This is a genomic window from Flavobacterium sp. UBA2787, assembly GCA_002352205.1.
Taxonomy (GTDB): domain Bacteria; phylum Bacteroidota; class Bacteroidia; order Flavobacteriales; family Flavobacteriaceae; genus Flavobacterium.
Map to the genome: position 1 here is coordinate 1 of DEHZ01000013.1, position 57,671 is coordinate 57,671.

39 protein-coding genes and 2 tRNA genes (1 of these 41 running past the window's edge) are annotated in these 57,671 nt (G+C 34.5%); 22 read left to right on the top strand and 19 right to left on the bottom strand.

Going from position 1 to position 57,671, the window contains the following annotated elements:
* Nucleotides 1-243: 243 nt before the first annotated feature.
* The 6 genes from B4N66_RS11470 (at nt 244) to B4N66_RS11495 (ending at nt 17,379) form a co-directional block, all read left to right on the top strand.
* Nucleotides 244-1,722 (top strand): helix-turn-helix domain-containing protein, encoded by a 1,479-nt coding sequence (locus tag B4N66_RS11470; RefSeq protein WP_291094923.1) that lies wholly within the window; start codon nt 244-246, stop codon nt 1,720-1,722.
* A 97-nt stretch (nt 1,723-1,819) separates the two neighbouring features.
* Nucleotides 1,820-2,860 (top strand): tetratricopeptide repeat protein, encoded by a 1,041-nt coding sequence (locus tag B4N66_RS11475; protein WP_291094925.1) that lies wholly within the window; start codon nt 1,820-1,822, stop codon nt 2,858-2,860.
* 168 nt (nt 2,861-3,028) lie between these two features.
* Nucleotides 3,029-10,138, top strand: a complete 7,110-nt coding sequence (locus B4N66_RS11480; protein WP_291094927.1) for a choice-of-anchor J domain-containing protein — start codon at nt 3,029-3,031, stop codon at nt 10,136-10,138.
* A 68-nt stretch (nt 10,139-10,206) separates the two neighbouring features.
* Nucleotides 10,207-11,142: a PorP/SprF family type IX secretion system membrane protein gene (locus B4N66_RS11485; protein ID WP_291094928.1), complete on the top strand. Its 936-nt coding sequence runs from the start codon at nt 10,207-10,209 to the stop codon at nt 11,140-11,142.
* 18 nt (nt 11,143-11,160) lie between these two features.
* Nucleotides 11,161-13,032 (top strand): OmpA family protein, encoded by a 1,872-nt coding sequence (locus B4N66_RS11490; RefSeq protein ID WP_291094929.1) that lies wholly within the window; start codon nt 11,161-11,163, stop codon nt 13,030-13,032.
* Between the two features lie 141 nt (nt 13,033-13,173).
* Nucleotides 13,174-17,379 (top strand): T9SS type B sorting domain-containing protein, encoded by a 4,206-nt coding sequence (locus B4N66_RS11495; RefSeq protein WP_291094931.1) that lies wholly within the window; start codon nt 13,174-13,176, stop codon nt 17,377-17,379.
* Nucleotides 17,380-17,610: 231 nt separating this feature from the next.
* Here the strand turns inward: B4N66_RS11495 and B4N66_RS11500 are convergent, their stop codons facing one another.
* Nucleotides 17,611-18,894, bottom strand: a complete 1,284-nt coding sequence (locus tag B4N66_RS11500; protein WP_291094933.1) for a UDP-N-acetylmuramoyl-tripeptide--D-alanyl-D-alanine ligase — start codon at nt 18,892-18,894, stop codon at nt 17,611-17,613.
* 68 nt (nt 18,895-18,962) lie between these two features.
* Nucleotides 18,963-20,678 (bottom strand): gliding motility lipoprotein GldJ, encoded by a 1,716-nt coding sequence (gene gldJ / locus B4N66_RS11505; protein WP_291094935.1) that lies wholly within the window; start codon nt 20,676-20,678, stop codon nt 18,963-18,965.
* Between the two features lie 207 nt (nt 20,679-20,885).
* On the opposite strand from gldJ, the gene porU reads away from it, so the two are divergent.
* The 7 genes from porU (at nt 20,886) to B4N66_RS11540 (ending at nt 32,227) form a co-directional block, all read left to right on the top strand.
* On the top strand, nt 20,886-24,749 hold the full coding sequence (porU, locus tag B4N66_RS11510; protein WP_291094937.1) for a type IX secretion system sortase PorU: 3,864 nt from the start codon (nt 20,886-20,888) through the stop codon (nt 24,747-24,749).
* A gap of 39 nt (nt 24,750-24,788) precedes the next feature.
* Nucleotides 24,789-25,985: a type IX secretion system outer membrane channel protein PorV gene (porV, locus tag B4N66_RS11515; protein WP_291094939.1), complete on the top strand. Its 1,197-nt coding sequence runs from the start codon at nt 24,789-24,791 to the stop codon at nt 25,983-25,985.
* Nucleotides 25,986-26,055: 70 nt separating this feature from the next.
* Nucleotides 26,056-26,538, top strand: a complete 483-nt coding sequence (cdd, locus tag B4N66_RS11520; RefSeq protein ID WP_291094940.1) for a cytidine deaminase — start codon at nt 26,056-26,058, stop codon at nt 26,536-26,538.
* A 175-nt stretch (nt 26,539-26,713) separates the two neighbouring features.
* The gene (gene pdhA / locus B4N66_RS11525; RefSeq protein WP_291094941.1) at nt 26,714-27,712 is read left to right on the top strand and encodes a pyruvate dehydrogenase (acetyl-transferring) E1 component subunit alpha; all 999 of its coding nucleotides are present in this window, start codon (nt 26,714-26,716) and stop codon (nt 27,710-27,712) included.
* Nucleotides 27,713-27,717: 5 nt separating this feature from the next.
* Nucleotides 27,718-29,382: a pyruvate dehydrogenase complex dihydrolipoamide acetyltransferase gene (locus B4N66_RS11530; RefSeq protein ID WP_291094942.1), complete on the top strand. Its 1,665-nt coding sequence runs from the start codon at nt 27,718-27,720 to the stop codon at nt 29,380-29,382.
* Between the two features lie 277 nt (nt 29,383-29,659).
* Nucleotides 29,660-31,174, top strand: a complete 1,515-nt coding sequence (locus tag B4N66_RS11535) for a glycosyltransferase (RefSeq protein ID WP_291094943.1) — start codon at nt 29,660-29,662, stop codon at nt 31,172-31,174.
* A 132-nt stretch (nt 31,175-31,306) separates the two neighbouring features.
* Complete coding sequence (locus B4N66_RS11540; RefSeq protein WP_291094944.1) at nt 31,307-32,227, top strand: fibronectin type III domain-containing protein; 921 nt, start codon at nt 31,307-31,309, stop codon at nt 32,225-32,227.
* A gap of 55 nt (nt 32,228-32,282) precedes the next feature.
* Here B4N66_RS11540 and B4N66_RS11545 read toward each other — a convergent pair whose 3' ends face one another.
* Entirely contained in the window at nt 32,283-33,503 is a 1,221-nt protein-coding gene (locus B4N66_RS11545; RefSeq protein ID WP_291094945.1) for a glycosyltransferase family 4 protein, read from the bottom strand.
* Nucleotides 33,504-33,578: 75 nt separating this feature from the next.
* On the opposite strand from B4N66_RS11545, the gene B4N66_RS11550 reads away from it, so the two are divergent.
* Complete coding sequence (locus tag B4N66_RS11550; protein ID WP_248435244.1) at nt 33,579-34,160, top strand: tRNA-(ms[2]io[6]A)-hydroxylase; 582 nt, start codon at nt 33,579-33,581, stop codon at nt 34,158-34,160.
* A 223-nt stretch (nt 34,161-34,383) separates the two neighbouring features.
* On the opposite strand, the gene B4N66_RS11555 is transcribed toward B4N66_RS11550, so the two are convergent.
* The 16 genes from B4N66_RS11555 to B4N66_RS11630 form a co-directional block, all read right to left on the bottom strand.
* Entirely contained in the window at nt 34,384-34,752 is a 369-nt protein-coding gene (locus B4N66_RS11555; RefSeq protein WP_324522883.1) for a phospholipid scramblase-related protein, read from the bottom strand.
* Nucleotides 34,753-35,101: 349 nt separating this feature from the next.
* Nucleotides 35,102-35,176, bottom strand: a tRNA-Val gene (locus B4N66_RS11560).
* A gap of 40 nt (nt 35,177-35,216) precedes the next feature.
* Nucleotides 35,217-35,294: transfer RNA gene (locus tag B4N66_RS11565), tRNA-Val, on the bottom strand.
* Between the two features lie 70 nt (nt 35,295-35,364).
* Nucleotides 35,365-36,585 (bottom strand): bifunctional folylpolyglutamate synthase/dihydrofolate synthase, encoded by a 1,221-nt coding sequence (locus B4N66_RS11570; protein ID WP_291094946.1) that lies wholly within the window; start codon nt 36,583-36,585, stop codon nt 35,365-35,367.
* 58 nt (nt 36,586-36,643) lie between these two features.
* Nucleotides 36,644-37,057 carry a hypothetical protein gene (locus tag B4N66_RS11575; protein WP_291094948.1) on the bottom strand — a complete coding sequence of 138 codons (414 nt, stop codon included), beginning with the start codon at nt 37,055-37,057 and terminating at the stop codon, nt 36,644-36,646.
* A 1-nt stretch (nt 37,058) separates the two neighbouring features.
* Nucleotides 37,059-37,895 carry a cell envelope integrity protein TolA gene (locus B4N66_RS11580; protein WP_291094949.1) on the bottom strand — a complete coding sequence of 279 codons (837 nt, stop codon included), beginning with the start codon at nt 37,893-37,895 and terminating at the stop codon, nt 37,059-37,061.
* A 158-nt stretch (nt 37,896-38,053) separates the two neighbouring features.
* Nucleotides 38,054-38,446, bottom strand: coding sequence for an ExbD/TolR family protein (locus tag B4N66_RS11585; RefSeq protein WP_248432821.1), 393 nt, complete (start codon nt 38,444-38,446; stop codon nt 38,054-38,056).
* Between the two features lies 1 nt (nt 38,447).
* Entirely contained in the window at nt 38,448-39,143 is a 696-nt protein-coding gene (locus B4N66_RS11590) for a MotA/TolQ/ExbB proton channel family protein (protein WP_291094951.1), read from the bottom strand.
* A gap of 52 nt (nt 39,144-39,195) precedes the next feature.
* Nucleotides 39,196-40,581, bottom strand: a complete 1,386-nt coding sequence (gene nhaD / locus B4N66_RS11595; RefSeq protein ID WP_291094952.1) for a sodium:proton antiporter NhaD — start codon at nt 40,579-40,581, stop codon at nt 39,196-39,198.
* A gap of 11 nt (nt 40,582-40,592) precedes the next feature.
* Entirely contained in the window at nt 40,593-41,819 is a 1,227-nt protein-coding gene (locus B4N66_RS11600) for a Glu/Leu/Phe/Val dehydrogenase dimerization domain-containing protein (protein ID WP_291094953.1), read from the bottom strand.
* 237 nt (nt 41,820-42,056) lie between these two features.
* Nucleotides 42,057-42,890 carry a YoaK family protein gene (locus B4N66_RS11605; RefSeq protein WP_291094954.1) on the bottom strand — a complete coding sequence of 278 codons (834 nt, stop codon included), beginning with the start codon at nt 42,888-42,890 and terminating at the stop codon, nt 42,057-42,059.
* Between the two features lie 3 nt (nt 42,891-42,893).
* Nucleotides 42,894-43,343 (bottom strand): hypothetical protein, encoded by a 450-nt coding sequence (locus tag B4N66_RS11610; protein ID WP_291094955.1) that lies wholly within the window; start codon nt 43,341-43,343, stop codon nt 42,894-42,896.
* 21 nt (nt 43,344-43,364) lie between these two features.
* Complete coding sequence (locus tag B4N66_RS11615) at nt 43,365-43,868, bottom strand: hypothetical protein (RefSeq protein ID WP_291094957.1); 504 nt, start codon at nt 43,866-43,868, stop codon at nt 43,365-43,367.
* 142 nt (nt 43,869-44,010) lie between these two features.
* Nucleotides 44,011-45,384, bottom strand: a complete 1,374-nt coding sequence (locus B4N66_RS11620; protein WP_291094959.1) for an ATP-binding protein — start codon at nt 45,382-45,384, stop codon at nt 44,011-44,013.
* Nucleotides 45,384-46,082, bottom strand: coding sequence for a response regulator transcription factor (locus B4N66_RS11625; RefSeq protein WP_291094961.1), 699 nt, complete (start codon nt 46,080-46,082; stop codon nt 45,384-45,386). The genes B4N66_RS11620 and B4N66_RS11625 overlap by 1 nt, the downstream gene beginning before the upstream one ends.
* A gap of 74 nt (nt 46,083-46,156) precedes the next feature.
* Nucleotides 46,157-47,221, bottom strand: a complete 1,065-nt coding sequence (locus B4N66_RS11630; RefSeq protein ID WP_291094963.1) for an anhydro-N-acetylmuramic acid kinase — start codon at nt 47,219-47,221, stop codon at nt 46,157-46,159.
* A gap of 94 nt (nt 47,222-47,315) precedes the next feature.
* Here B4N66_RS11630 and B4N66_RS11635 point away from each other — a divergent pair, with 94 nt between their 5' ends.
* The 8 genes from B4N66_RS11635 to B4N66_RS11670 all read left to right on the top strand — a co-directional run.
* Nucleotides 47,316-48,452, top strand: a complete 1,137-nt coding sequence (locus tag B4N66_RS11635; RefSeq protein WP_291094965.1) for an acyl-CoA dehydrogenase family protein — start codon at nt 47,316-47,318, stop codon at nt 48,450-48,452.
* Between the two features lie 84 nt (nt 48,453-48,536).
* A complete protein-coding gene (locus B4N66_RS11640; RefSeq protein ID WP_291094967.1) occupies nt 48,537-49,511 on the top strand; it encodes a M20/M25/M40 family metallo-hydrolase in 975 nt (324 codons plus the stop codon).
* A 5-nt stretch (nt 49,512-49,516) separates the two neighbouring features.
* A complete protein-coding gene (locus B4N66_RS11645; RefSeq protein ID WP_291094969.1) occupies nt 49,517-50,194 on the top strand; it encodes an SDR family NAD(P)-dependent oxidoreductase in 678 nt (225 codons plus the stop codon).
* A 16-nt stretch (nt 50,195-50,210) separates the two neighbouring features.
* Nucleotides 50,211-50,813: a SprT-like domain-containing protein gene (locus B4N66_RS11650; protein WP_291094972.1), complete on the top strand. Its 603-nt coding sequence runs from the start codon at nt 50,211-50,213 to the stop codon at nt 50,811-50,813.
* Between the two features lie 530 nt (nt 50,814-51,343).
* Nucleotides 51,344-52,402, top strand: coding sequence for a mannose-1-phosphate guanylyltransferase (locus tag B4N66_RS11655; RefSeq protein ID WP_291094974.1), 1,059 nt, complete (start codon nt 51,344-51,346; stop codon nt 52,400-52,402).
* A gap of 14 nt (nt 52,403-52,416) precedes the next feature.
* Entirely contained in the window at nt 52,417-53,811 is a 1,395-nt protein-coding gene (locus B4N66_RS11660) for a DUF389 domain-containing protein (RefSeq protein WP_291094976.1), read from the top strand.
* Nucleotides 53,812-53,816: 5 nt separating this feature from the next.
* Nucleotides 53,817-56,183 carry a cation:proton antiporter gene (locus B4N66_RS11665; RefSeq protein ID WP_291094978.1) on the top strand — a complete coding sequence of 789 codons (2,367 nt, stop codon included), beginning with the start codon at nt 53,817-53,819 and terminating at the stop codon, nt 56,181-56,183.
* A 77-nt stretch (nt 56,184-56,260) separates the two neighbouring features.
* Nucleotides 56,261-57,671, top strand: partial view of a gliding motility-associated C-terminal domain-containing protein gene (locus tag B4N66_RS11670; protein WP_291094980.1) — the beginning only. The gene runs 2,069 nt beyond the window's last position; 1,411 of the gene's 3,480 nt are visible here — the first part of the coding sequence; it begins with the start codon at nt 56,261-56,263; its stop codon lies off the right edge, out of view.

The window sequence follows — 57,671 nt, forward strand, 5'->3', positions numbered from 1 at the left end:
CCCGGAGCTTGCGGAGGGGCACGCCCAAATTTTTATTAAATAGTTTGTTTGACTACTCTTTTGTTAGAATATTTTAATTATTGGTTTTCTATTCTTAAAACTGATACATTTGTAGTGTATTTACTAACCGGTATGTATAAAAGGGGCAATTTATTTGTTTGTTTTTTTATTTCAGCATTTTTGTGTTGTGCTTTTTCGTGCCAATTTGCGTTTGCTCAGGCCTCTAATCGGGATGAGATTTTTTTGAAAGCGAAGGAGTTATTGGGTAATAATCCTGATGAAACGATTAAAGTTGGTCAGCATTTAGTAAGTTTAGAGGATAATCATTCCAAAATTAGTGCAGTTAAGCGTCTTGTTTCTGAAGCTTATTTGGTGAAAGGTGATTATCACAATGCGTTGGTTTATGCTTTTGAGGCGGGTTATGATTTTGAGCGATTGGCGATTGAGGATAAAATTGAGGTTTTATTACTGAAATCCTCTATTTTATTTGATTTGAGTTTGGATGCTCAGGCGAATACTTACTTGAAACAAGCTGAAGATTATGTTGGTATGGTTGAAAATTCTTCGCTAAAAGATGATTTTGAGAATAATTTGCTGCTTCACGAAATTATGGTTCTTGTTCGTAAGCAGAATTTTAGCAAATCTGCTGTTTTGTTTAATGACACCAATGCTTTTTTAGATAAGAATGTTGATTTAAAGCAAGAATTCAATATTGCTAAAGGTTTTGTTTTTTTGAATTTAAAGCAGTTGGATTCCGCCCGAATCTATTTCGATAAGGCGTTGGATTTTAGTTCTAAACGCAAAACGGAAAGTTTTTTTGAGAAATCGGTTGTTTTGGCTGAAAAAAGTAAAGTTTTTTTTGTTGAGAAGAATCATCAGCAGGCGATTGCGTTACTGAATGAGTCTTTAAATTTGGCTAAAAAGATTAACAATGTACCACTTTTTCGATTGGTTAATAAGCAACTTTCGGTAAATTATCTTGCGTTGAATGATAAACCGAATTATCAACTTTATAATAATGAATTTTTGGTTTTGGATGGAAAGCTGGAGGAAATGGAGGAGGAATCCATCAATTCTGCATTTAATTTAATTTCGGAAGAATATGACCGAAATTTTGTTGTTGAGGAAAATAAGGCCAAAAATAAATTATATATTTTTTTAGTTGGAACTGTTTTACTAATGGTAATTTCAATAGCTTTTTATCTTAAAAATAGTTGGAAAAGAAAGCGTTTGAATGAGATTATTAAATACTTAGAAATAAGTAAAAATCTGTTTCACAAACCTGCAACTATAGAAGTTAAGCCGAGTGATAAACGTATGTTTATTCCAATTGAAACGGAGCAACTTTTATTAGCAAAATTGAAACGTTTTGAACAATCTACCCGATTTACGAGTAATGATATTTCGTTGGCTACTCTAGCGAGCCAGTTTGATACAAATACGAAATATTTGTCGGAGATTATCAATAAGCATTATGAGGATAATTTTAATACATATATCAACAAACTCAGAATTAATTTCATAATAGAGAAGTTAAAATCAGACCCGAATTATATTCACTATAAAATTAGTTATTTGGCAGAGAAGTGTGGTTTTTCGTCACATAGCAGTTTTGCGACTGTTTTTAAAGCCATAACAGGAATTACTCCAGCCACTTTTATAGAGCTTTTAAAGGAAGATTTAGATAAGGAAAAAGAGGAAGAAGTTTTAGATGAAATGTAATAAAAGCATAGGATTTACTTTTACAGTAGCATTATTTTTTTGCTGCTCAAATTTTCTTTTTGGTCAAACTAAGACTGAGTTTGATAGTATTTTTAGAATGTACACAATCAGTATATATGAAAATCCGGATCGTGCGATTTTTGTTGGTGATTCAATTTTTAAAACTGTTTCGAATTCTGATATTAAAGTGAAAGCTTTGATGCTGATTTCAGCAGGTTATTCATCGAAACGAAATTATCAAAAATCATTAGAATTTTCAAATAGAGCTAATGAGCTTTCTAAAAATAGTGATGATGCTCTACTTCGAATTAAAATCGTAAATAAAACTGCAATTCAATATCAACAGCTTAAAATTTACGAAAAAACCATTCAGTATCTTGATGAAGCGGAAGAGTTGATTTTAGCTTATCCGATTAGAGATTCTGTAGTGTTTTATTTAGCCAACAATTATATAGTTCGTGGTTTAGTTTATAAAGAAAGATTGAATTGTGAAATAGGTATAACTTTTTTGGATAAAGGAATTAAAGAATATGGGAGAATTAATAATTCCAATAGCATTGCAAATTCTAGTATAGCCCATTATAATAAAGGAAATTGTTATGTTTTACTAAAACATAACGAAGCTGCGAAATTGAGTTTTGAGGAATCAATAAGTCTAGCAAAGAGAATAAGTGCCAATAGTTTGCTTGCTTTTGCTCAAAAAGGCTTGGCAGAAGTTTACACCATTGAAGGTCGATATCAAGATGCTTTAACTGTTTTGAATGAAGCACTGGTGGCTTCCAAAAGTGTGGGCGATTTAATTTTGAATCAAGGAATTTATAAAGGTTTATCCGAGAATTATCTTGCTCTTAATAACTGGGAAAATTATCAAAACTATAATCTATTATATCTTCAGAACAGAATTAAGATCAAAGAATCGGAAAGAAAATCGATTAGCAATTCGTTAGATGAAATTAAAAAAGAACAAAAAAGTAAATTAGATCAACTACTTCCTTCGTATCAATACGGAATTTATTTTCTCATATTTTTAAGTTTATTGATTATTATTTCATCAATTTTAAGTTACTTAAAAATTAAAAAAGAGAACATTTTTCTTCAAAATGTAATAGATAGATTACAAAAAAGCAAAAGTGAGTAAATCAATTCGTTTCAATCAAAAATTTTAATTAAAATTCTGTAAATCAAGTATTTAAATCTTTATTTTGCCTTTCAAATTTCGGTAATTTCCAAAGTCATTACATATTAATGTATAGTAATAATATATATTTTTATCCGAACACTAACTAAACCGTTAAATGTAATGAGAATGCGAAAAAAATTACACCTATTCAGCTCAGTAAAAAAGTTTTTACTGTTATTAAATTTCAGAGAGCACGAAAATGATGCTCAACAGTTTTTGATACAAAAAAGTATCCAAAAGAAAATAATCTTACCATTCCTGTTATTATTTTTTTCAATAGTAAGTTATGGGCAACTTGCCACCGAATCTTTTGAAGGTGGAATTCCTGCAACTTGGACACTTTTTGGAAATGGAGTAGGCTCTTCAACTTGGGGAATTTCTCCGGATGGCTATTTAGGTAGCGATGCTGCTTTTGTTAATCCGAGTTCTGAAAATATCGGACAAGGAAATACAGCCCAATACTTTTTGGTTACACCAACAGTTTCAGTTCCTGATAATGCGGAAATTAGATTCTACACAAAAAGAGCTACTGAAAATGCAAACGATAATATTAGTTATCAAATTAGACTTTCTACTGCCAGTCAACCGGACATAAACGGTTTTACGGTTGTTTTGCAGTCATGGGACGGAAATGATTTAAATGTTGGTTCGGAAACAGAATACGAAGAAAAAATTATTGCAATTCCTTCTTCAATTCCATCTGGATTAAATATTTATATAGCTTTTGTGGCAGTGAATACTCAAACAGGTGCCGTAGTTTCCGGTGATGCTTGGTATATCGATAATATTCGTGTTATAGAAGGTTGTCTGCAAGTTGTTGCAGAAGATGTGACTTTTTCTCAAATAAGTCCGGTTTTTGCCACAGTAACTTGGACGCATCCAAACGAAACAAATTTTGAAATTCAATATGTTGAAGAAGGCGAAAGTCCTTCAACTACATGGAATACTATCAATGGTAACACTTTTACTTTTAATGATTTAACAGGAGAAACAACTTATGATGTTTATATCAGAACCATTTGTGACTCTGAAACTTCAAGCGAATGGGCTGGGCCTTTTAGTTTTACTACAGCAATTTACGGCTTGTCATGTGAGCATCCAATTGTAATTAATGCTTCAGCTGGCAATCCTTATTCGCTAAATAGCAATTTAATGAACTTTCCTAATGCAGAAACGATTACTTATTCAACACATGGAAGTAACTGTTTACCCGCTGCCATAACACAAAACTATTTAGAAGGAAATAAGATTTTCCTTTCCTATACAGCTGATCAGGATGGATTAATTAATTTAAGTCAAATGACACTTCCTTGGGCATCCGGGACACAATGTTGGGGAAATGCTATTTCAGGGGTTTTTATTTATGAAAATTGTGGAACTATCGGTGTAGAATGTTTGGCTGGATTAAATACAACAAGCACTAGTCAGCCTAAAACGATCGAAAATTTCCCTGTTACTGCAGGAACAGAATATGTTATTGTAATTTCAACGTCCTTAGCTGGTACGACAGCAAGTATATGTTTTGAATTTGATTTATCATTTACAACTTGTCCTTCACCTTCTCAATTTTCCTTTACAAATTTATTACAAGAAAGTGTTGTGGTTTCATGGGATAACCCAGTAGATATTGCCGATTCATGGGAATATGTTGTGTTGCCGGTTACCGATTCTGCACCAACAGGTTCGGGAACTCCAACATCAACAAACGAAAATATTTTAATTGATGGACTTACAGCCGGAACGTCTTATAATTTGTATGTAAGACCAGTTTGTGATGGAACTCCCGGAGAATGGGGAGTACCAATTACATTTACAACACAATGTGATGTTTTTGATACGCCTTATAATACAGGTTTTATTGGTGCTTCGGCATCAAATCCTGAGCCGTGTTGGACATCTTTGGATGTAAATAATGATGGCGTAAAATGGTCATATCAAGGAGGTTGGGAAGAAGGTTATTTAGGTTATGCTACTTTGCAGACAAGTACAAACCAAAATTTCAATCATGATTATCTTGTTTCTCCGCAAATCAATTTTGATGGAGTTCAAAAACGTTTACGATTTTCTCATCAAGTAGGTTGGGGCGGAAGTTCAAGTTATAGCATAAGAATATCTACAACGGGTGTTGGTGAAGAAAATTTCACATATGTATTATTACCTGAAACAGTAATTTCTAACGAATCTTGGCAGGAAGTAATTTACAATATTCCGGTTGAAGTAACGGGATTAGTCAACATTGCATGGGTAGTTTCTCCACTTGGTTCTGGTCAAGAAGCAAGTCGAATTTCTATTACAAATGTATTTATTGAAGATAAACCAATTTGTCCGGATCCAATTGCTCCAATGTTGGTTGAAGGTAGTGAAACTACAGAATCAGCTCAATTTTCTTGGACTGTTGGCGATTTAGAAGATCAATGGGAAGTTTTAGTCTTATCTTTAAACGATCCGGAACCAACAAGTGACTCAACTGGACTTATCGTTTCTGATAATCCTTACACATACGGTGGTTTACTTCCTGCAAAAAGATACAAATTTTATGTAAGAGCCTATTGTAGCGATGAACATCAAAGTACGTGGGTTGGTTCTGTTAATTTTATCACCGATTGTATTACTTTCGATACTCCTTTCTATGAAAGTTTTAATGATGAGGACGAAAATACTCAAAAATTCTGTTGGACAATTAATAACGCCAATGTAGATGCTGCAGAATGGGTAATGGAAGCCACAAATCCCGAAATTCGTGCAGGCGGTGGATGGTTTAACCCAACTACAAGTTATGATGACTGGTTAATTTCTCCAGCTATAAATGTAGAAGGTGTAAAAGAATTAAAATTTAAATACAGAGCAAGATTTTCAATTTTTCACCCAACTTCGAGATATGGAATCCAAGTTTTAATTTCAACAACCGATACTAATCCAGAAAGCTTCACTGAATTAGCACCGTTAGAAGTATTTACTAATACCGATTTTATTGAAAGATCAATTTTCTTTGAAGCAAGTGGAACAGTTTACATCGCATTTAGAGTTCCGCCAGATTTTGATTTAACTCCCGGAACTTCAATTTTAGATATTGATGATGTTTATATTATTGATGCTCCAGCCTGTCCAACTCCAAGTGCTTTAGCTACAACTTCAGTATTAGCAGAAACTGCGAACTTAACTTGGATGCCTGGATTTGGAGAAGATGCTTGGCAAGTGGTTGTTCAAGAGGTAGGTTTAGGAATTCCAACTCTAGATGGCGAAACTGTTTCAGCAACAACATACAACGCAGATCAACTTTTACCGGGAACCCAATACGAATTCTATGTTCGTGCAGTTTGTACCGATACAGATAGTAGTGAATGGGCTGGACCGTTTGTGTTCACCACACTTTGTTCGCCATTCAATACCCCTTTTATTGAAACTTTTAATTTTGATTCTACTACCGAAAGTTGTTGGAGAATTTTAAATTCTAATGAAGATGGATTTGAATTTGCAATGAATGTGACTTCCAATACTTATGAAGGAGATCAAGCGGCCGGAATGTTCACCGGATCAAATGGTGCCAATGATGATTGGTTAATTACGCCAACCATTAACGTTACAGCGAATCAACGCTTACGATTCTTTTATAGAGTTTATAGCTCATTTTTTACTGAAGATTTACAAATTAAATTATCCACAACAGGAATTAATCCTGAAAATTTTTCAACCGTTCTATACGACACAGAAAGTGATCCAAATCCATTAAACAACGAAGAATGGAGAGAAATGATTATCAATCTTCCTGATGGAGTTACCGGAAATATAAACATTGGATGGCATATTCCAACAATGCCTCCAAGTCCATTTGGATATAGAGGTCAGCTTTTATTTATTGATAAAGTAATTATCGAAGATATTCCTACTTGTCCTGCACCTTATAACATTACAATTTCTAACATTAATGATACAACGATTGATGTAAATTGGGAAACTGCCGGAACAGAAACACAATGGGAAGTAGTAGTTCAGCCTTACGGAACACCGGCTCCCGGAGCTACTTCTTTACCGGAATATACTCATCTTGCAAATGCACATCCGTTTACAGTTGAAGGATTATTACCAGCTCAAAAATACGAAGTATATGTAAGAGCAATCTGTGAAACAGAACCGGAATGGGTTGGTCCATTAGAAGTTACAACAAAATGTAGTTTTGAAGATTTATGTGAATATACTGTTACCTTGAGTGGAGGTCCTTCTTCCGGAATTGGTGGCGGAATTGATGTAATCCAAAACGGAGTTGTAGTTCAAACCTTAAATTTCCCAACCGGAGCATGGAATGAAGAAATGCAACCGGTAGATTTTATATTATTTTTATGTCGCGGTGTAGAATTCTCATTGTTCTGGGATTCTATCGGAACTGCCCCTGGTCAATTTCCGGGTGCAACCGTAGAAGTTAAAAATTCGTTAGGTGAAATTATTTCTACTACCGATTTAGGATTACTTCCTGCTCCAAGAAGAATTTTCTTTACCGGTATTGCTACTTGTGGCGAAATCACTTGTCCACAACCAACCGATTTAACCATTAGTGAAACAGGAGAATTATCTTGGACAGCCGGTGGTTCTGAAACTTCGTGGGAGGTGTTTGTTCAACCATTCGAAAACGGAACATTGCCAATTTCAGGAACAATTGTAACGACCAATTCATACATGCCGCAAGCAGCAGACTTTGCAGCCGGAAATAATACTTCGTATGAATATTTTGTTAGAGCAATTTGTTCTGATGACGATACAAGTTATTGGTCTGGTCCAAATGCATTTGTTAGAAACGATGCTCAGTCAACAGCAGTTACTTTAACGGTTAATGATTCTGAAATTTGTTCAGTAGCCACTCAAGCTTCTTTCAATGGAGCTACACCTTCTGCAGACGCAATGTCTTGCGAAGGTATTAATGGAGGTGATATTTGGTATGAATTCCAAGCAACTTCAACAACACATTTGATTGATTTAGATAATTTCTCAGGAAATCATTATGATAGTTCAGGTGATCTTCCTTACGGGAAAATAACATTAACATTATACCGAGTTAATGGTGGAAATTTAGAAGAAATAGTTTGTACATACAACAATGCTATTGCAACAATGTACTCAACAGAATTAGTAATTGGTGAAACCTATACATTGAGAGTGACTCAAAATGAAACAGAACTTTCGCCATATACTTTCGATATTTGTGTAAAAACAATAGTTGATCCTTGTACGTTCAACGTGATAAATGGTGGGTTTGAGCAACCGGTTGCTTCCGTTGGATTATTGAGTAATATGATGTCTCAAAACATTGTTCCGGGTTGGAGAAATGATGTAATAGGTTATTGGTCTCCGGGCGTTTTCTTCTATTTTGATGCTTTAAACACAGTTGGAGTTGCTCCATATGAAGGTGCTCAATTTATTCAAATGCTTTCATCAGATGCTGGTTTAGAACCGGATTTAAATAATATTGACGGAATGTTCCAAGACTTCGACAGTTCTGAAGTAACACAATATGAATATAGTTTTGCTCACGCAACACGTGGTGGAGAAAATTCTGTTGACTTATTCGTTGGTCCGCCACAAGGTCCTTTTGAATTGGTTCATCAATCTACAACCACCGCTTTAGGATTCAATTTGTTAGAAGGAATTTACAACGTTCCTGACGGACAAGATGTTACACGTTTTGTATTCCGTGCCAGAAATGACGGTATCGGAAATCTTTTAGATGATATTAAAATTACACCTAACAACAGAATTATCTCTGAAAGTCAAACGTTAGAATGTGGTGCAGGTCCTGTAAGTGTTCAAGCGAACGGAGTTGGTAACTGGGTTGCAGATGAAAATAATCCAGGATTAACAACCTTTTCTGATGTTAACGGTGGAAATGCAACTATTTCAGGTTTTGGTGCTCCGGGAGAATATGTTTTCTATTGGAGAACACGCTATTGCGAAAGTTCAATCACGGTAACTTATTTAGGTTTTGATGATGTTCCAACAGTAATTACTCCGGTAGAATATTGTTTGAATGCAACAGCTCAACCATTAACTGCAACGCCAACAACTGGTTATACTTTAAAATGGTACACTGAGGCAACTGGTGGAACGGGAACAACAACAGCTCCAACGCCAAGTACAGCTGCTATTGGTTCAACATCGTATTATGTTGTTAATGTAGATACAAATGGTTGTGAAGGACCACGAGTTGAAATCGTTGTAACTATTGTTGATTTAACCATTCCGGAAGTTGGATTTAGTTATGATGCAACAACCTATTGTGTAATTGGAACTAATCCAGTTCTATCAACCAATCCAGGTTTTGTAACAGGAGGAACTTACACTGTGAACCCATCAACGGGATTAAGTATCAATGCTGAAGGAGCGATTAACTTATCAAATAGTGATGCAGGTACGTATGAAATCACTTATTCTGTTATCCAAAATGGATGTATTGCAGCTAACCAAAGTTCGTTTACAATTACTATAACCGATTCAACTTTAGCAGTTGTTAATCTTGAATATGAAACACCAATCTGTCTTTCAGGAGAAAATCCAGTACCAACAGATCATACAGAAAATGGTGCATTTTCATCTGAAACATTAACTGTTAATTCTACAACTGGAGAGATAGATTTATCTTCAGCAACAGCAGGAACGCACGTGATTACTTATACTGCTTTGACTGATGTTTCATTATGTTTAGAAGGAAATTCAGTTTCATTTACCATCGAAATTTCAGAAGGTGAAGAAGTTGTTATATCACAAGAATGTGACGGAAATGCATTACTGCTTTCTGTAAACGAAAATGCTTCTGCCGATTATATCTGGATGGATCAAAATAACAATGTAGTAGGTTCAAACGAAGCAGTATTTAATGTGAGCGATTATTTATCCGATAATCCAACGGCTACTTTCCCACAAACATTCACACTGACAGTTGTTACTGGTGAATGCTCTAGTGAAGGTGAATATGTAGTTACTTCGATGCCTTGTGTTTCCATTCCAAAAGGAATTTCTCCAAATGGTGATGGTAAAAACGATTCATTAGATTTAACAGGAATGGGAGTTCAGCAAATAACCATCTTTAACCGTTATGGTAGAGAAGTGTATAATTTCAGCGGAAACTATTCTAACCAATGGAATGGTCAATCAAATGATGGGAAAGAACTTCCATCGGCAACTTATTTCTATAGCGTTGCCAAACAAGACGGAAGTACAGCAACCGGATGGATTTACATTAACCGATAATAATCATATAATTCAAAGGCAGTTTGCTTAGTTAAACTAGGCAAACTGTTTTAAAAAATACTAAACAAATGAAAAAAATAGTTTTGACTTTAGCCTTTGCATTGATGATTGCTCTAGATGGTCAGGCACAACAAGATCCACATTATACGCAGTATATGTATAATATGAATATCATGAATCCGGCTTATGCCGGTTCAAAAGAAAGTTTATCCGTTGGGTTGTTATACCGAGCTCAATGGGTTGAAATCGAGGGAGCACCAAAAACTGGAACATTATCCATCCACAGTCCGGTGGGAAAAAATGTAGGTTTAGGTTTGTCTGCCATAACCGATAAAATCGGTCCGGTGGAAGAAAACAATGTGTATGCAGATTTCTCTTATACATTGAATTTAGGTGGCGAACATCGTTTGGCTTTCGGTATCAAAGGAGGAGCAACTTTCCATAAAGTGGGGTTGTTCAGTGATATCGGAAATGGTTTTGTTCCAGATCCTGATGATCCTGCTTTCAGCGAAAATTCAAGTAATACTTATTTAAACCTTGGTTCCGGACTTTTCTATTACAACCAAAAGTTTTATGCAGCTTTTTCGGTGCCAAACATGTTAAAATCAAAGCATTTGGATGTAACTCAAAATGGTCAGGAATATGAATTTGGTTCAGAAGTACAGCATTATTTCTTAACAGCCGGTTATGTTTTTGATTTGTCAGAAAATACAAAATTCAAGCCTTCTTTTATGATGAAATCATCATTTAACGCACCAACTTCGATAGATGTTTCGGCAAATGTGTTATTTTTTAATAAATTTGAGTTAGGAGCAACGTATCGACTTGAGGATTCTTTCGGAGGAATGATTAACTTTGCAATAACTCCATCAATCAGAGTGGGGTATGCGTATGACCATATTGTTTCAGATTTGAATGTAACAACACCGGCTTCACACGAATTTATGTTGTTGTTTGATTTGAATTTTTCGAAGAAAATATCCATTTCGCCAAGATTTTTCTAACCAATAAAGAAACCTAAAATGAAAAAATTATATATCACAGCAGGATTGTTTTTAACGCTTATGTCCGGATTTGCTCAAAATAAGCAAACTGAAAAAGCTGATAAGTTGTTTGAAACTTATCAATATGTTGCTGCCATTGATGAATATTTAAAAATAGCTGAATCAAAAAAAGCTGATAGTTACGTTTACAAACAATTAGCCGATAGCTATTATAATGTGTACAACACAGAAGCAGCGGCAAAATGGTACGCCAAAGCAGTCGAGAAAAATCAAGATGCCGAGACTCATTACCGTTATGCTCAAACGTTGAAGTCGTTAGGAAAATACCAAGAAGCAAACAAACAAATGGATAAATTTGCCTCACTTTTGCCAACTGATCAACGGGCAAAAGATCACAAAGCAAATCCAAATTATATCCCAACTTTAGCAGATAAAACGAAGTTGTTTGATATCAAAGAAACCAAAATTAATAGCAAAGATCAAAGTGATTTCGGAGCTGTTTTAGCGAATGATAATACATTGTATTTTGCCAGCACGAGAAACACGTCAAACAAAACGGATAAGTGGATTAACCAACCATATTTGGATATTTTTTCATCCACTTTAAATGCAGACGGAACGTTGTCTGAGCCACAAAAAGTAAATGAATTAAATACTGCTTTTCACGATGGTCCGGTTACAATTTCTGCAGATGGGAACACTATGTTTTTTGCCAGAGACGGTCACAGCGAAGGCGTTTTTGAAAAAGATAAAAAGAACAACATCAAAGTAGGTCAACAAGGTCTATACAAAGCCACAAAAGTCAATGGGAAATGGTCAGATGTGCAAGCTTTGCCTTTCAACAACACCAATTATTCTGTCAGTCATCCGAGTTTAAGTAAAGACGGAAAAACACTTTATTTTGCTTCGAATATGCCGGGTGGTTTAGGCGATACTGATATTTGGAAAGTATCTGTTAATGGAACAAATTATGGTAAACCTGAAAATTTAGGTGCATCGGTAAACACTGCCGGAAAAGAAGGTTTTCCATTTGTTACAGATGATAATGTGCTGTATTTCGCTTCAAGCGGAAGACAAGGTTTTGGTGGTTTAGATGTTTTTAAAGTTGATTTAAACAATCCATCAGAAACAATTAACATAGGAAAACCGGTTAATACTGAAAAGGACGATTTCTCATTTAGCTTTAATACAACCAAAAACATCGGATTCTTTTCTTCAAACAGAAGCGGAATTGATAACATTTTTGAAGCAACTCCAATTTGTGCTGCCGAAGCAATTGCAATCGTAAAAGACAAAAAGTCAGGAAAAGTTTTAGCAGATGCTACCGTTTCTATTTTAGATGAAAAAAGAAATGTCATCGCAACAAAACAAACCAATTCCAAAGGCGAAGTTTCGTATGATATAAATTGTGATACAGCTTATCTTTTTCAAGTAACAAAACAGGATTTTGACCCGGCTTCAGCTTCGGTTGAAAAAGTGAAATCCGGAAAAACTTCGGTTACGTTAGAATTAGAACCGATTGAAGTGATTGTAACAGACACAGAAGTTATCCTAAAAAGCATCTTTTTTGAATTTAATAAAAGCAACATTACAGAGCAAGGTGCAACCGAATTGGATAAGTTAGTTAAGGTAATGAGAGACAATCCAACAATGGAAATCTTAGTAAAATCGCATACCGACTCCAAAGGTAGTGCGGCTTATAATTTGAATTTATCAAATCAAAGAGCTCAATCAACTGTTCAGTATTTAATCTCAAAAGGAATTTCTAAAAATAGACTTTCTGCAAAAGGAGTAGGGTTATCTGAACCAAAAATTGATTGTAAAGAAAATTGTACTGAAGAGCAAGATGCTCAAAACAGACGATCAGAATTTCTTATAGTTAAAAAATAAAAATTATTACTACTTGTTGTTAATTAAGCTAAAGCGTATGTAATGTACGCTTTGGCTTTACATTTTTTAATTCTCTATTTCTACTCAATAAATAGGATTTCCATTAATAATTGTTTTAAACAATTATCAATATTTGATTCAATGAAAAAGATAGTTGCCTTTATAATATTCCTTTTTTTTAATCCACTTTTTGCCCAAGCTCCAAACGATTGTGTTAATGCTATCACTGTTTGTAGTGATGGAAATTTTTCTTCAAATGCCGATGGAATTGGAAATTTTCAAGAAGTTTCAGGTTGCGGAAGTTTTGAACACAACACCATTTGGCTTCGAATAAACATTGTTCAAGCCGGAACTTTAGGATTTCATATCCGACCCAATGATACAGATATTTTAGTTGATTATGATTTTTGGGTTTTTGGTCCGAATGCTACCTGCGGAAGTTTAGGTAACCCAATCCGATGTTCAACCACTAATCCGGAAATGGCAGGATTGCCAAATAATTATACAGGAATGTATGGAAGCACTACTTCTACCCAAAATGGACCCGGTGCAGACGGTAATGGTTATGTGCGTTGGTTAAATGTGCTGCCTGGTCAAACGTATTATGTAGTAGTTGATAGACCAATCGGAGATGGTGGTTTTGAATTAGAATGGATTGGCTCTGCCACTCAAGGCAACGGAGCTTTTGCACCACCACCAACAGCCAATGCCATTGAAGACTATATCACTTGTAGCACCAATGCGAATACCGGAATTTTTGATTTGAATACAGTAAGAAGTTCAATAAATAGTGACTTAACTGGAAATACTATTACTTTTCATACCACCATCGAAGATGCTATTGACGGTATTGATGATTTGACGAATATTTTGGCTAATGCTACAAATCCTCAACAAATTTTTGCCAGAGTAACAGATAATGTAACAGGTTGTTCGTCGATAACTGATTTTAATTTGGTCGTTTATCCCGTTCCTGATGCGAATGTTACTGTTTCTTCGACTGAAATTTGTCAAGGTGAATCAGTGACAGTAACCATTACCGGCACACCGAATGCAACAATCACCTATCAAATTAATGGCGGAACAGACCAAACTGCTTTGCTCGATGCTTCCGGTAATTTTAGTTTTAATGATGTATTGAATGCTAATACAACCTATACTTTAAGTCTCGCACAAATTATCGATACAGATGGCTCGGTTATTTGTTCTCAAAATTTATCAGAAAGTTTATTTGTTACGGTTAATGAAATTCAAGCTCCTACTTTTGTCACCAATTCTCCAATTTGTAGTGGCGAAGCGGCAATCATAACTTTTACAGGAAAACCAAATACCGTTTTGAATTTTACAGTAAATGGAAATCCGGAGACTATAAATATTGATGGAACCGGTTCATATACACATACAATCAACAATGTAACGACCAATCTTGATATAATTTTAGTTGATATTACAGAAGATGCTGCTCCGTTTTGTTCATTAACATTTAATGAGCCAATAACTATTTTGGTGGAAAATGAACCAATAATTGTAAATCCTACACCTTATCTAATTTGCGATACAACCGGAAACCCCAATTCGGCTTTGTTTCAATTGGATAGCAAAAATGATGAAATTACTAACAACAATTCGGCTTTAACGGTAACTTATTTTCTGACTCAAGCTTTGGCGAATAGCGGAAATCCTGCAGATGCGTTGCCTAATTCATACCAAAGTATTTCTGCTAATCAAACAGTGTATGTTAGGGTTGAGTCGGCAGCGGGTTGCGTTTCATTTACCGAATTAGTACTTCAAGTTGTGGAAGCTCCAACTGCAAATAATCCAACTCCTTTAAATCAGTGTGAAAACGGAACAACCGGAATTGCAACATTTGATTTGGATGGGGCTGTTGCCGAAATTATTCTGGGAAATACTTTTCCTGTTATCGTGACTTTTTATGAAACATTGGCTCAAGCTCAATTGGATGATGATGAAATTACAATAACCAATGCTCACAATAGTGCCTCCGGTTCAGTTTTTGTGCGGGTGCAAAGCGGTTCTTGTTTTGAAATTGTGGTGTTAGTATTGAACGTTCTTCCTAATCCAGTTATAACTTCGCCGGGAATAATTTCCGAATGTGATGATGATTCGGATGGGATAACTTCATTCAATTTAGCTAATTTAGTGAATACGATTTTGAACGGATTACCTTCAACTGATTATTCAGTGCGGTTTTATACCAATCAAAATGATGCGATCAATCAACCGTTGAATTTTATTTCACCATCCAATAATTACGAAAACACAACACCTTTTGACGAGACAATTTGGATTCGTTTAGAGAATAATTCAACTAACTGTTTTACGGTTGAAGAACTTTCTTTGGTTGTGAATGTTCCTTTGCAATTACCAACAAACTTGTCGCTTACAGAATGTGATGTAAATAATGATGGTTTTGCCATTTTTAACTTAACAAATGCTCAAAATGCCGTTTTAGGCAATGCGACCAATCCGTCAAATTTTCAAGTTCAATTTTATCATACTGAGTTAGGAGCAATAAATGAAACAGCAGCTGAACTGATTAATTCTCCCGGAAGTTTTACTAATTTAATTTCAGGAAATTCAACAATTGGTGTGAGAGTTGAACATAGTTCAACAGGATGCTTTAGCACAACTACGCTGAATTTGAACCTGATTCCGTTACCGGATGTAGGTGCAATTACACTACCAAATTTGGTTTTATGTGATGAAGTTACGCCGTATGATTTATCTGAAGAGTTTGATTTGACAGTTTATGAAAGTCTTATTCGAAGCGGAATTCCTAATTTGATTATTACGTATCATAACTCAATCGGAAATGCGAATAATGGAACAAACCCAATTGGAACAGCGGCAAATTTCAATTCTCCATCTACAACAATTTATATTCGCGTAGTAAATGGTTTAAGTGCAAATCCACTTTGTTCGGTTGTTCTTCCACTGAATTTGGTGGTGAATCCGTTGCCAAGTTTGCAAGTAGATGAAATAATTATTTGTGATGCAAATCTTTCCGGTTTTGCCGACTTTGATTTGCAAGGAAAAATTCCTGAAATTTTAGGGTCATCGCAACCGATTAGCAATTTCAATGTTGAATTTTTTGAAGATAGTTTGGAAAATTCCCCAATTACATCCAATCCATACACCAATACTACAATTGATTTACAGGTGATTTATTTGAAAATCACAAATCTTACTACGTTATGTTCAGTGATTTTACCATTTGAATTGAAAGTAGAAGCCGGTGCTCAAGCCACACAGCCAAATGCTTGGGAAGTTTGTGATTATGATGGAACAAATGACGGAATCACCACTTTTGATTTAACAACGTTAGATTCAGTCGTGTTGAACGGTCAAAATCCAGCAGATTTTTTAGTGACGTATCATCTAACTGCAGGCGGAGCTTTGAACGGAACTAATTCAATAGCAAATCCGGAAAACCATCAAAATACGCTTTCGCCAAATCAACAAACGATTCACATTCGAGTGAAGAATATCAACTTTGTAACCTCATGTGTGGCAACAACTACAGTGCTTTTAAAAGTTGAAAAATTATTGGAACCGGTCATTACAACTGTTGATGGAAGCAATACGATTTGTGTAAATTTTGAAACCGGAGTTGTTGAACGAACATTGACTTTACGAAGCAGTATCCAAGGAAGTAATTATACGTACACTTGGTTTTTAAACGGAAGTATAATTCCAAATGCAACGGCAAGTACGTATGTTGTAAATACTGCTTCGCCCGGAATGTATTCTGTTTTGGTTGAAAATTCGGTTTCTACTTTAGGTTGTATTTCTGATCCAAGTGATGATTTTGAAGTAATTCAGTCAGGACCGGCAGTGGTCATTGATTATCAGGCTTCGGGAGCTTTTTCTGAAAATGCAACGATTACGGTGCAAGTGGAAGGTTATGGTGACTATTGGTTTCAGTTGAATGACGGACCGATTTTGAATAATGGAGGAGTTTTTACGAATGTTCCTCCTGGAATTCATACAGTTACTGTTCACGATCAAAAAACCGGAAATCCATCGTGTGACAGCGTGATAATTGAAAATATTCAGATTATTGATTACCCAAAATTCTTTACGCCAAATGGTGACGGTTATAATGACGAATGGAATATTACGGCTTTGCGAAACCAACCGAGTGCTTACATTATAATTTTTGATCGTTACGGAAAATTGATAAAATCAATTAGTCCAAATGGAGCAGGTTGGGATGGAACTTTTAATGGAAATGCTCTCTTTTCAACAGATTATTGGTTTATTGTTTACTATGAAGAAAATGGTGTTTCAAAGGAATTTAAAGCTCATTTTGCTTTAAAAAGATAATTTTTTAGATTGTTTTTGATTATTTTAAATTGGTTTAGAATTACTTAAACAATACAACTGGAGCCGTCTTGAAAGCAATTTTAAGACGGTTTTTCTTTAAAGCACTAAGCCCCGCGTGAGGGATTGAAGCGGAAAGCCCACAGCAACAACGGAGCTTGCGGAGTTGGGGCGAGGACTTGCAGCGAAAAGCCCGACCCGTAGCTTGCGGAGGGGCACGCTCAAATTATTTTTTTAAATATACTGAAGTGTTCGTTCTAAAGCCATTCCTCGAGAGCCTTTAATGAGAATGAGTGTGTTTTGAAAAGTATTGTTTTTTAAATATTCTGCAAATTCATCATAAGTAATGAAGAAATGGAGATTTTGATGATCTTCTTTGACAGTATAAAATTCTTTTCCGACTAAATAACAGTTGAAGTTGGCAGTTGAACTTAGTTTTTTTATAATGTTTCTGTGTTCTAGAGAACTTTCTTCGCCCAATTCAAACATATCTCCCAAAACGGCAATTTTTGATTCATTTTCTAGCTGAATGAAATTCTGCAAAGCAACTTCCATACTGCTCGGATTGGCATTGTAGGCATCGAGAATGATTTCGTTACTGTTTTTGTGGATGATTTGAGAGCGATTGTTATCCGGTTGATAATTTTCTAATGCTTGCTTGCAATCCTGCATTGGCACTTTGAAATATTTTCCCAGTGTAATTGCGGCATTAATGTTGGTGGCGTTGTAAAGACCTATTAAATTAGATTGGATTTCTATTTCTTCAAATTTTACTTTCACAAAAGGATTTGCTTCTACATTTTTAATAAAAACATAACTATTCGGATTTGTTGTACTAAAAGTGATTTGCTCCATTTGAACTGTCTTAGTAGATTGGATTGGATCATCGAGGTTTACAACTACTTTTTTGCTATTTTTGATTAGGTAATCATACATTTCCGACTTTCCTTTGATTACGCCTTCTACACCTCCAAATCCCTCTAAGTGTGCCTTTCCAAAATTGGTAATATAGCCATAATCTGGTTGTGCAATTTCACATAAAAAAGCAATTTCTTTTTGATGATTGGCTCCCATTTCTACAATACCGATTTCGGTTTCTTTTGTGAAAGAGAGTAGAGTTAGCGGAACACCAATGTGGTTGTTTAAGTTTCCAACTGTTGCTTTAGTGTTAAATTTTTTGGATAAAACTACTTGAAATAATTCTTTGGTAGTAGTTTTACCGTTGCTCCCGGTTAAGGCGATGATAGGTAGGCTTAAATACTCTCTGTGATACTTTGCTAATTGTTGTAGGGTTTCTAATGTGTTTGAAACTAGTAATGTTTTATCATTTAAATAGTAGTCCTTATTGTCAATTAGAACATAGGATGCTCCGTTTTCTAAAGCTTCTTTGGCAAAGGTGTTTGCATCGAAACTGTTACCTTTTAAAGCTACAAAAAGTGATTTTTTTTCGATTTTTCTTGTATCGATTGAAACGGAAGAACATTCTAAAAAGCGAGCATGAATTTGAGCGATATCCATAAACAGAAAGTATTTTAAAAAATAAAAAGCCCTAAAAAAGGGCTTTTTGTATTATTCAGTAAAGGAAATTATCGAGTTGATTTTGGTTTCCCTTTAGCTGTTTTTTTGTTTGATTTTGGCCCAACTTTAGACATTGCACAACGGAATCCGATGTCATCTGTTGAAATGTCTTGTGGGAAGAATCTTCTTTGAGCAGGATCTAACCAATATGCTCTGTCTCTCCATGAACCTCCTTTATAAACTCTTACATTATCATCAATAAGTGTTGTTCTTTTAGAAGATTTGTCATATTTTCTTACCATTTCAGAAGATGCACTATCTACAGAAACTTGGTGTCTAGGAGAGTCATACATTCTGTTTTTCTCACTCACCGAATCATCACCATCTTCTTCAGATCCAAATTTATAAAAACGAATTGACTGTTTGTCACCATCACGATAGTTTCTATTATCACTTTTGTCGAAGTTTTGTCTTAAATAAGTTTCTTTTTCGTCAACAGGAACTTGAGCTATTTGACCAGGAAGGTTTCTAGCAATAATTTTTCCGTTTGCTAATGTGTCATACATGATGTTTTCGGAAGTAATTAGTTCAACTTTTCCGTCTTCACCAATTTTATTTTTCATGTAAACGTTTCCTCTGTAGTAGTTAAAATCATTTGCTTCATCATCTACTCTAGGTCTATAAACGTCAGCAACCCATTCGTTAACATTACCAGCCATATCATATAATCCAAAATCATTTGGTGGATATGATTTTACTACTTGTGTAATATCTGCACCGTCATCAGACCAACCTGCAATTCCACCGTAATCACCTTTTCCTTGTTTAAAGTTGGCTAATTGGTCACCTTTCACTTCTCTTTTACCTGTTCGTGTATAGCCACCATTCCAAGGATATTTCTTTCTACCTTGATATAAATTATATTCTCTATTTCCTACGTTGGCTACTGCTGCATATTCCCACTCAGCTTCGGTTGGAAGTCTGTATTCAGGTTGTAGAAGACCTGAAGAACGTGTAGCATAAACATTTTTAGCTTCAGAAGTTTCTCCATCTTTGCCTGTAGTTGCTTTTGCACGACCACCTTTACCTTTTAACACAATTTCTTCATCACCACCAAAAGATTGTGATGGAGTGTTAATGTAAGTTTCTGTACTAAATGATTTTTCTGCACTAGCATCAGTCAATTTAGCATCTTTTTTTAGGTATTTGTTTTTTTCTAAAATATCCTCGTTAACACGGTCAGTTCTCCATTTACAGAACTCAACCGCTTGAATCCAATTAACACCAACCACAGGATAATCCTTATAACCAGGATGTCTCAAATAGTTGTTTGTCATGGTTTCATTATAACCTAAACGATTTCTCCATACCAATGTATCCGGTAAAGCACCGTTATAAATATTAGTATAGTTTTCGTCATTAGGATCAAAAATTCTTTTTAACCAATCTAAGTATTCCATATACATAAGGTTGGTAACCTCGCTTTCATCCATAAAGAAAGATTGAACGTGTTGCTGATTTGGAGTATTGTTCCAATCGTGCATTACATCGTCCTGAACTTTTCCCATAGTGAAAGTTCCACCTTCAATTGCAATTAAGCCAGGGGCAGCTTCTTGCTTTTTGAAGTTTGATGCGTACTGAAAACCACCTTTTTTATCGTTGATTTTCCAACCGGTTGCTGTGGATGAATTTTTTGAGCTTGAATTTTTACTACAACTAGAAAAACCAAACATCACTATCAATCCTAATAGCAATCTTAATGTCATAATTTTGTTTACTTTCATACGTTAAGTAGGTAATAAATTTAGAGCCGCAATATACTAATTAACCTTTATATTACAACAGTTTTTTAAAATTTTTGTCAAAAGAACAAATTTATTGTCTTATAAACAAACGTATAACGGAAAAAAAAATTGTTTAGTATAAATTAAAACATTGTAAAATATGTTTATCTTGTAATAAATTTGCATCCGTTACGTTTATTTCTTGTTATGAAAAAGTTTTTACTCCTTTATATAGTGTTAAGTGGGTTGTTTGGTATAGCTCAAAATGCCGTAAACATTGATGTTAATTGGCAAGAAAGTAGGTTGTTTGATCAAGGTACCTATCATTTAAATATTCCACAATTTCAACATGAAAATTTCTTTTTTGATGACATTAATAGAGAAATACTATTTAATTACAAGTTCAATCTCTCTTCAACAATTGATGAAAAATCACTAAAGATTTCCTCTTTAGTGTATGAAAATATTGCATCTAACGAACTTGGAGATTTATCGTTAAAAAATATTCCGAATAATATAAATATCACTTTAAAAAACGGAAAAGCAAGGGATTTACTACAAGCTTTGTTGACGTTTTCTCCCATAATTAAGACTAATGATGGTTATAAGAAAGTTAAATCATTAAGTTTTACTTACAGCAATTCAACCAATTATGAACAAAGAAGTGAAGCTAGCTTTGATTTTAGTAGTATTCAAAATTCGGTTTTATCAACAGGAGATTGGTATCGATTTTATGTTGAAAAATCGGGAATTTATAAAATCTCCAGAAGTTTTTTGAATCAGTTGGGGATGAATACGAATACCGATCCCAGAAATATTAAAATATACGGTAATGGCGGCAGAATGATTCCTTTGCTAAATAGCATTGATTATCCGTCGGATTTGGCAGAGAATGCCATTCTTTTCGTTGGTGAAGAAGATGGTATTTTTAATCCAGAAGATTATATTTTGTTTTATGCCGAAGGAATGGATAACTGGAACACGGAAAGCAACACACACCTTAATTTATATGAAGATAGATCTTATTATTATGTAACTGCTCAAGGTGGTAGCGGAAAAAGAATAACAGATGCAATGCAACCAACAGACATAGCCTCTACAGTTTTTACCACCTTTGACGATTATCAATTTCATGAAAAAGACCTTAATAATATAGGTAGGATTGGACGTGTTTGGTATGGTGAGCAATATAGTTCTCAAACACCACTTTCTATCAATTTTAATTTTCCAAATGTTGTTAGTAATACAACCATTCAATTGACGATTAATAGTGCAGCGGTTTCATTGTCTAGTTCCAATTTATCAATTAATGTCGGTGGTCAATCACAAAACATCAATTTTACAGCTATTCCTACCAATAGTTCAACTTTATTTTCGTCAGGCACCGCACAATTTAGTATCCCTTCCACGCAAGATGTATCGGTACAACTTACCTACAACAATAACGGAGTGCCTAGTGCTAGAGGTTATTTAAATTATGTGATTGCCAAAGCAAAAAGAAATCTGCAAGGTCATGGAAAACAATTTCGGTTTCAAAATGAGTCTGCAGCTTCTTTAATAGGTGTAGGTGAATTTCAACTTTCAAATGCATCATCAATTCAACAAGTTTGGGATATTACAGACATTTATAATGTTTCCAAATATGAAAACCAAGGAAGTTCAATTTTTACATTTAAAGTAGATTTGGGAGAAACCAGAAAATACATAGCTCTTGAACCTGCCGATTTTTTCAATCCTTTGAGAGAATCACAATCAAAAGTAGTTAATCAAGATATTAAAGGAACTATTTTCAATAACAATCAAGGCCAATTTCAAGATATTGATTACCTTATAATTTCTCCATTAAATTTAGTTTCTGAGGCGGAAAGATTGGCTAATTTTCATAGAAATTATTCTAATTTAAACGTTAAGGTGATTACTTTAGATAAAATCTATCAAGAATTCTCGTCAGGAAAACAGGATATTGGGGCTATTCGTAATTTGGTTAAGTATGTTTATTTCAATGCTTCCGTAGATTCCAAAAGAGTGAAATACCTCAATTTATTTGGTGATGCTTCGTTTGATTATAAAAATAGAATTCCAAATAACACCAATATCGTTCCTGTTTTTCATAGTCTTAATAGTGAATCACTGCTGAGTTCAACAATGTCTGATGATTTTTATGGTATGATGGATCCACATGAAGGCAGAATGATAAACCAAAGTAATCTTCCGGGTTTTGAAGCCCTAGATATTGCTGTTGGAAGAATGTTGGTTTCGTCCGTTCAGCAAGCAAAAGAAATGGTCGATAAAGTTATACAATACCACGATATTAATTCGTATGGAAGATGGCGTAACAATTTTACATTAGTTTCTGATGATGTTGATGAAAGTTGGGAAAATCAAATTCAAACAGGAATTGATAATTTAGGAAACACCATTAATGCTGAAAAACCATTTGTTAACGTACTCAAATTTCACGCTGATTCGTATGTTCAAGAGGTTTCAGCAGGAGGACAACGTTACCCTAAACTAAAGCAAGAACTATTGAATGCGATTCAAAACGGTTCGTTGGTTTTTAATTATTTTGGACACGGAGGTGAAGATCAATTAGCTTCAGAACGTATTTTTGAAAAAACAGATGCTCAAAACTTAAACAATCAGTACCGTTATCCGCTCATCGTAACAGTAACTTGTGAATTTACTCGATTTGACAATCCTTATCGACCCACAGCAGGTGAATATACCTACTGGAATCCAACCGGAGGAGCCATTTCATTAATAACCACAACAAGACAAATAGGCGTTACTACAGGACAGCAGATAAATGAAGGTTTTTCTAGCTTTTTATATGGATATGGCCCAAATTCTAATGAAGAAACTACCATTGCAGAAGCTTTGCGAAGAGCCAAAAACGCTTATAATAGTCAAACATTAATGGTTTTTTACGTAGGTGATCCGGCATTAAAATTAGCGATTCCTAAGCCAAAAATTATTCTTACTAAAGTAAATGATGTTCCGGCGGAATCATCGACGCTGGTTTTTAATGCTTTAAGTAAAGTGAAATTATCAGGAGAAGTTAGAGATAGCAATGGTGATGCTTTATTGTCAAATTACAACGGCGATATAGCTGTTCAAATATTTGACAAATCAATTAACCGAAGCACATTAGCAAATGATAACACAAGAGATAATTCAAATAATTTAATCATCTTGAATTTTGAAACCTTGGGAGAAACAATTTTTAGAGGAAATGCCACCGTCACCAATGGTTTGTTTGAGATAGAATTCATCGTTCCCAAAGATATTTCGATTCCGGTTGGAAACGGAAGAATTAGTTTTTATGCCAAAAGTCCGAGTCCGGTTTTGCAAGATCAAACCGGTTTTGATACATCTATTTTAATTGGAGGAATCAACGAAAATGCACCGGAAGACAACATTGGTCCACGGGTGCGACTTTATATGAATGATGAATCGTTTATTTCAGGCGGGATAACCAACGCGAGTCCAATTTTCTTAGCCTTTCTAGAAGATGAAAACGGAATTAATACCGCGAGTGGAATCGGGCATGATATCGTTGCTATTTTAGATGGAGACGAAAACAATCCATATATATTAAATGACTATTACGAAACCGAATTGAATGATTATACCAGAGGAAAAGTACGATTCCCGTTTAGAGATTTGGCTCCGGGTTTACATACTATAACTTTTAGAGCTTGGGATGTTTATAATAATCCTGTTACTGCTGAAATTCAGTTTATTGTAGTTGGTGATGAATCAATTAGTTTGACCAATGTACTTAATTACCCAAACCCATTTGTGAGTTACACACAGTTTTGGTTTTCACACAATCGTCCGTTTGAACCTTTAGATGTTCAGGTACAAGTTTTCACGATTACAGGAAAAATTGTAAAAACCATTAATCAAGTTATCAATACAGAAGGCTTTTTGTCGCGTGAAATCACTTGGGATGGAAGAGATGATTTTGGGGATAAAATAGGGAAAGGGGTTTATGTGTACAAACTAACTGTGAAGTCCAATCTCACCAATAAAAAAGTTGAAAAAATAGAAAAACTTGTAATACTTTAAGAAAACACTATATTTGTTAATTATTATCCAGAATTTATAATGAAAAAAATAACCGTATTTTTAATTTGCCTCATAGCATTTCAGAACCTTACCGCACAAGATCAAAATAGAGTAATTACCACTGGAGTTCCGTTTTTATTGATTGCAGCCGATGCTCGTGCAGCTGGTATGGCTGATATAGGCGTAGCAACTTCACCGGATGCTTACTCCCAACAATGGAATCCTGCTAAATATGCTTTTGCTACTGAAAAAATTGGTATTGGTGTAAGTTATACACCTTATTTAACTGACTTAGTCAATGATATTTCATTAGGTCAATTAAACTACTATAATCGAATTAGCGAAAAAAGTGCTTTTGGAGGAAGCTTACGTTATTTTAGTTTAGGAGATATTGAATTGCGTGATAATTTTGATGACGAAGCAAGAGTTGTAAGTCCAAATGAATTGGCGGTAGATGTTTCGTATGCGTTGAAATTAAGTGAACGTTTTTCTACATCTGTTGCATTTCGTTATATTCGATCTCAGCTAAGAATTCCGGAAGGCACAACTGATGCAAAGCCTGCTAGTTCGTTTGCTTTTGATCTTTCCGGTTATTATCAATCAGAAGAAGAAGCCTACGACAGCTTTAACGGAAGATGGAGAGCTGGATTTAATTTCCAAAATTTAGGCCCAAAGATTAATTACGACGAAGATGTAACCGAACTTAATTCGAACTTTCTTCCGGCTAACATGCGATTAGGTGCCGGTTTCGATTTTATTTTTGACGAATACAACAAAATTGGATTAAATGCAGAAGTGACTAAGCTTTTAGTGCCAACTCCTCAAATTCCTGAGTTAATTGATTTAAACGAGGATGGTACAATAGATCAATCTGAAGAAGCTGCAGCAAGAGCAAAAGCCAGAGATGAATATCAACGAATAGGTTGGGTTTCCGGAATTTTTCAATCATTTGGTGATGCACCGGATGGTTTTAGTGAAGAATTAAGAGAGTTCACATGGGCTTTAGGTGCAGAATACAATTACCAAGATTCATTTGCTCTTCGTCTGGGTTATTTTAACGAACATGAAACGAAAGGTGCTAGAAAATATTTTTCTTTTGGAGCCGGATTCAAATACACTGTGATTAAATTAGATGTTTCCTATTTATTCTCTGCTTCCAAAGTTAAAAATCCTTTAGAAAACACATTACGATTCTCCTTAACGTTTAATTTTGGAGATAAATATGACGAATATTAATCAATCATATTAATTAAAAAAAAATCCAAATTTCATTGTTGAAATTTGGATTTTTTTTCCACTATACACTATGAAAAAAATTACTATTACAACGGAATTCTCGGTTTATGAAAGCAAAGAACAATTGCCTTCAGAAATAAAGGAATTGATGGAAACGGCTATTGAAATACGAAAGAAAGCCTATGCTCCTTATTCAAAATTTAGAGTTGGTGCAGCAATTTTGTTGGATAATGGGAAGATAGTCTTAGGTTCCAATCAAGAAAATGCCGCTTATCCTTCCGGACTTTGTGCCGAACGAGTTGCTATTTTTCAAGCTGGAACTATTTATCCCGATGCAAAAATTTTAAAATTAGCAATATCAGCTACAGCAGATGAAAAACCGGTAAATTCTCCGATTCCACCGTGTGGAGCTTGTCGTCAGTCAATTGCAGAATATGAATTCAAACAAAATACACCCATCGAAATATTTTTTATGGGAGAATCGGGCGAAATTTACAAATCAGATTCTCTGACCAACTTGCTCCCTTTAGTTTTTGATAAAAATTTCCTGTAAATTTTATTAGTTTACTAAAACGTTATCGTAAATAACTTTTCACAAAGTTTATCATTTTAAGTCGATTAAATTTTCACATCTACTTACTATGTCTTATTTTTGCTACTCGCAAATTTATGCTTAACGTATTTGTGAAACAGACATTTCAAACATAAAAGATTCAAGAAATAGAAAAATGAAAAAAATCACCAAAGAAGTTTATCTGCAATGGTATGAAGACATGCAGTTTTGGAGAAAATTTGAAGACAAATTAGCTGCCGTTTATATCCAACAAAAAGTGAGAGGGTTTTTACATTTATATAATGGTCAAGAAGCTGTTTTAGCCGGAGCATTACATGCAATGGACTTGTCTAAAGACAAAATGATTACAGCGTATCGTAACCACGTTCAACCTATTGGAATGGGTGTAGATCCGCGAAAAGTGATGGCTGAATTATACGGAAAAGCTACCGGAACATCAAAAGGAATGGGTGGTTCTATGCATATTTTTTCTAAAGAACACGGTTTTTATGGCGGCCACGGAATCGTAGGAGCTCAAATTCCTGTAGGTGCCGGAATGGCATTTGCCGACCAATATTTTAATACAGGTGGAGTAACGTTAACCTATTTTGGTGATGGTGCTGCTCGCCAAGGTTCTCTTCACGAAGCTTTCAATATGGCAATGTTGTGGAAACTTCCTGTTGTTTTTATTTGTGAAAACAATGGTTATGCAATGGGAACTTCTGTTGAAAGAACTGCCAATCACACCGATGTTTGGAAATTAGGTTTAGGTTATGAAATGCCTTGCGGACCGGTTGATGGAATGAATCCAGTGAAAGTTGCTGAAGCGATGCACGAAGCAATCGAAAGAGCTCGTCGTGGAGACGGACCAACTTTCTTAGAAATGAAAACTTACCGATACAGAGGTCACTCTATGTCTGATGCTCAATTATACAGAACAAAAGACGAAGTAGAAGAATACAAAAAAATCGACCCGATTACACAGGTTTTAGATATTATTAAAGAAAATAATTATGCAACTGATGCAGAAATTGAAGCCATCGACGAACGAGTGAAAAACTTGGTTGATGAATGTGAAAAATTTGCAGATGAATCTCCGTTCCCGGAAGTACAACAATTGTATGACGTGGTGTACGAACAAGAAAACTATCCTTTTATTCCCCATAAACTATAAGCACTATGGCAAAAATTATTAACATGCCACGTTTGAGTGATACAATGACAGAAGGTGTTGTAGCAACATGGCTTAAAAAAGTTGGCGATACAGTAAAAGAAGGCGACATTTTAGCTGAAATTGAAACTGACAAAGCAACAATGGAATTTGAATCATTTGATTCAGGCACGTTGTTACACATCGGAATTCAAGAAGGAGAATCAGCTCCGGTTGATTCACTTTTAGCTATTATTGGAAAAGAAGGTGAAGATATTTCCGATTTATTAAAAGGAGGAAGTTCTGCTAAAACAGAAGAAAAAGAAGCTCCAAAAAAAGAAGAATCATCTAAAGAGGAAACTCCAAAAGAGGAAAATTCTAAAACAGAAGAATCAAAACCAAAAGCATCAGCAGAAATTCCTGCAGGTGTAAAAGTAGTAACCATGCCTCGTTTAAGTGATACGATGACTGATGGTACAGTAGCAACTTGGTTGAAAAAAATTGGCGACACCGTAAAAGAAGGTGATATTTTAGCCGAAATTGAAACAGACAAAGCAACAATGGAATTTGAATCATTCAATTCTGGAACATTATTATACATTGGCGTTCAAGAAGGTCAGTCTGCTCCCGTTGATAGTGTTTTAGCAATCATCGGTCCTGAAGGAACAGATGTTTCAGGAATTGCTGAGAATTATTCAAAAGGTGGCGAAGCTCCAAAAGCTGAAAAAACCGAAACCAAATCAGAAGAAGCCAAACCATCATCAGAAAATAAAGAAGAAACAACTACTTCAACCGAATCAACAGGAAGAATTTTTGCCTCGCCATTAGCTCGCCAAATTGCTAAAGACAAAGGAATCAACCTTTCTCAAGTAAAAGGTTCAGGCGAAAATGGAAGAATTGTAAAAAGTGATGTTGAAAACTTTACGCCGTCTGCCGCTCCTCAAAAAGCGACACAATCGGAAAATATTTCTCAACCTGCTGCAGCGATTCAACCATTTGTTCCAGCCGGAGAATCGTATTCAGAAGAAGTGAAAAATTCGCAAATGCGTAAAACAATTGCTCGTCGTCTTTCTGAATCTAAATTCACAGCTCCACATTATTATTTAACAATCGAAGTAGCGATGGATGAAGCAATGAAATCCAGAGCAATTATCAATACCGTTCCTGATACTAAAGTATCCTTTAACGATATGGTTGTGAAAGCGTGTGCGATGGCATTGAAAAAACATCCACGTGTTAACACACAATGGAAAGATGACGTAACCGTTATCAATCACCACGTAAATATTGGTGTTGCTGTGGCTGTAGAAGATGGTCTGGTAGTTCCTGTTTTGAAATTTACAGACCAAATGAACTTATCTCAAATCGGATCTTCAGTGAAAGATTTGGCCGGAAGAGCTAAAAACAAAAAACTGCAACCTGCCGAAATGGAAGGAAGTACGTTTACTGTTTCAAATTTAGGTATGTTTGGAATTACTGAATTTACTTCAATCATTAACCAACCAAACTCAGCTATTCTTTCAGTGGGTGCTATCATCGAAAAACCGGTTGTAAGAAACGGTCAAATCGTTGTGGGTAATACTATGAAAGTAACTTTAGCTTGTGATCACAGAACAGTGGATGGTGCAACTGGAGCACAATTCCTTCAAACGTTGCGAACGTATTTAGAAAATCCGGTGACTATGTTAGCATAGATTTATCCGAAACATATATTTTTAAAAGCGAGTTCAAGTTGAGCTCGCTTTTTTTTTCACACATACCCCAACTGTGTAATCCATCTCAATTTGGGTAAAAATTATACATACTTCAAAATTATAACTTTTTATAAAGCGCTTGTTTTCAGATATATATAAAATAGGCATACGGCTTGCTAACTATGCTTGTGTAAACACCTTGAAATTAGCAAGGAACTTTTACAAAACATAAAAACCCAAATTAAGAAATAAGTAAAATACCAAATTCAGTTAAAAGATGGAAAGCCAAAAATTACAATCAAACGAATCCTACTCTTCCTTAAAAAGGAAAAGAAACAATGAACAAACATTGTATAGTTTTATTTTGCCTGTTTACAGCGATTCTTTACACAGATTAATTTCAATTGGATATTGGAAAGTGCAAGATTATTTTAAATCGCTTTTTTCTAATAAGAATGAAACTAAAATCAATCCAATAAATTTAATTGTCTTAATTGGTACATTTTTAATGATGATTGGGGCGGCATTTTTGGTGTATCAATTACAACCAAGTTTTGAACAATTCAACTTAGAAAGAATGAATTCGACTTGGGGAATGACATTTTTAATTTTATCAATTACATTATTGGCTTACAAAGCGTGCTTTTTTCTGTTTAAAATTTATTTATATTTTAGATACAAAGCAATTGAGTCTGTTTCAGATGAAGAATTGCCAACTTGTACAATCATCGTTCCGGCTTATAACGAAGGAAAATTAGTTTGGGATACGCTTAAAAGTATTGCAAACAGTGATTATCCTGAACAAAAATTACAAATATTAGCTATTGATGATGGTAGTAAAGATGATACTTGGTATTGGATGCAACAAGCTAAATTGGAATTAGGCGATCGTCTAACAATCTTTCAACAGCCCCAAAACAAAGGTAAAAGACACGCTCTTTACCGTGGATTTAACTTAGGAACCGGCGATGTTTTTGTAACCATCGATAGTGATTCAATCATAAAAAAAGATACATTACGTAATTTAGTTAGTCCGTTTGTAACCAATGAAAATTGTGGAGCTGTTGCCGGTAACGTGCGAGTTCTGAACAACGAAAAAGCCATGTTACCAAAAATGCTTAATGTGAGTTTTGTAATGAGTTTCGAGTTCGTTCGTTCCGCAGAAAGTATGTTAGGGTCAGTACTTTGTACACCAGGAGCTTTAGCCGCTTACAAAAGAGATGCCGTTTTTAACTGTCTGGAAGAATGGATTAACCAAACTTTTATGGGAAAACCATCCGATATTGGCGAAGACAGAGCGATGACCAATATGATTCTAAAACAAGGCAAAGAAGTTTTATTTCAACGAAATGCACACGTGTTGACCAACGTTCCTGAACGATACAAAGGTTTATACAAAATGTTCATCCGTTGGGGAAGAAGCAACGTTCGTGAAAACATTATGATGGCAAAATATGTGTTTACCGATTTTAGAAAAGAATCAAAATCCGGAGCTAGACTTTTATTTATCAATCAAAGTTTAACGCTTTTGATGACATATCCGTTTATGCTTTTTATGTTCTTCTTTATTGCCACCCATCCGATACTTTTTTTAAGTTCAACACTTGCCAGCATCTTAATCATATCAACTTTTCCGGTATTGTTTTATGCCAAACGATATAATTTATCAGAATCAATTTGGGCTTACACTTATAGTATTTTATATACTTTTGGTCTATTCTGGATAGCACCTTACGCTATTGCTACTGCAGGGAAAAGCGGTTGGTTAACAAGGGAATTACCAATTAAATAACAGCAAAAAGCGAGTTTTAGGACTCGCTTTTTTTGTCTTATGATGTAATAAAAAAACTGTTGCAGTTCCAAAAGTATATTTATATATTGCGACGAATTTTCTTAAGCATTATAAACAGATAAAAAACTTAAAATGAAAACACTTTGTCTTAGCCTGTTCTTTTCTGCAATTTTATTGACAACCTTTAATTCTTGTTCCTCAAGTGATGAAGAAGGATGTGGAAAAGTATCTAATGTAACGGTTTATAGTACCGGACCATCATATTTGAGCTTCAGTTTTGAAACTGTAAGCAATGTTAATTCCTACATGATAGAATATGGTGTGGCTGGATTCACTAAAGGCACTGGAACTTCATTTCCTACTTCACAATCGGGTGTTACAATTGAAAATTTGAATCCAAGTACCTTGTATGACATTTACATTACTAGTTTATGTGAACAAGGAGAAACAAACTTCTATAAAATTTCTAACATAGCCACAGAACAAAGTCAATGTACTGGTCAAGTAAGTGCAAACCTTTACCAATGGTACAGTACTCAAAACATAGAAGTTTATTTTGAATATACAGGAGGAAGTGTTGATAAATATGAAGTTGAATACGGTTTACAAGGTTTTACTCCCGGAAGTGGCACTACATTAACTTTTAATTCTACTAGTGGAACCATTCAAGGAATACAAACTAATACTATCTATGATATTTATGTAAGAGCTGTTTGTTTTCAAAATGATAAATCGGAAGCCAAGAAATATACTTACACAACTATTGGCTCATGTCCAAAACCTATATTTTTAAGCACTACTTTAATTTCAGGCAGTTGTTATCAAGGAACAGCTTACAGAAATTTCAGCTGGAATTATGATTACAGTAATGCACAAAGCTTTACTATTTCATTAGTAAGCCAAGGAGGATTGCCACAAAATGGAAATCAATTTACAACTAGTAATGAATCTATAGCATTTTCAAATATGTTTTGCTCTTGGGATCAGTTTTATGTAAGAGCCAATTGTTCAGACGGCAGTACCAGTGAATGGGCCGGACCAATAAACTTTTAATTGCATAATAAGATTTTTTCAAAGCCTTTTCCTTAATTGGGAAAGGCTTTTGTTTTTATTCTTTATTCTTCTCCTCAATCCACTTTGCCATATACTTCGTGCTCTGCAAAAAATGATGCATCAATAATAGACCTGTAAAATTTTCATTTCGATACTTTTCCAAATTTTTAAATTTTTCAGCTAAAAATTCTTTAAAGGAACCTTCAAATAAATCTTTTGAAAATCGATTTTTTAAAATCTCAAAACCATTTTGTTGAGCATTTAACCACGTTGATTTATTTTGATATAATTCAATTGCTTTATTAGCAAAATCTTCCGGTGAATCGGCAACAAAACCATTCCACAAAAAGTCTCCGTTCATTGCTTCTGCACCAATTTCTGTAGTTACACTTGGAGTTCCAAACTGCATTGCTTCCAACAATTTCCCTTTAATTCCTGCACCAAAACGAATGGGAGCCAAAAGAACTCTTGCTTTCAAAATCACTTCAAAAGAACTTTCCGCTCTTCCGTGAACAAAAAAATTCATCTTCGGTTGATGCAACGAATTTATTTTTTGCGTCGGATAAGCTCCGTAAATGCTCATCTTCGCTTCAGGAAATTTTTCAAATATCAACGGCCAAATCACCTCTTTCAAATACACAACCGCATCGTGATTGGGTGCGTGCAGAAAATTTCCAATGAACATAAAATCGCTTCGTTCTTCAAAACTCGGTAAACTTAACTTTTCGTTCTCCACCCAAATCGGTAAATAAAACAATAAAAATGATGGTACTTTAAAATGTGTTTGTAACAACTCCATTTCAAATTCCGAAACCATCAACGTCACATCACAACGATAAATACTCGCAATTTCACGTTTCGCCAAATCATTGTTCAAATCAAACGGTTTGCCTTTCAAAACTGTCAATCTACGGGCTTCTCGCAAACAATGCAAATCTTCCGAATCCAGCATTCGCAACGCATTTGGACAATGTTCAGCCACTCGCCACCCAAATTGTTCTTCCGTCATAAACCGATCAAACAAAACCAAATCCGGCTGCAATTCTAACACAAATTCATCAAATGAACGACAATTTAATGCAATTTGCTTTCTATTAATATCATTCAATTCTTCCGAAAATTCACTTTCCGAAGCCGTGCTGGCAAACGTAATTTTCCCGCCGTTTTCCTTAAAAAAAGCAATCAATTGCATCATCCTACTTCCGGCTGCAGACGATTTCGGTTCCGGCCAAACAAAACCAATAATTAAAATCCGTTTATTTCCCAATGCATTCATCCGACTAAAATAGGAATAAAAGAGACAATTCTATTCAAATAAAAAGCATTATTTTTGTATCAAATCACGAGAATTATGTTAGGATTAAAACTTAAAACCGACCCACGTTGGGCAAATATCGCCGAATCAAACCTCGAAGAAATTTTATCCGATCACTGTTGGTGCGAACAAAAAGCCGCATCCAACGCACTTTATATAATTACCAACAATTCTGAAAACGTTGAATTAGTCACCGAAATGGCTAAAATTGCTATAGAAGAAATGGAACATTTTCAAATGGTGCACAACATTATTCAAGAACGCGGTTTCGAATTTGGTCGCGAAGTAAAAGACGATTACGTCAACCAACTGGTGAAATTCACCAAAAAAGGAGGTTCCAGAAACGATGCTTTAATCGAGCGATTGCTCTTTGCCGCAATGATCGAAGCCCGCAGTTGCGAACGTTTTAAAGTGCTTTCCGAAAACATCAAAGACAAAAAATTAGCCGATTTCTACCGCGAATTGATGATTAGCGAAGCCAACCATTACACCACTTTTTTACGCTTTGCCCGCAAATATTCCGAAAAAGTAGATGTCGATAAACGCTGGCAAGAATGGCTCGAATTCGAAGGCGAACTCATCTCCAATTACGGCAAAAAAGAAACCGTTCACGGATAAATTCATCATTTCAATATCTAAATTCTAATTTAAAAACAATTTGGGCGTGCCCCTCCGGCAAGCTCCGGGTCGGGCTTTTCGCTGCAAGTCCTCGCCCCAACTCCGCAAGCTCCGTTGTTGCTGTGGGCTTTCCGCTACACTCCCTCACGCGATTTGTGCTTTAAAGAAAAACCGTCTCAAAATTGCTTTCAAAACGGCTCAACATTATTTTATTTGATGAAAATTATTCTTTAAAAACCATATCAATACACATAACTGATGCTGCAATTAAAGGTCTTAACACATCATCTTGTGGCACGTGATTATAAATCTCCAGTACATAATTATCTGCACTTGTAAAAAACTCTTTTCCAATCCCGGACCATTTTTTTGATACGTGAGCCAACTCTTTGTTGTCTTTAGTGAATTTAAAATCCCAACCGGTCCATTTCCCTTGAAGCGTGCATAAATGTTTATCATTTGCATCGTGAATTTCGAATTTACCACCAAAAGAGAAAAACTTTTGTTTAAAAACACCAATTAATTTATCAGACTCATCGAAAATTTCAACATCTGAACGAAATAAAGTTACACCCCTTTTTACAGAAATTATTTTTTTCCTTGCGTATCAGAAATTACTACATGAAATGGTGTCATTCTTTTATAGTCTGTAAAGCGAAACATTTTGGTAAAAAAACCCAAATTAGGTTCTCTGCATGTCATAAGTAATGAGCCATTATCAGGATTAAATATATCAAAGTTGTTTGATGCTTTGAACATTCCGATATGTTCTTTAATTAAGTATATATTTCTATTTAAAATGGAATTCATATTGATTTATTTATATTTTGGGTTATTAGTAATTTGTCATTCACTTACCAAAAGTGATAGGTAACTAACATTCTATATGACATTTCAGGAACTTTGTGCCTTTTTTTCTTCGTGGCAAATTAAAAAAAAAGTGGGTCATATTGGATTCGAACCAATGACTTCCACGTTGTCGACGTGACACTCTGAACCAACTGAGTTAATGACCCTTTAAAACTAAAAAAACTCCCTAATTACTTAAGGAGTTTTTGGTGGGCGATGAGGGGTTCGAACCCCCGACCCCCTCGGTGTAAACGAGGTGCTCTGAACCAGCTGAGCTAATCGCCCGATTAGTGCTTGATTGCGAGTGCAAATATAGAACAGTTTTTGTTAACTGCAAATAAAAAGTGAAAAAAAATTAAATTATTTCAGCGACTACAAAGGTGCTTCCGCCCACGTAAATGAAGTCGTTGGAACCAGCAGTTTTCTTAGCTTCCTGATAAGCTTCTGAAACAGAATTATATACTTTTCCTTTAAGTCCGAACTCAGCTGCTTTTTGCTTTAGAATTTCAGGATTCAGACCACGTAAATTTTTTGGACTACAGAAGTAATAATTTGCCTTTTTTGGAAATAAAGGAAGAATTTCACTCAAATCTTTATCATTTACAACGCCTAAAACTATGTGAAGTTGATCAAATTCTTGTTTTTCTATCTGTTTTAGCACAATCGATAATCCGTGTTTGTTGTGAGCTGTATCGCAAATTATTTTCGGGTTTTCGCCCAATTGTTGCCATCTTCCCAATAATCCGGTGTTTTGAATAACGTTTAAAAAACCAATTTTTATATTTTCTTCAGAAATAAAAAATTCATTTTGTTGTTGTAAAACTTGAAGTGTTTGCTGAACAGTTTTTCGATTCTGAATTTGATAATCGCCTAATAAAGCAGTAGGGTAAACTTCTTCAATTAAATCAGACGCAAAATAAATTTCTGAATTGGTTTCTAATGTTTTCTTTATAAAAACGGGTTTTGTTTCATTTGTATATTCTCCAATTACAATAGGAATGTTTGGTTTGATAATTCCGGCTTTTTCAAAAGCAATGGATTCCAATGTATTTCCGAGAAATTGTGTGTGATCTAATCCGATGTTGGTAATGACTGAAATAAGCGGTGTTATGATGTTGGTGGAATCCAATCGGCCGCCCATACCAACTTCGATGATTGCAATATCTACTTTTTCTTTTACAAAATAATCAAAGGCTAAACCGACCGTCATTTCGAAGAAACTTAGTTGATGACTTTCAAAAAAGGTTTTGTGTCGCGAAACAAAATCAATCACAAATTCTTCCGTAATTTCTTCTCCGTTGATTTTGATGCGTTCTCTGTAATCTTTTAAGTGCGGCGAAGTATATAAGCCTACTTTATAACCCGCTTCCTGTAAAACCGATGCTAATAGGGAAGAAGTAGAACCTTTTCCGTTAGTTCCCGCAACGTGAATCGTTTTGAGTTTTTTTTCCGGATTGTTGAGGTAATTTGCCAATAAAATCGTGTTGTCAAGGTTCGGTTTATATGCCGATGCTCCTTGCGTTTGATACATTGGAAGCTGATTAAACAGCCAGTTTACAGTTTCTTGATAATTCATTGTTTTAAAAAAATAAACCCCACAAAAGTGAGGTTTAAATATAATTATTATTTTGTTTTTATTCTGCTCCTTTAAAATTAAACATCAAAAAGCCAATTTGATTTTCGGGTGCTTTTAAATCTTCATTCCATTTGTATTTATAAGATGCTTTAATGGCCACTTCTTGCAAACATTTACTTGTTGTAGTTGAATCACGAGGACTAAATTTTGCATTAGTAACAATTCCACTCTGGTTTACTTCTACTTCCACAACAATAGTTCCTTCGTCGTTACATTCTACTTTTATTGCTCCACGGCCTTCTAAATGCCTGTCTTTTAATCCTAAATCATTTTTACCGCCGCTTGCATTTGAAAATTCTTTTACATTTTCAGTATTAGTATTGCCATTAAGGGCTGTAGATTTAGAATTTGTTTCTTGTCCAAAACATAAAAAACAAAAAAACAGGAAAAGTAAAAGAAACTGATTTTTCATTTTATTCTCCGTTTCTAAAGTTAAATACAATAAATCCAATTTGTCCATCCGGTGCATTTGCATCGTCGTTCCATCTGTATTTGTATGCTGATTTAATAGCAGCTTCCTGTAAACATTTGCTGGTAGTATTTGAACCACTCGGACTAAATTTTGCGTTAGTAACGCCTCCGTTTTTATTCACTTTAACTTCTACTACCACAGTTCCTTCGTCATTACATTCGGCTTTTACAGCTCCCGGACTTGATAATCTTCTACCGTTTAATCCCCAAGCTCCCGTTCCGGTTCCTGTTCCTTTGCCACTACCGTAGTAACTGTTGGAATAGATGCTTCCGTCTAATTTTCCTTGGTTTCCGGGTGTTGTTGATGTTCCGTCTCCACCGGTGGTTTTTCCATCGGATGATTTAACGCCACCAATTAAGGCGTCTAATTTTGCTTTTTTATCGGCTTCTTCTTGTTTCTTTTTTTGTTCGGCAGCTTTTATTTTTGCTTCGGCTACTGCTTTTTTATTGGCTTCTTCTTTTTGTTTTTTTAACGCAATCGCTGCTTCGTTGTCTGCTGTAATAACATTTTCTGAAACCTGACTTGGTGTTGCAGGTTCTGATGTTTCTTCCACCGGCTGTTGCTCAGTGACTTCTCTTGGTTCCGATTTTACGGGTTCTGTTGTGTTTGTGTTTCCTGAGCCGGCATCGGTGTTTCCAAAGTTAATGGCGATTCCGTTTTCGGGTGGTGGATCCATATAGGATAATCCGAGAAAAATAACTAATAAAAGCAACACTGCCATTATCGCTGTGGAGATGGCAAATGATTTTTTTTCGTGTTCGGTTTCTAAATATTTCATCGTTTCTCGTTTTAGCCCTGATTGTAGCGGAAAGCCTTTGGTGATGAAAACCTATTTTTTCTTGGTTTGGCAGAGCGACCAAAGGAAGCTCCTGACAGACCGTAGAAAAAAAGGTTTTTGAGCCAAAGCTTGCAGCGAAAAGCAGGATTAGCTTCTTATTATTTTGGTCGAACTGCCAAAACCACTTTAATTTGATTACGGTTGGCGATGTCTAACACATTTACTGCTTTTTCAATTGGCACGCCTTCTTCTGCTCTTAAAATAAGGGCTTTGTCTTCTTTGTTGGAAAACAAGGCTAATAATCGAGCTTCTAAATCGGCTTCTTGAACTTGGTCTTTGTCAATAAAAAATTCTAAATCTTTATTGATGCTCACCGAAATATTTTTATTACTGTCGGTTTTTCCTTTTGCTTTTGGCAATACTAAATCCAACGCATTGGTGGTTACCATGGTGGATGTTAGCATGAAGAAAATCAATAACAAAAACACAATATCCGTCATAGACGACATATTGAATTCGGGCGATACTTTATTTCTACCTCTGATATTCATATTATGACGGTTCGTTTAAAAGGTCAAGGAAATCAGTTGCATTGGCTTCCATTTGGTGCACTACTTTGTCGGTTTTTACCACTAAATGGTTGTAGCCCATAAAGGCAATAATACCCACAATTAATCCGGCAACTGTTGTTGTCATAGCGGTATAAATACCTTCTGCTAAGGCACCAACTTCAATTTGTCCGCCTCCGCTTGCCATTTTGTGAAAGGCAAGAATCATACCAATTACAGTTCCAAGGAAACCAATCATTGGTCCTGCACCTGAGATAGTTGCGAGCATACTCACGTTTTTTTCCAGTTTGTAAATTTCTAATTTTCCGGCATTTTCAATTGCTGTGTTGATGTCTTCCAATGGTTTTCCGATACGGGAAATTCCTTTTTCTGTTAAACGTGCAACAGGCGAATTGGTTTGAGCACAAAGCATTTTGGCTGCATCAATTTTTCCGTTGGTGATATTCATTTTAATATTATTCATAAAATTAATATCAATTTTGGAAGCGGCATTAATCGCCATTAATCTTTCAAAATAAAGATATAATGCAAAAAATAATAATAACGCAAGTGTAATCATGATGAGTTGACCACCGATTCCGCCACTGGTTATTAAGTCCCAAATGGATAAAGTTTTTTCTACGGGTTGATCTTCTAATAAAGCATTTTGTGCTGTTGCTAAACTATCTGCTGGTTGCATATTTTATTTCGTTTTTTATGATTGGTTTGAATAATAACGCTAAGTTACGGTTTTAAATTGTAGGTCGGATAAAATGTTCAATTAACATAAAAGTTAATGCTCCTGAAATGAATCCGGCAAAGGCAAGCCAGGTGATTCTTTTGAGGTACCAAATGAAATCGATTTTTTCCATTCCCATTGCAGCAACACCTGCGGCTGAACCGATGATAAGCATGCTTCCGCCTGTTCCGGCAGAGTAAGCTATAAAGTGCCAAATTGAGCTATCGACTTCAAAAGTGTACATCCCCATTGAAGCTGCTACTAAAGGCACGTTGTCAATGATTGATGATAAGATTCCTAATAAAATAACAACAACATCCATATTTGGAATGGCATTAGAAAGAGATTCCGCGGCATAACGAAGTGTTCCGGTGTCATTGCCATCAATTTGACCAAACACCATACTTTCTAAAGCGGCTACGCCCATTAAAATTCCTAAAAAGAAAAGAATACTTGAAAATTCAATTTTGGTTAATGCATTATGCCCCGAATAAAGGTGTTTGTCTTTTTTGTTGAAATCATCAAAAGGAGTTACGTATTCTGAAGCTAACCAGACAAATCCGAGACTAAACATCATTCCGACATAGGGAGGAAGTCCGGTAATCATTTTGAAAATAGGTACAAAAACAATAGCACCTAAACCAATATATAGCATTTTTTTACTGCTTAATAAACGTTCAGATTCTTCGTTGATTCCATATGATTTTCTCTCAGTTGTTCCTTGAAAAGGTTTTAACTTAGAGGCAATAAAAAATGGCACCACAAAACAAACAATAGACGGTACAATAACGTATTCTGATAATCCGACAGCAGTAACCTTATTGGCAATCCAAAGCATAGTCGTGGTTACATCTCCAATAGGAGACCAAGCTCCACCTGCATTTGCAGCAATTACGATTAGTGATGCATACCAGATTCTATACTCTCGTTTTGGGATCAATTTTCGGAGTAAAGTAATTAAAACAATGGTTGCTGTAAGGTTGTCAATAATAGCAGATAGGATAAAAGCAACAATTCCAAGAGTCCATAATAAACGTACTTTATTGGTTGTTTTAATTCTGTTTTTAATAACATCAAAACCTCTGTGTAAATCAATAATTTCAACGATGGTCATTGCTCCAATTAAGAAAATAAGAATTTCTGAAGTTTTACCGAAGTGGTGCATTAAGTTTTCTAGGAATCCTTCATGATTAGCTTCAGCATCTCCGACATTCATATTAAAAACGTGACCGTGTCCGTCGATTATTGAAAACCAACCATTATTAAAACCGAACGATAACACCGCCCACATAGTAGCCGCCATTAAAAGAGCAGGTACGGTTTTGTCTAATTTCAAAGGATGTTCCAATGTAATGGACATATATCCAATAACAAATAATAAGATGATAAAAAGTGTCATCGATTTTTAGTTTAAGTTAATTGTTTTAGTGCAATTTCAAAAGCGGTTGCACTAATATTAGTTTTGGATGAATTTAAAGCATGTGTTTTTTCAATTGCTTTTTTAATGGTTTCGGAAGTGTCTAAGAAGATCGCTTCATCGGTCATTTGAACTTTCTTTTCCATAAAATAAGCAAAAACGCGAGCCATTCCGCAATTTGCAATAAAATCAGGAATTAAGCTAACTTTCGCATCAGTTTCTTCCATGATTGAGCCAAAGAAAATTTCTTTATCGGCAAACGGTACATTGGCACCACTTGAAATTACTTCTAAACCGGACGCAATCATTTGGTCAATTTGACTTTTTTGAACCAACCTCGAGGCTGCACACGGAGCAAATATCTCAGCATTAATGTTCCAAATTTGCTGATTTATTTTTTCAAAAGGAATCATGTTTGGAGCAACTAATTTATTTCCATCTTTGTTTAGGAATAAACGTTTAATTTCTTCGAATGAAAATCCTTCTTCATTAATTATTCCACCTTCGCGATCGATAATTCCGACAATTTTTGCACCCATTCCGGCCAAGTAAAATGCGGCGGCTGAGCCTACATTTCCAAAACCTTGTACAACTGCTTTTTTGCCAACCACGCTTCCTCCATAAATATCATAATAATGACGAACAGCTTCGGCAACACCAAATCCGGTAATCATATCGGCTACAGTATATTTTCTGTTAACATCAGGAGAAAATTTTGGATTTTCTATCACTTTTATTACTCCCTGACGTAGTTGACCAATTCTATTAATTTTGTCTGCTTCGGTAGGTTTAAAATGTCCGTTAAAAACGCCTTCCTGAGGGTGCCAAACGCCACATTCTTCTGTAATTGGAATTACTTCATGAATTTCATCTACGTTTAAATCGCCACCGGTTCCATAGTAGCTTTTTAATAAAGGTGAAACAGCTTTGTACCAACGTTGTAATACTTCTTTTTTTCTTGGATCGTTTGGGTCAAAGTTGATTCCTGATTTTGCTCCACCAATGGCAGGACCAGAAACAGAAAATTTTACTTCCATTGTTTTTGCTAAAGAAAGAACTTCGTTCATATCAAGGCCTTTTCGCATTCTCGTTCCGCCACCTGCAGCACCTCCACGAAGAGAATTAATTACAGTCCAGCCTTCTGCATCGGTTTCGGAATCTTTCCAATTAAAAATTATTTCAGGCTCTTTGTTCTCAAATTTTTTGAGTAAATCTTTCATTATAGTTTGTTTGTTGCCTGCAAATTTACTTTTTACACATTGATTTTTAATATCTTTTCACAAAAGTTTTCAAGAGTTTTATCTACAATTTTAGTTTTAGAGTTGTGATGTCAATTATGAAAAATTATTTAGTAAACTATTTATTATTAAAACTCATTTATAAAAATTGAGCCCGATGTTAGTATCGAGCTCAATAAATTATAACTAATTATTTTTATGTTTAAAAAATTTTAAATTTTAAACTGTTTCTTCTTGCAAATGTTTTCGTTTATTTTCTGTAAATGAATTTAAGTTTAAAGATGGTTTAATTACTGTTTTTTCGGTATTGACTTTGATGTAATTGTTTCTTCTTTTTAATGCTAAAAAGCGAGAGAAACGAATTTTATACCAATCATAAAAGATAACAATGGTTAAAAATATACTTACCAAATAAAACACTTGAAAACCGGTGTAAAAATACAAGAACCCTGATACTATTGCTCCACCTAAATAGGCTGTTGCAATGGCACTAAGCAGTTTTGCTTTGCCCCGTAATTCTTTGTTTTCACGGTATTCTCTTTTGGTAAACATTGAAAATAAAATACCTAAATCAGTTGTAGTACCGGTTAAGTGGGTTGTTTTTACAGCAAAATTTGAAATACTGGCTGTTAATCCGTTTTGTAAACCCATCGCAAAAAGCATTACTCCAAGTAAAATCTCTGTTTCAATTAGGGTTTCACGATAGTAAAATTGTCCATAAAAACCAACCGATAACAAACAGATAATTTCTAAAACCAGCGGAATAGAATGTGCTAAATAAGTATTGACTCTACTTAAATGTATTACAATCAAATTGGAAAAAAAACTACCAAAGAAAAACAGAAATATCCACGAAAAAACGATAGCCGTTTGATACAGATTTCCTTTTACAATTTCCGAGGCCAAGATGGCATAATGGCCGGTTACGTTTGATGAAAATGAAAAGAAAATCAGTAATGAGGCAACATTCACCATACCACCCGAAAAGGCAGTGAGGACACCCAATTTTATGTTATCTTCTAATGTTCTGCTATTACTAAATTTTCTAAGCATATTTTATGATTTTTCAAATGTTAATTTTGCAATTCCTCGAGCTTGAATTTCGGAATCAAAATTCAATATCATTTTGTTGTTGTCAAGCTCAGTAAGGTTGTAATTTTCAATTACTTGGTCGTCATATTTTAATTGAAGAATATTACCACGACCTTTAATTTTCCAACTTACCAACTTTTCGTTTTCACCCGCCTGAAGAAGTAGTTTCCCATTGGGTAAAAATTGCCAAGTTTCCGCTTCGTGAATCAGCAAATGCTGACCGATTATTTTCTTTACATCGTCTGTAATTTCTTTACTGCTGTCGCCCACTTTATTCACTCGTTCATATTCCCAAGATAATTCTTTCCATTGCCCGACAATCTTTTTTTCGGGACTTTGAGATAGTGATATGAGTGTAATAAACGAACCCACAATAACTAAAAATACAGCCGTGTAGGTTATAATGATTTTCATAGTTTTTTTGGTTTTTAATTATTAAGAATGCGACGGAACTCCGTTGAAGAAGATTTCGGCAACTTTTCCTTTTTCAGGAATATTTTGATTGGCATTCCATCCAACTTGTTCCACTGAAAGTTTACTTTTTTGGATAAACGGAACTAAATCAAAACTTTTTCTTTTGTTCAATCTCCATTGATGTTGTGTTGGAAGAAAGGCTTGATCAATTTTGTTTCCTTCAACATAATTGTTAAAAGCAGTTTGTGTAAAGCCGGTAAAAATATCTTTTCGGATAGAATTAATTTTTGAAGCATATTTGTTTTGTAAAACAGAACAAGCTTCAGTAAATTCATTAGTAATAAATTGATTTACAATTTTTTTCTTAGATAAGAAAAGCAAATCAGTGATTGAATCTGTCAAATGAACACCGTGCAAAAGAATGACATCAAATTTTTCATCAGATGACGATTGGCTCAAAACATTTTTTAAAACAGTTAATGATTCAATTGAGAAATCAGTTGGGATAAGAATGGTTTTTTTCATGACACTATTATTTTTTTAGATTTATAGTGACAAATTTATGGGCGTCAAATTAGAAAGAAATTAATCTAAAATTAGAATTTGATTAAAATTGATTGACGAAATTAAAATGAGATTAGAGAATCTTAAAGAAGTTTTAAAAACGTTAAATTTTATACATCGGAATGTTAATTTGAACCGTCGTTCCTTGATTTTGAATTGACTTTACATCAATCTCACCACGATGCATCCGGATGATATTTCGCGTCAGCGGCAGACCAATTCCATACCCTTCATAATTTTTTGTATTAGAAGCTCTAAAGAAGGGATCATAGATGAATTTTAATTCCGATTCTGGAATCCCAATACCCACATCTTTTATAACCACAAAAACACTGTTGTTTGATGCTCCAAGTGCAACATTCACGGGTTGATGATCAGAATATTTACATCCATTGCTGATGATATTGCTGAAGGCCAAATGCAAGAGTTGTTCATTTCCGTTAACTTTAATCATATCCGGATTTTCAGGAAGCAAACTCATATCAAGATGAATTTTATTTTTTTGATTGATTCGTTCTAATGTTTCTTTAACATCCATTAAAACCTGATCAATTCTTAATTTGTCGAATTTTTGAATTTTACCATTAAACCCGGTTTGTGCCAAAAATAATAAAGCTCTCGTTTTTCCTTCTAATTTTTCGGCTTCCACCAACATAATTTTGATGGCTTCTTGATAATCTTCTTGCGTTCTTTCTTTCGATAAAATTACATCGGCTTCACCAATAATGGCAGTAAGCGGAGTTCTAAGTTCGTGCGAAGCATTGCTAATAAAGTTGTTTTGCGTTTCAAAAGAAGTTTCAATTCGATCAAGCATCGTGTTGAACGTTTTTGCTAACTCGTTCAATTCATCATTTTTATTGGTTTCATCTAAACGCAAATGCAAGTTTTCAGAACTAATCTGATTTACTTTTTCGGTAATTTTCCGCAAAGGTTTAAAAATATATTTTGAAAAATACAGCGAAGTAATCGCAGAAATTACAAAAGCAGCCAAAATTGAAAAAAACAACGTTCTTTTTAAATAAGCTGAATGATGCAGTTCATAATAATTTTCAGCAGAAGCAACGACGATGTACCTTCCTTTTTTACTATTATAAAGTATGCCTTTATAAAAGGTGTTGTTTTTTTGATATTCCGATTTCCCGTTTTTAATCACATCATCAAAAAAGGAGAGGGGCAAACCCAACGTCTGACTTTCGTCCTGATAAGAAGCAATATCTTCTAACGGGAAAAAATAATCTTTCTCTTGTGGGAGTTTTTCAAAAAACTGATCACGCAATTCTTTAATTTCTCTAATATTTGCGGTTGGATTATTATCTAATTCGATTTTTCCGGCAGTAATTGCACGAATTTCTAATAATCGAAAAAAATCATTATGTGAATAATTTAAAAACGAATAATACACAAATCCGCTAAAAAGCGATAATACGATCAGAAAAGGAATTAAAAAAAGTAAGGTTATTTTGGTTTGCGTTTTCATTAATTTTCTTTCATTACATAACCCATTCCGATCACGGTATGAATTAATTTATTGGATGAATTACTATCTATTTTTTTTCGAAGGTAATTTACATAAACATCAACAACATTAGTTCCCATATCAAAATTGACACCCCAAACAGTATCTAATATTTCGCCTCTGGAAAGAACTTTGTTGAGGTTCTGCAAAAAGTTGAGCAAAAGTTTAAATTCAGTTGTTGTTAGCGAAATCGTTTCGCCATTTCTGGTAACTGTTTTGCTGAAATCATTCAGAATTAAATCATCAATTTTATAAATGTAATCCTCTTGAATTTCCGGAATTGATGGACTAAAACTTTCGGTTCTACGAAGTAAGGTTTTTATTCGAGCCAAAAGTTCAATAAACTTAAACGGTTTTACCAGATAATCATCGGCACCCGATTCTAAACCTAACACAATGTTTTCTGAAGTTCCCAAAGCAGTTAAAAACAAAATTGGAATTTGTGTGTTGGTTTTTCTGATTTCTCGACAAACTTCCAAACCATTCATTTCAGGCAACATAATATCTAAAATGACAAGATCAAATTGATTATTTTGTTGTAAAGTAAGTCCGGTTTTTCCGTCTAAAGCTACAGAAACTTCATAGCCTTCTTCGGTTAATCCTTTTTTGATAAATGATACAACGTGAACTTCGTCTTCTACTAATAAAATCTTTTTCATTGCTGTTTTTTTGAACTGAAAAATTCAAGGGTTCAATTTACAAAAAATAAATTGGAGAAAAAATAAAGGGTTTTTTAATTGAAAATTTTTCCCGAAGAATGGTCATTTTTTGCTCCGGTTACACTACAAAGAACATTGATTTCACTGCGTAATTTCAACACGCCAAGTAATCCGAAAATTAAGGCTTCTTTGAATTCTAATGTTTTGGTATTCGGAACAATAAGATTCATTTTAGGTAAATAGTTTTGCATCCGTTCCAATAAAAAAAGATGATAAGCTCCACCGCCGGTAATTAATATTTTGCCTTCTTTTTTTGTTAAAGCCAAAGCAATTTGCGTAGCAATATGTTCCACAAAAGTGTGCAATTTATCTTCAATTGAAATGGAATAATTGTTGATTAGCGGTAAAATTGTAGCATTGACAAACTCAATTCCGAGTGATTTTGGGTATTTTTTTTGATAAAAATCGAGGTTATTTAATTCAGTTAATAAATCTGAATTTACTTTTCCGGAACGAGCAATTTCGCCTTTATCATCGTAATTCAATCCGATTTGATTGGCATAAAAATTTAAAACGGTATTCACTGGAGAAATATCAAACGCAATTCGCTTTCCGTTTTCTTCAAATGAAATATTCGAAAACCCGCCTAAATTCAAACAAAAATCATAGTCAGAAAACAATAATCGATCGCCAATCGGAACAAGCGGAGCACCTTGTCCGCCCAATTCTACATCTTGAACTCTAAAATCGCAGACAACCGTTTTACCAATAATTTCAGCAAGTTTAGGAAGATTTCCAATTTGCAAAGTGATGCCATTTTGGGGTTGATGTAAGATAGTATGTCCGTGACTACAAACTGCGTCTATCGCATCAATTTTATATTCTTTTAAAAAATAGTTGATTATATTTCCTAAAAAATCGGTGTACTCTTCATTTAATTGAATCAATTCATTTTCAGAAAAATGAACGGCAACTTTCAATTTGTTTAACCAATGATTTGGATATGAAATGGTTACAGATTCTAGAATTTCATACGACCATTTTCTGTCTTTTTCCCAAAAATGAAGATGAGCCAAATCGATTCCGTCGAGTGAAGTTCCGCTCATAACACCAACAACTTGATAGGATTCTTTAAACATAGGCTAAAATTACGAAATCGTTTGAGATTTTGACTTTATTGTTCTATTTTTGCGTTCAAATTTAAGAAACAATCAATCAATATTTTTTATAGTTATGGATTTTAATCTAACCGAAGAGCATTTAATGATTCAGCAAGCGGCTCGTGATTTTGCTCAACAAGAATTATTACCTGGAGTTATTGAAAGAGATGAACATTCAAAATTTCCAACCGAGCAAGTGAAAATGATGGCTGAATTAGGCTTCATGGGAATGATGGTTGATCCAAAATACGGCGGAGCAGGTTTAGACAGCGTTTCCTATGTTTTGGCGATGACAGAAATTGCAAAAGTTGATGCTTCGGCGGCGGTAATTATGTCGGTAAACAACTCCTTAGTTTGTGCCGGAATGGAAAAATATTGTAGCGAAGAACAAAAGATGAAATACTTGGTTCCGTTGGCCAAAGGTGAAGTAATCGGTGCTTTTTGTTTATCAGAACCGGAAGCAGGAAGTGATGCAACTTCTCAAAAAACCACCGCCATCGACAAAGGAGATTACTATTTGTTAAACGGAACAAAAAATTGGATTACCAATGGTTCAACAGCGTCAACTTATTTAGTAATTGCTCAAACCGATGTTGAAAAAGGTCACAAAGGAATCAATGCTTTTATTGTTGAAAAAGGGTGGGCCGGATTTGAAATTGGTCCGAAAGAAAAGAAAATGGGAATTCGCGGAAGCGACACACATTCGTTAATGTTTACTGATGTGAAAGTGCCAAAAGAAAATAGAATTGGTGCCGATGGTTTCGGATTTTCGTTTGCAATGAACGTGTTGAACGGGGGAAGAATCGGAATTGCATCGCAAGCATTAGGAATTGCAACCGGAGCTTATGAATTGGCTTTGAAATATTCGCACGAGCGAAAAGCATTTGGCAAAGAAATCTTCAAACACCAAGCCATAGCTTTTAAATTGGCTGATATGTATGTGAAAGTAACAGCAGCAAAATTATTAGTAATGAAAGCAGCTTGCGAAAAAGATGAAGGAAAAGACATCGCTCATTCTGGTGCAATGGCAAAATTATACGCTTCCGAAATTGCGTTGGAAGTAGCCAATGAAGCGGTTCAAATTCACGGTGGAAACGGTTATGTTGCCGAATATCACGTGGAAAGAATGATGAGGGATTCTAAAATTACACAAATTTACGAGGGAACTTCAGAGATTCAACGTATTGTGATTTCGAGAGGATTGGTTTAAAAATAAATCACAAATCAATATATTTAAAACCCTTTGAGTGCTTTCTTAAAGGGTTTTTTGTATTTTTATCGCAAAACCAATTCTATGAATTCTATTAAATACATTTCAATTTCAGGATTATTTTCAATGCTTTTTGTTTTACCGATTTTTTCGCAATCTGCTTCTGTGGCGGTTTCGGAGAAAGTAACCTATAGTGTGAGTAAAGATTCTGTTTCCACACGATTAGAATACCTTACCTCCGATTTGTTGGAAGGAAGAGATACCGGAACCAAAGGCGGAGAGTTAGCGGCTGCTCATTTAGAAAATTATTTTAAGAGTTTGTCGATTTTGCCTTATTTTGAGTCGTATCGCGATACGCTTTCTAATTTTGAAAAACCGGCTTATAACATTGTTGGTTTTTTGGAAGGAACAGATCCAAAACTAAAAGATGAATTCATCATTTTTAGTGCTCATTATGATCATATTGGTATAATTGATAAAAAAGTTGAAAAGGATTCCATTGCCAACGGAGCCAATGATAATGCGACCGGATGTTTGGCTGTGGCAGAAATTGCACGCTATTTTTCATCCCAAAAAAATAATAAACGAAGTATTTTATTTGTCTTTTTTTCGGGTGAAGAAAAAGGATTGTTGGGTTCAAGACATTTGGCAGCCAAGTTAAAAAGTGAAAATTTTAATTTGTATAGTATGCTGAATTTTGAAATGATTGGTGTGCCAATGAAACGTGATTTTTTAACCTACATCACCGGTTATAATAAATCAAATATGGCAGAAAAAATGAATGAATATGCCGGGAAAAAGACAGTTGGTTTTCTGCAAGCGGAATTGCATTACAGATTATTTATGGCATCGGATAACTTTCCGTTCTTCTTAGAATTTAATGTTCCGGCTCAAACGGTTAGTACTTTTGACTTTGAAAATTACAACTATTATCATCACGTTTCAGATGAATTTAGCCAAATGAATACGGATTTTATGACCGATTATATTCAGGAAATGTTGCCTATCGTAACAAAAATGGTCAATGCATCAGAAAAAGAAATTGTTTTAAAAAAATAAAGAAATTGAAAAATATCATCATCACCGGAACTTCACGCGGAATTGGCTACGAACTTGCTTTGCAATTTGCCAATGAAGGCCATCGAGTTTTAGCTATCTCCCGAAAAACGGTAAAAGAACTAATCGAACATCCAAATATAACTTGTCTGGTAGTTGATTTATCGGAAGAAAGCGGATTGAATTTAGTAACAGAATTCATTTCGCAGACGTGGAAAAATGTAGATGTGTTAATTCACAATGCCGGATGTCTGGTACTAAAACCATTTTTACAATTAACACAAGCCGATTTTGAAATGGTTTACAAAGTAAATGTTTTTGGTGTTGCCAATTTAACTCGAATTTGTTTGCCTTTTTTGAAAAAAGGAAGCCATGTAGTATCGATAAGTTCGATGGGCGGCGTTCAAGGAAGTTCAAAATTTGCCGGTTTAGCTGCTTATTCTTCCAGCAAAGGAGCAGTGATAACCTTGTCGGAATTGTTGGCAGAAGAATACAAAGAAGAAGGGATTTCGTTTAATGTTTTAGCTTTAGGAGCCGTTCAAACCGAAATGTTGCACGAAGCTTTTCCGGGATATCAAGCACCACTTTCTGCCAAAGAAATGGCCGATTATATTTATGATTTTTCGTTAAACGGAAATAAATATTATAATGGGAAAGTGTTGCAGGTAAGTTCATCAACACCGTAATTATTTCAACAACTAAATGAGTGAAGTCCTCTTAAAATATCTTCCCGAACACGCAGTGGAATCGGTTTTTGAGTTAATCAAAACCAATTCTGTTCATTTAAAAATTGTGAACGAACGTGTGACTCGGCATGGCGATTATAGAAGACATCCTTCCGGGAAACATCAAATCACGGTGAATGCAAATTTGAATAAATACCGTTTTTTGATTACGCTCGTTCACGAAATTGCTCATTTAGCTGCTTTTGAAAAATTTGGCAGAAATATTAAACCACACGGAAATGAATGGAAAATTACGTTTCAACGGTTGATGGTCCCGTTTATTCGACCGGAAATTTTTCCGAATTCGGTGTTGCCTTTGATTGCTAATCATTTTCGAAATCCAACCGCCAGTAGCGACACTGATGCACGATTGGCTTTTGCTTTAAAACAATTTGACGAACGAAAACCGGATATTCATTTTATTCACGAAGTACCTTCTGGTAGTTTTTTTAGAATTAAAAACGGAAGAGTTTTTCAAAAAAAAGGACTTCGGGTCAAACGCTATGAATGTCTCGAAGTACAAACCGGAAAGTTATATTTGTTTAATGCGAATGCTGAAGTGGAGATTATTCCGGGATAATTAATTAATAACGATTTATGATTTTAGAATTACTTAAAAACAAATCTTATTTTTTGTTGCTTTTAGTCGCAATTTTATTTTTGATTTTGTCTTTTATTGGAGATAAAAACGAAATATTGGATATAAATGTTCATGATACTTATTATGTAATAACATTTCAACATGCTTATATTTTGTTGTGTTTGCTATTTTTTAGTACGGGATTGATAAATTTATTATTTAATTTTTTTGAAATTCAATTCATTTCAATCCTTTCTTTAATTCATATTTATGGTTCGTTGATTTTTATTGGATTATTTTTTTACTATCTAGGAAAGATAAATTCATCATCAATTTTTGATTCAATTGATTATAATCTCAGAACTATAATTTCATTATTAATTTTTGCAGGATTACAATTGTTGTTTATTTTAAATCTTTTTATTTCAATCATTAAAAAACTCAGCATCTCAGCTACTCAGTAACTCCGCAACTTTACTATATTTGTAATTATAAAAAAAAATGAGATTGCTTCGTGCCTCGCAATGACTATGAACAAAAATTACTACGCAATATTAATGGCTGGTGGAGTCGGCTCACGTTTTTGGCCGGTTTCTACAACTGATTTTCCTAAGCAATTTCACGATATGTTGGGGTCGGGTGAGACGTTAATTCAGAAGACTTTCAGTCGTTTATCAAAATTAATTCCAACCGAAAATATATTGATTTTAACCAATGAAAAATACAATGATTTGGTTCTTAATCAATTGCCAATAGTTAAGCAAGAGCAAGTTTTATTGGAACCCGCTATGCGAAACACAGCTCCTTGTATTTTATATGCTTCGCTAAAAATTCAAAAAATGAATCCGGATGCTGTGATGGTTGTAGCTCCAAGTGATCATTGGATAGAAGATGAAACCGCATTTATCAGTAATTTGCAACAATGTTTTGATTATTGTCAACACGAAAATGCGTTGATGACATTAGGAATTCAACCTACTTTTCCAAATACCGGTTTTGGTTACATCGAATTTGATAAAACAGATGTAAATCCCATCAAAAAAGTAAATCAATTTCGTGAAAAACCAAATTACGAAACGGCAAAATCTTTTCTTGAAAGTGGTAATTTCCTTTGGAATGGCGGTATTTTTATCTGGTCTGTCAAATCAATAACAGAAGCTTTTTCCACTTTTCAACCGCAAATGAATCAATTGTTTTTGGAAGGTTTTGAAACATATAATACACTAAAAGAAAAAGAGTTTATTAATCAAAATTATGTTGAAGCCGAAGATATTTCAATTGATTATGCCATCTTAGAAAAAGCCAAAAATGTATATGTTTTACCCGCAACTTTTGATTGGAATGATTTGGGAACGTGGGGTTCATTACATGAAAAACTAGGGAAAGACAATCAAAATAATGCTGTCCTTAATACAATCTTAGTTTCAGAAAACGCATCAAACAATATCATTCGTGCACAAAATAAAAGGTTGGTGGTTATTGATGGTTTAAATGATTACATTGTGGTGGAACATGGCGATGTTTTGTTAATTTATCCAAAAGAGAAAGAACAAGACATCAAAAAAATTGTGAGTTCGCTACCCAATTAAAAAAAAAATAAACTATGGAAAATGATACGCCAAACAGACCGATTAAAAGTTTATGGTTAAATTTAAAACTTTTACTAAAATCAACTTTAGATATTCGCGAAGATACCAATCACGAATCTACAATTGAAGAAGTAAAAGCAGGAATTTCTATCAAAGGTCAAGGTGCGTGGGTATTAATTTTCTCTATTTTAATTGCATCGGCGGGTTTAAACACGAGTTCAGCCGCAGTTGTAATTGGTGCGATGTTAATTTCTCCATTGATGGGACCAATTGTTGGAATTGGACTTTCTTTGGGAATTAATGATGTTGATTTAATGCGAAAAGCTATTAAGAACTTCGGAATAATGGTGGTTTTGGCGTTATTCACTTCTTTTTTGTTTTTTAGTATTCCAATTTTCCAAGATGAAACACCGGAATTAATTGCCAGAACTTACCCTGATGTTCGCGATGTAATCATTGCTTTTGCTGGTGGATTTGCATTAATTGTTGCACTTAGCAGAAGAAATAAACAAATCAACACCATTGCCGGTGTGGCGATTGCAACTGCTTTAATGCCACCGCTTTGTACAGCGGGTTATGGATTGGCAACAGGCAAATGGATGTTTTTTGGTGGAGCATTATTCTTATTTACGATCAATACGATTTTCATTGCATTAGCGACTTTTATTATCGTAAAATCGTTAAAGTTTCCAATGAAAGAATATTTGAATTCGTCTAAACGAAAACGTATTTCGCAAGTCCTTTATTTTATTGCTTTTTTGATTTTAGCACCAAGTATTTACATGTTTTATGGATTGTATAAAAAATCTGATTTTGAACGAAAAGTGAATCTGATTTTAAGTGAATTTAGAGAAAATAATGATGTCATTCTCTTGAATCAACAAATCAGTTACAACGATAAAACAGTTGCGTTTGCTACAGTTGGAAAATCAGTAACTATTTCATTAGTAAACAAATGGAAGGAAAAATTAGAAAAGCAAGGATATGGCGGAGTTGAATTTGAAATCGCTCAAAGTGTTGAAAATTTGGAAACACAAACAATGTTAGAAAAATTGGAATCAACTTATTACACTTCTCAACAAAATCTTAATAATAAAGAGGAAATAATTGTTCGACAAGAAAAAGAACTACTACTTTTACAGAAGCAATTATATTTAAGTGAAAAAAGTAAAGTTCCATTTGATCAAATTGCAAATGAAATTAAAATAAATTACGCCAACGTTGAAGAGATTGCTTTTTCTAAATTAATTAAGACGAATTTTAAAAAAATGGATACTTTACCAATCATTTATTTAAAATGGAAAAAATCAGTTAGTGCTAGAAACAAGGCAGCCGATGAAGCAAAAATTGAGAAATGGTTGAGGTTAAAGCTTCAAACAGAAAAATTAGAAGTTGAAAGACTAAATTAGCGAACATGATTTTTTTAATAGGAATTGATTTTTCCTTACCACTCAAGAATCCGGTATTATTGTTTTCATTAATACTGTTTATCATTCTATTTGCCCCAATTTTATTAAACAAATTAAGAATTCCACACCTTATCGGATTAATTATTGCCGGAGCTATTATCGGACCAAATGGTTTTAATTTGATTGCTCGCGATATGAGTATCATTTTATTCGGAACAGTTGGCTTACAGTACATTATGTTCTTAGCAGGTTTAGAAATTGATTTAGCTGAGTTCAAAAAAAACAGTTCAAGAAGTATAGTCTTTGGCCTACTTACCTTTTCAATCCCAATGACAATTGGTACTTTGGTGGGTTGTTATATTTTAGAATTTTCTATGCCAACTTCAGTTTTATTGGCCAGTATGTTCGCTTCACATACATTAATTGCTTACCCAATTGTCAGTAAATTAGGTGTTGCCAAAAATAGAGCCGTCAATATTACAGTTGGTGGAACCATGATTACAGACACGCTCGCCCTGTTAGTTTTGGCAGTAATTGCGGGAATGCAAACAGGTGAAATCAATCAGGAATTTTGGATTCGTTTAGGATTTTCCGTTGTTGCTTTCGGTTTGGTTGTGATGTTGATTTTTCCCATTATTGGAAGATGGTTTTTTAAACGATTTGATGATAATATTTCCCAATATATTTTTGTTTTAGCAATGGTTTTTTTGGGATGTACTTTGGCGGAATTAGCCGGAATTGAAGCAATCATCGGAGCTTTCTTAGCCGGATTATCCCTAAATCGATTGATTCCGCATACTTCTCCGTTAATGAATCGGATTGAATTTGTGGGAAATGCACTTTTCATTCCGTTCTTTCTTATCGGAGTTGGAATGTTGATTGATTATAAAGCTTTTATTAAAGATTGGAATACATTAGAAGTTGCCGGAATTATGACGGTTTGTGCAATTGTTGGAAAATACCTTCCGGCCTACATCACTCAAAAGATTTATGGTTTTTCTGTAGATGAAAGAAGATTAATTTTCGGATTAAGTAATGCTCAAGCCGCTGCAACATTAGCCGCCGTTTTAGTAGGATTTAATATAATTGTCGATTATAAAAGTGTTACCGAATACAACGAAATTCATCTTAAAAATAATAAGTTAACAACCGAAAATCATTCTGAATTAATTTTTGGATTAGAGAAAGGAGAGTTTCCTAAAGTTGGAAATGTAGCTATTATAGGGGGAGTTCCTGCGAATGGTACTTATAGATTAACCGATAAAACCGAAATGGTTTTCACGCAAGGTCGCTTGGCCGATATAAAAATGCCCAATCGATTGTTGAATGAAAGTGTACTTAACGGAACCATTTTAATGATTTTAATCACATGTACCATTGCTTCGTTTGTGGCTCAAAAAGGAGCGTACAATATCGCTTTGATGGAAGATGATTCGGATGAACAAGAGGAAGGAAAACCAACCGACGGTGATGAACGGATTCTTATCCCGATGAAAAATATCGACACGGTTGAAGAACTTATTCAGTTTGCCGTTACTATCAAATCAAAGAAAAACAAAACCGGACTTTTCGCTTTAAACGTGATTAATAATAATTCTTCGTCCTTATCCAAAGAATCGAAAGCTAAAAAAATCGTAGATAAAGCTGCTGTCGTTGCTTCGGCAACAGATAATAGATTAAATATGTTGATGCGATATGATTTGAATATTTTAAACGGAATTACAAGTGTAGTTAGAGAACAAAAAATATCCGACATCATTTTAGGTCAAACCGAAAGTTTAGGATCTAGCGAAAGTATGTATGGACCCTTGACCGATGGAGTTTTAAATAAATGTAATGCAACAACTTTTATTTATAAATCGGTTCAACCCATTTCAACCATAAAAAGATATGTGGTAGTGATTCCTGAACGTGCTGAGCGTGAAATTGGTTTCCCATTTTGGTTATTAAAAATATGGAATTTAGGAAAAAATACCGGTTCAAAAATTGTTTTTTATGGCAGTGAAACCACCATCAATTTCATCAAAGATATTCATTCTAAACATCCGGTAGATGCGGGTTTTAATGTGTTTTCTGATTGGGATGATTTTTTGATACTTTCCAGAAGTATTGTCAAAGATGATGCACTTGTAGTCGTAATGAGCAGAAAACCAAATTTGTCTTACAATGCAATCATGAGTCATATTCCAACTTATATGAACAAATATTTTGACAAAAATAATGTGGTTTTAATTTATCCATTACAGTTAGGAATTGAAGGTAGCTCTAAAATTGATTTAAAAAATCCCGGTGCTTTGGATACATTTACCGAAAATTTAGAAAGACTTGATGATGTTGCAAAAATGATTGGGAAATTATTTAAAAAGAAATAGAAGTGTTAAAAAATGAATTGTTTAGTTATTTTTACAATTCTTTTTCTTACTTTTCATTTCTATTTAAATAATTTAAGATGAGCAAATTGGCATTAAAGAATCGAAATTTTTTATTTTTACTTTTTTTTCATCTTTTATTTTTTAATTTTTCTTCTGCTCAGCTCAACGACTTTACTCTACAAGTAACAGCTACAAATGAAACGTGTACTGCAAATGGAACGCTAACTTTTACTGTTTCAGGAATTACTAATGGGGCAACTATTACTTATTCAGTTTATAAATTACCTGATTTAATAACTCCAATAGCTGTTATAAACACAACATCATTAAATGGGTTGACTTCAGGGACTTATTCAGTAGTAGCCACTCAAACTTTAGGAGGTTTAAGCAACTCACAAGAACAAAACGCGGTAATTCAGGATTTAACAGTAGAGCTGACTTATCTTTTATCCGGACAAAACGAATTATGTGGGGCTGATGGAGTGATAAGTGTTAATGTACTCACAGGAACAGCACAATCGTATGAAATTATTTCCGGACCTGTAACTGCACCATTACAAGCAAGTAATGTCTTTACAGGATTATCAGGAGGTACTTATGTAATTAGAGTTTTTGATATTTGTGGAGATGCCTCTGTGCAAACATATATCTTGTTTTCTTCACAAACAAGTCTAACAGTAGAGGTAGATTCCGAAGCTGAATGGTTGAACTGTACTACTTCAGCAGTTACACTTTCTGTTTTGCCGGGCAATGGAATGATTGTATATCCACTTACAATTCTGTTCACTATTAATCCTCCAAATGCTAATCAGATTATTATTAATCAAACAACTAATTCATTAGGAGAAGAATTTATTATTGTTCAAGGATATCAAATTTTTGAGGGAGAAACATATATTTATTCATATAGTATTACTGATGCTTGTGGAAATGAAATAGTCGGAAATGGCTCATTAACTCATTCTAATCCATCTCCGGTAGCTTTAGAACTTGAAAAAAATTGCGAAGAAATTTCTTACTATATTAATAATGCACAAAGTGCAACAATAATTAGTGCTCCTGCTACTTATCTGGCAAATTCTATCCCATTTATATTACCAATAGGGGGCAATGGGTTTCCTGTAACCGGTTTTTTAGTTGAAGGCAATTATGTTGTAACTGGTGTAGATATCTGCGGAAATGATTTTCAACTGACAATTCAAGTAGAAATCCCTGAGCCCGAACCACCAACTGCTATTGAGATTGATGCAACTTGTCAAGGGAAATCTTATTTTATAGACAAAGCAGTTAGTGCTACAATAATAAGTGCACCGGCTACATATACAGCTAACCCAATCCCTTATGTTTTGCCAATTGGTGAAGATGGTTTTCCAATAACAGGATATTTATCACCAGGGACTTACACACTCTTAGTTTTTGATAATTGCGAAAATGAATTTGAAATTGAAATTATTGTTGATAATCCAAATGCAGAATCCCCAATAATTT

Bases quoted from the DNA above. Each gene is read 5' to 3' on its own strand.
- B4N66_RS11570 (WP_291094946.1), bottom strand. From the start codon at position 36,585: ATGAATTATCAAGAAACTGTAAACTGGCTGTTTAATCAGCTTCCAATG.
- B4N66_RS11590 (WP_291094951.1), bottom strand. From the start codon at position 39,143: ATGCAACCAGCAGATAGTTTAGCAACAGCACAAAATGCTTTATTAGAA.
- B4N66_RS11650 (WP_291094972.1), top strand. From the start codon at position 50,211: ATGAGTGAAGTCCTCTTAAAATATCTTCCCGAACACGCAGTGGAATCG.
- B4N66_RS11640 (WP_291094967.1), top strand. From the start codon at position 48,537: ATGAATTCTATTAAATACATTTCAATTTCAGGATTATTTTCAATGCTT.
- B4N66_RS11490 (WP_291094929.1), top strand. From the start codon at position 11,161: ATGAAAAAATTATATATCACAGCAGGATTGTTTTTAACGCTTATGTCC.
- B4N66_RS11600 (WP_291094953.1), bottom strand. From the start codon at position 41,819: ATGAAAGATTTACTCAAAAAATTTGAGAACAAAGAGCCTGAAATAATT.
- B4N66_RS11615 (WP_291094957.1), bottom strand. From the start codon at position 43,868: ATGAAAAAAACCATTCTTATCCCAACTGATTTCTCAATTGAATCATTA.
- B4N66_RS11610 (WP_291094955.1), bottom strand. From the start codon at position 43,343: ATGAAAATCATTATAACCTACACGGCTGTATTTTTAGTTATTGTGGGT.
- B4N66_RS11630 (WP_291094963.1), bottom strand. From the start codon at position 47,221: ATGTTTAAAGAATCCTATCAAGTTGTTGGTGTTATGAGCGGAACTTCA.
- porU (WP_291094937.1), top strand. From the start codon at position 20,886: ATGAAAAAGTTTTTACTCCTTTATATAGTGTTAAGTGGGTTGTTTGGT.
- nhaD (WP_291094952.1), bottom strand. From the start codon at position 40,581: ATGACACTTTTTATCATCTTATTATTTGTTATTGGATATATGTCCATT.
- B4N66_RS11620 (WP_291094959.1), bottom strand. From the start codon at position 45,384: ATGAAAACGCAAACCAAAATAACCTTACTTTTTTTAATTCCTTTTCTG.
- B4N66_RS11665 (WP_291094978.1), top strand. From the start codon at position 53,817: ATGATTTTTTTAATAGGAATTGATTTTTCCTTACCACTCAAGAATCCG.
- B4N66_RS11550 (WP_248435244.1), top strand. From the start codon at position 33,579: ATGTTAGGATTAAAACTTAAAACCGACCCACGTTGGGCAAATATCGCC.
- B4N66_RS11575 (WP_291094948.1), bottom strand. From the start codon at position 37,057: ATGAAAAATCAGTTTCTTTTACTTTTCCTGTTTTTTTGTTTTTTATGT.
- B4N66_RS11580 (WP_291094949.1), bottom strand. From the start codon at position 37,895: ATGAAATATTTAGAAACCGAACACGAAAAAAAATCATTTGCCATCTCC.
- B4N66_RS11625 (WP_291094961.1), bottom strand. From the start codon at position 46,082: ATGAAAAAGATTTTATTAGTAGAAGACGAAGTTCACGTTGTATCATTT.
- cdd (WP_291094940.1), top strand. From the start codon at position 26,056: ATGAAAAAAATTACTATTACAACGGAATTCTCGGTTTATGAAAGCAAA.
- pdhA (WP_291094941.1), top strand. From the start codon at position 26,714: ATGAAAAAAATCACCAAAGAAGTTTATCTGCAATGGTATGAAGACATG.
- B4N66_RS11605 (WP_291094954.1), bottom strand. From the start codon at position 42,890: ATGCTTAGAAAATTTAGTAATAGCAGAACATTAGAAGATAACATAAAA.
- gldJ (WP_291094935.1), bottom strand. From the start codon at position 20,678: ATGAAAGTAAACAAAATTATGACATTAAGATTGCTATTAGGATTGATA.
- porV (WP_291094939.1), top strand. From the start codon at position 24,789: ATGAAAAAAATAACCGTATTTTTAATTTGCCTCATAGCATTTCAGAAC.
- B4N66_RS11655 (WP_291094974.1), top strand. From the start codon at position 51,344: ATGAACAAAAATTACTACGCAATATTAATGGCTGGTGGAGTCGGCTCA.
- B4N66_RS11540 (WP_291094944.1), top strand. From the start codon at position 31,307: ATGAAAACACTTTGTCTTAGCCTGTTCTTTTCTGCAATTTTATTGACA.
- B4N66_RS11475 (WP_291094925.1), top strand. From the start codon at position 1,820: ATGTACACAATCAGTATATATGAAAATCCGGATCGTGCGATTTTTGTT.
- B4N66_RS11530 (WP_291094942.1), top strand. From the start codon at position 27,718: ATGGCAAAAATTATTAACATGCCACGTTTGAGTGATACAATGACAGAA.
- B4N66_RS11495 (WP_291094931.1), top strand. From the start codon at position 13,174: ATGAAAAAGATAGTTGCCTTTATAATATTCCTTTTTTTTAATCCACTT.
- B4N66_RS11660 (WP_291094976.1), top strand. From the start codon at position 52,417: ATGGAAAATGATACGCCAAACAGACCGATTAAAAGTTTATGGTTAAAT.
- B4N66_RS11585 (WP_248432821.1), bottom strand. From the start codon at position 38,446: ATGAATATCAGAGGTAGAAATAAAGTATCGCCCGAATTCAATATGTCG.
- B4N66_RS11545 (WP_291094945.1), bottom strand. From the start codon at position 33,503: ATGAATGCATTGGGAAATAAACGGATTTTAATTATTGGTTTTGTTTGG.
- B4N66_RS11485 (WP_291094928.1), top strand. From the start codon at position 10,207: ATGAAAAAAATAGTTTTGACTTTAGCCTTTGCATTGATGATTGCTCTA.
- B4N66_RS11480 (WP_291094927.1), top strand. From the start codon at position 3,029: ATGCGAAAAAAATTACACCTATTCAGCTCAGTAAAAAAGTTTTTACTG.
- B4N66_RS11535 (WP_291094943.1), top strand. From the start codon at position 29,660: ATGGAAAGCCAAAAATTACAATCAAACGAATCCTACTCTTCCTTAAAA.
- B4N66_RS11635 (WP_291094965.1), top strand. From the start codon at position 47,316: ATGGATTTTAATCTAACCGAAGAGCATTTAATGATTCAGCAAGCGGCT.
- B4N66_RS11500 (WP_291094933.1), bottom strand. From the start codon at position 18,894: ATGGATATCGCTCAAATTCATGCTCGCTTTTTAGAATGTTCTTCCGTT.